The sequence below is a fragment of the Shimia ponticola genome, assembly GCF_007995215.1.
Taxonomy (GTDB): Bacteria; Pseudomonadota; Alphaproteobacteria; order Rhodobacterales; family Rhodobacteraceae; genus Shimia_B; species Shimia_B ponticola.
Genome location: NZ_VCDK01000003.1, coordinates 57532 through 115202, shown reverse-complemented (window position 1 = coordinate 115202; position 57671 = coordinate 57532). Strand labels below are relative to the sequence as shown.

Genomic DNA, 57671 nt, shown 5'->3' with positions numbered 1-57671 from the left:
GAGATCAAGCCAACCCGCGCATGGGTGCTGCATCCGGATATCAAGACTGACACTCAGCGCCGTACCCCCGAGCATGCGCTGGCTGAAGCTGTGTCTCTGGCCGTCGCCTTGCCGGGGATGGAAGTCTTGGGCGACGATGTCGTGCGGCTGCCCAAAGCGCATCCGGGCATGCTTTTTGGATCGGGCAAGATCGAAGAGCTCGGCGCAATGTTCAAGGCGCAAGAGATTGAGTTGGTCTTTATCGACGGCCCGGTGACCCCGGTTCAGCAACGTAACCTTGAAAAGGCGTGGAAGGTCAAACTTCTTGATCGAACCGGCCTGATCCTTGAGATTTTCTCGGACCGGGCGCGGACGCGCGAGGGTGTGCTGCAGGTTGAAATGGCGGCACTCAGCTATCAGCGGACGCGGCTCGTGCGGGCATGGACCCACCTTGAACGGCAGCGCGGTGGTCTGGGATTTGTGGGCGGTCCGGGCGAAACCCAGATCGAGGCTGACCGCCGCGCCATCGACGACGCAATCAATCGCATTCGGCGGCAGCTGTCCAAGGTCGTGAAAACCCGGAGCCTACACCGCGCGGCGCGGGCGAAGGTGCCATATCCTGTGGTCGCTCTGGTGGGGTACACGAACGCCGGAAAATCCACGCTCTTCAACCGTCTGACTGGGGCCAAGGTGATGGCAAAAGACATGCTCTTTGCCACGCTAGATCCAACCATGCGCGCAGTGCAGTTGCCGGACGGGACCGATGTTATCCTGTCAGACACTGTAGGCTTCATCTCGGACTTGCCAACAGAGCTTGTGGCCGCGTTCCGAGCGACCCTTGAAGAGGTCACAGGCGCTGACCTGATCCTGCATGTTCGCGACATCAGCCACCCGGAGACGGATGAACAGGCGCAGGATGTCCATGACATTCTGGGGGGGCTTGGCATCGCCGAGGATACCCCGATGCTTGAGGTCTGGAACAAGGTCGATCTCGTTCAAGGCGACGCGCGCGATGCGCTGCAGACCCGCGCCGACCGCGATGACATGATCTTCACGACATCGGCTTTGACCGGCGATGGCATGGCGGACCTGCTCGCAGCTGTCTCCTCGCGGATCACACCAGCCAAAACGCTCGAAACCATTCATCTGGATTATTCAGACGGAAAACGTCGGGCGTGGCTTTACGATCAGGGTGTTGTCACGGACGAAGCCCAGTCTGAGACCGGCGTCGACCTGACGGTTGAATGGTCTGCGATCCAAGCTGCGCGTTTTGCCCAGATGGGGTGATCGCGGCGGTTCTAGTGCAGCTTTCCCGAAGCGCCTATTCCGGAACCAGCGTTGTCACACCGATGGCCGCTGCTCTGGCAAGCTCTGGGTTCAGCGACATCGGCACATATTCCCCGCGCCGCCAAAGCTCCCCCATGTCATCGTAGTGGCGTGAGAGCGGATGTCCCGACTGACCGGTTGAAATGACAAACACCGAGCTGTCTGGGTCGGCAAAATCATAAACTCCGCGATAGCCAGCAGCATGAACGTTGACGAAAGGATTGCGTCCGGTCCCGCGGGTTTTCGCGCGCAGTAACGTGTTGTCACCACCACTGGTCGATTGCCTGATATTGACGAACCATCTTAACACAGGAAGTTCGCCGAGGACTTCGTGATCATGCATGGCCTGATGGGCATCGCCCCACCGCAGTGATCCTATTTCGGCGGCGCCAAACACGTCCTGAACCCAGATCAGCGCATCATCAAGCGCCAGACGGGCCATGTCGGCGCAGGTTTCGGCAACAGCCGATTGCACGACATCGCACCAGGCCGCAGCACCGTTGATGTCGCGGAACGCCCGTTCGATAAAGAGTGGCTCGACATGGGTGAATTCATCGGCCAGGGGGCCAAGGTCATCCCGGATCATCCGGTCCTGCAACGCGCGCATCCACGCGGCATAAAGCAGGGGTTCAGGCAAATGTTCGTTCATCTCGCCGTTCCATTCCGCCAAAAGCGACAAGGCCTCTTGTCTGCGGGCCAGTGGCGTGCCCGGAACCGCGGCTTCGCCAGTGAACCAAAGCTCTGCGCCGACCAAAGGCAACAGGTTACGTGCTGTCGGGCTGACGGTATCTAGCTGGGCTTCGATAAAGCTTTCACGCGTATGAATGGCCCGACTTTGCATCAGGCGCTGCCAGCGTTGGACGCGCTGCGTGTCGCCGTAGACAAAGCTGACGTGATCCGGAAAGGGCCGATCCACGATCTTGTTGTTGGTATTTCCCAGAATGCCACCTTCTGGGGCCCTGACCTCGGGGTTCGAGGAATAGGGTTGGCGACCTTGCCATCGGTTTGCACGCACCCACCCAAGGCTGGGAATGCGACCCTGCGATTGGTGGGCTGCGTCGCGCGCTGGAATGGCTCCGATGGTTTTGAGTGCGACCGAAGTAGTGTCCGCGACGGTCAGATTTTGGGCTGGTGAAATATAGCCTTCTCCAGCGGCGATAACCTCATCGATCGTGGTGGCGTGATTGATTGCAATGGCGGATGAGATGCTCGTGTCGCGGGGGCTGAGTACTGTCCAACTGACAGAAGCGACATGTCCCGGCGGCGTGACTGTGGCCAGATCAAACTGCCGTCCGCTCAGGACAGGGCCGTTTTCAGTCCAGCGCAGCGTTAGGGTAAGGGGATCTGAGTCCTTGATCTGAATAATGCTTTGCCGCGTCCGAAAGTCGGCCCATCCGTCGGGGGTTCGATATTGCTCCGGATTGTCCGGATTGACCTCTTCGATAAATACGTCCTGATCATCCACATAGGCGCTGGTGACGCCCCAACCCAGTTGCGCGGAGCGCCCAGACAAAACGACTGGCAGGCCCGGGATGGTGCCGCCGATAATACCGCCATGCGAAAGCTCAAGCCGCGCCAGATACCAGATCGACGGCGCTGTCAGACCCAAGTGCGGGTCGCTGGCCAAAAGGGTTCCGCCAGACGCAGAGCGTGCGGTGCTGGCCGCCCATGCATTCGAGGCACTGGCCAGTTCACGAGATCGGAACGGCGACAGCCATCCCAATTCGGCGCGTTGTCCTTGGATATGTGGCAGAACACCGGGGACAATCGACGCATAATCGGGCAGGGCTGCGACACCTGCGCCAGGCGCTGCCGGCATGAGATCCTGCAGCCGGTCATTTTCCAGAACCAGTGAGGTACGTGCGCGTAGGACTTCATTTTCCAAATGCGCGGCCAGTTGCAGGGCCATGATCTTTTGGATCGCAATAGAGTCGGCGGGCTGCCATGGCGCGATGGAGGGCTCAAACAGGAAGAATTCCGGCGCACCGCGCCCCAAAGCCCCGCGATTGATTTCAGCAAGACGCGCGTTGACGCCAGCCGAATAGGCGTTGAGGGCTGCCATGGCCTCCGGCGTTTGGGCAGAGACAGATTGCGTCGCCAGCGTATAGATATCGAGCCGGCGCAGAACTTCGTCGATTTCGACGGTTGCGGCACCAAACAGTTCCGACAGTTTGCCCTGCGCAGTGCGGCGCAACATGGTCATCTGCCACAAACGATCCTGCGCATGGGCATAGCCCAGGCCAAAATAGCTGTCCTCATCGGTTTCGCCGAAGATATGCGGAACATTGGCCGTGTCGCGCAGGATTTCGACCGGAGCGGTGAGCCCTTCAACCGCGACGGTGCGATCATAGTCGGGCAGGGACCGCGACACGACAAAGTAGACAAAACCTATCACGATCAAGGCAAGGACCAGCGCAGCGGTCGTCAAGCGCACAAGCCAAGGAAAAACACGGTTCATAGGCGCACGGTCATCCCCTTAGACGCGCCGGTTGACCATGGCCCCAACGCGGTTACCTTCCCGGCAGGTAAACCACACCGCAGCGGGCGTGAAAACCCGCAGGCCGCAACGGCAAAGACACTGAGAAAGACGAGGGATAACCATGGCAAAGGTCGCATTTCTGGGGTTGGGGGTCATGGGCTATCCCATGGCGGGGCATCTGGTGCAGGCCGGCCATGAGGTCACGGTCTATAACCGAACGACCGCCAAGGCGGAAAAATGGGCTGCAGAGCATGGTGGTCATGTCGGCAAGACGCCCGCCGAGGCCGCCGAAGGTCAGGATTTTGTGATGGCCTGCGTGGGCAATGACGACGATCTGCGAGAGGTTTGCACCGGTGATGCCGGGGCAATTGCCGCGATGTCCGCGGGAAGCGTCTTTGTCGATCACACAACGGTCAGTGCAGCCGTGACGCGCGAGATGTATGCAGCTGCCGATGCCGCTCAGGTCAGCTTTGTCGATGCGCCCGTGTCTGGCGGACAAGCGGGTGCTGAAAACGGGCAGCTTGGCATCATGTGCGGCGGTGATGAGGGTGCGTATGCCCGTGCCGAGCCGATCATGGAGGCCTATGCCAAGAAATGCGTAAGACTTGGGGAAAGCGGCGCAGGACAACTGACCAAGATGGTCAACCAGATCTGCATTGCGGGTTTGGTGCAGGGATTGTCAGAGGGGCTTCACTTTGCCGAGAAAGCCGGGCTCGACATACGTGAGGTGGTCAGCGTGATCAGCCAAGGCGCTGCCGGGTCGTGGCAGATGTCAAACCGCTATGAAACCATGGCCGATGGTGAGTTTGATCACGGGTTCGCCGTTGATTGGATGCGCAAGGATTTGGGCATCTGCCTTCAGACTGCGAACGAAAATGGCGCGTCCTTGCCGGTAACGGCCATCGTGGACCAGTTCTACAAGGACGTGCAGAAGATGGGCGGCGGACGTTGGGACACGTCGAGCCTTGTTGCGCGGCTGCGCAATTTGGGTTGACCCAAATCAAAGCGACGGTTGCCAAGACGTGCATCATGGCGGGGATAGCAAGGGAGACCCGCCATGATCGACATGACCGCCGCAAAGACGCGTATCCAGACCCGCATTGCGCAACTGGACACTCGGCTTCACGTGATCGAGCACGAGCTTGATACCCCGAAATCGAAGGATTGGGAGGATCAGGCCGTTGAGCGCGAAGGCGATGAGGTCATTGAACAGTTGGGTCTTCAGGGTGAAACCGAAATCCGCCTGCTTCAGCAAGCTTTGAAGCGGATCGATGACGGCTCTTACGGGGTATGCGAGAAATGCGGTGAGGAAATCCTTCCCGAACGTCTGGACGCAGTGCCCTATGCCGCCTTGTGCCGGACATGCGCCGGTGCCGGACCGCATTGACGTCTCCTCGTCCGGGCCCGCCCGCCTCGCTCTTCGCCAGCTTGGGCTGGCTGTGACCTAAAGGGGGGCGCCGCCCATGGCGGCGACGAGAGGCTCTGCCTCTCGTGCTCTCCGGAGTATTTCCGAAACATAGAAGGATTGGCTGCGGCACCGTATGGCTGCCGCCACGCCAGGGTTTTTGACGTCTATCTTTCAGGGATCAGGCCACGCGGCGCGAAGCGGAGCACCAAGAGGAGAACCAGACCCATCGTGATCAGCCGCATATGCGCCGCGCCGTCGAGCAGGTGATCCTTGAGAGCGGAACCGTCTGCCAAGGGAGCGGTGATCGCGGCGAGTAGATAGGCGGACGCTGGTTCGACCTGAATCCACAGGAACCAGATCAGAAAGCCACCGAGGACGGCGCCGAAGTTGTTGCCAGATCCGCCAACGATCACCATCACCCAGATCAGGAAGGTAAAGCGCAGCGGCTGATAGGCCGCGGGCGTCAGCTGACTGTCGAGCGTTGTCATCATCGCCCCGGCCATGCCGCAGATTGCGGAGCCCAGGATGAAGATTTGAAGGTGTCGTGCGGTAACGTCCTTACCCATTGCTTCTGCAGCGACCTCATTGTCGCGGATCGCACGCATCATGCGGCCCCACGGCGAAGCCAGCGCCAGTTGAGCGAGGATCAGGACGATGGCCAACACGATGGTGAAGAGGACCGAGTATTGGAGTTTGACGTAAATTGTTGAGCCCAGGACGGGATCGAGTCCAAAGCCTGCTGCGCGTTCCACGAAAGCTGGGTCGGCTTGAAGGTCAACTTCGTAGGACGTCGGGCGCGGGACGCCGACCACGTTTTTCACGCCGCGGGAGAGCCAGTCCTCGTTCTTGAGGACGGCGATGATGATCTCGGCGATGCCGAGTGTCGCGATGGCGAGGTAGTCAGACCGCAGACCGAGAGCGGTTTTGCCGATGACCCAGGCAGCACCTGCCGCGAGCATGCCGCCCACGGGCCAGGCGATGACCATCCAGATGCCATCGATGCCGAGGCCGCCCAGATAGCCCGTACCTGCCGGGTTCACCGCTTCAATTGCATCGCGGGCAGGATCAAAGAGCGCGCGATAGCAGAGGAAACCGATGATCAGCAGAGCGATCAGCGCCACCGTCCGCGTACGACCCGGGGCCATGCGGCAATAGACCATGACCGCGCCGATGATTGTGGCAACGCCGACGACCATGGCGATTAACATGCGGCCACCACCGGCCGCGATGGCTTCGGTCGTTGGTGGCATTCCGATGAGAACAGCGGCCAAACCGCCCAAGGCGACAAAGCCCATGACACCAATATTGAACAGGCCCGCAAAGCCCCATTGCAGGTTTACCCCCAACGCCATGATCGCGCTGATAAGGCCGAAATTCACGATGACCAGCGCCGCGTTTGCGCCTTGGACAAACCCTGTACCGACGATCAGACAGGCGACAAGGCCGAAGAGGCCAACGTTTTTGACAGTCTCATTCATAGCGCTTTCCCCTTCATCAGACCGGTGGGTTTGAAGAGCAGGATCACGATCAGGATTGCGAAACTAACGGCGAATTTGTAGTCCGTGGTCAAAAGCTGGACGAGACCGTCTGGCTCAAGACTTTCCGGCATGAGATAGCCCAGCACCTTTTTCAGCGGATAGGTGATGGTGATTTCGGCAAAGGCGATGACAAAGCCACCGACGATGGCCCCGATTGGGCTACCGAGACCGCCGACAATCGCGCTGGCGAAGATGGGCAGGAGCAATTGGAAGTACGTGAACGGCTTGAACGATTTGTCGAGCCCGTAGAGGACACCTGCGGTCGTGGCGAGCGCGGCCACGATGAGCCATGTATAGACGACCACGCGTTCGGGGTTGATCCCAGACAGAAGCGCGAGGTCCTCGTTATCTGAGTATGCGCGCATGGATTTGCCGGTGCGGGTTTTGTTCAGGAACCAGAACAACAAGGCCACAGCAATGATTGCGGTCACAACGGTGATCACTTGCGACGTGCGCAGCGCCAGACCTTCCGCCAAGCCAGTCATTTCCTTGAAATCGCGGGCGCGCATGATGAAGCGTTCGCCATCGGCAAAGCGTTGGTCATCAGGCCCGATGATCAGGCGCACGATGCCGTTCATGATGAACATCACGCCCATCGAGACGATCACGAGGATCACCGGCTCTGCCTTTTGCTTGCGGTAAAAGCGATAGACGGTCCGGTCGGTGAACAGCACCAGAAGCGCGCAACCCAAAATGCCAAAGGGCAGGGCGAGGAGCGCAGTCGGCAAGGGACCAAAGCTGACACCCATCCCTTGCAGGCCCCATGTCACGAGGATGGTGACCATCGCGCCGAATGCCATGGTGTCACCATGGGCAAAGTTCGAAAACCGCAAGATTCCGTAGATCAGTGTGACCCCAAGCGCGCCAAGCGCAAGCTGGCTGCCATAGGCAATGCCCGGGACGATGACAAAGTTCAAAAGAACGATGATTGCGTTCAGGAAATCCATCAGGGGACCTCACATGTGCCGGTATAGGTGATCGAAAACCCATCGCTGTTGAAATGGGCGGAATAGCGCGCCGCCCCGTCTGGCGCGACGCTGAGGAACACGGCCTGTCCGCGCGACTGCCCGGCCATAACATGACCGTCTTCAAATGTGATGGGACGGAAAACGCTGATGGTTTCAGCATCGGTAATAATCGAGAGTGGCTCACCCTGATCGGTTGCCGTGCCCGCGATGCGAAGTTCAAAGCCGAAATCGGTGTCGGCGCAGGCTTCCCCCTCAAAGCATTCCTGCGTGAAGGTGCAGTTGCCATAAGGCTGTGCGGCGACGCTGATCGGTGCAACAGCCAAGATCGCGACGATTGATCTAAACAGGCTCTTCATGGATCAGCCCCCAAGGAAGGATTTGCGAACTTCGGGATCAGCCAACAGCGCTTTGCCAGTGTCGGTGAAGGCGTTGCGGCCCTGAACGAGGACATAGCCGCGATCCGCGATCTCAAGGGCCTGACGGGCGTTTTGTTCGACCATGAGGATCGAGATGCCGGTCTTGGCGACCTCGATGATGCGGTCGAAGAGTTCGTCCATCACGATGGGCGACACGCCTGCGGTGGGTTCATCCAACATCAGAACCTCGGGCTTGGTCATCAACGCGCGGCCCACGGCGACCTGTTGGCGCTGTCCGCCCGACAATTCGCCCGCCGGTTGGCGGCGTTTGTCCCGCAGGATGGGAAACAGGTCATAGACCTGCTCCATGGTCGTCTTGATGTCGTCGGTCCGGATGAAAGCGCCCATCTCGAGGTTTTCTTCGACCGTCATGGACGTGAAGATATTTGAAGTTTGCGGCACAAATCCCATGCCTTTTGCCACGCGGGCCTGCGGGGTCAGATGGGTGATCTCTTCGCCTTTGAGCCGCACACTGCCGGTGTGGATATTGAGCATCCCAAAGACGGCCTTCATCGCCGTGGATTTGCCGGCGCCATTGGGGCCGACGATGACGGCGATTTCACCGGGGTCTACGGCAATCGTGCAGTCATGAAGGATATCGGCACCTTTGCCGTATCCGCCGGTCATGCCGTCGCCAATGAGGAAGGGTTCAGTCATGTCAGGAGTCTTTCTGCACGATCTGTAGGGAGTGGAGCGCAAAGGCCTCGAACGTGTCTCGATCGATGGCACCGTCTGCAACAGCCACGACGGTCATAAACTTAATCGGGGTGTCGACGAACATCTGTGCCACCCACTTGTAATCCGCAGCATATTTGGGACGTTCGAAATCCAACAGATCACTGCGCAGTGTTGTCTTTGCGACGGTCATGTCATCGAGCATGAAGGTCGTGGAGCCAATTGCCTCGAACGTATCAATTGTAGTGAAGGTCGCACGCTCGCGGGCGACGAATTCGTCGTAAGTCAGTTTAGATTTGAACTGTGGGCCGTGTACGAAGACGTTGACGAAGGCGCGAACGTCGGCTCCGCCGATCACGTCAGGAGCCACGTCAAAGGACGTGATTGATTGGTTTGTCGGTGTCAGGCCGGCAACAGCACACAGCGACACACCGACATTCGTCGGCTGGCAATCGGCAAGTGCAACCGTGCTCCACACGCACAAGAGGGCGGCAATGGTTCGGATCATGCGCTTTTCTTGTTCTTCAGGCCGGTGCCGAGATAGGCCTCGATCACCTGTTCGTTCGCTTTGATTTCGTCGAGCGTGCCTTCGGCCAAGACGCGGCCCTCGGCCATACAGATGACCGGGTCGCAGAGACGGCCGATGAAATCCATGTCGTGTTCGATGACGCAGAACGTGTAGCCGCGTTCTTTGTTCAGCCGGATGATCGCGTCACCGATGGTGTTCAGCAGGGTGCGGTTCACGCCCGCACCAACTTCGTCCAAAAAGACGATCTTGGCGTCGACCATCATGGTTCGACCAAGTTCCAGCAGCTTTTTCTGACCGCCAGACAGGTTACCTGCCTTTTCGTGCGTCAAATGACTGATGGTCAGGAAGTCCAGCACTTCGTCAGCTTTATCTGCCAAGGCCTTTTCCTGCTTGGCAATTTCTCCGCGACGGAACCAGGCGTTCCACAGGTTTTCACCTGCCTGATGGCCCGGGACCATCATCAGATTTTCGCGCACTGTCATCGAGGAAAACTCATGCGCGATCTGGAATGTACGCAGCAGTCCTTTGTGGAACAACTCATGCGGCGGCAGGCCGGTGATGTCTTCACCTGCCATGAATACATGTCCGGATGTAGGTTCAAGATTGCCCGCGATCACATTGAAAAGGGTGGTTTTTCCCGCGCCGTTTGGTCCGATCAAACCGGTGATCGATCCTTCGGCGATTTCCAATGTGGCTCCATCGACGGCGTGAAACCCGCCGAAGTGTTTGTGCAGATCCTCGACTCTGATCAAGGTCCGTCCCCCTCACTGCAAAAACAGCCCGAGATGAAATATCCCGGGCTGTTCAATGGCTTATGCCTTGGTTTTAACGGAAGTTAACGGTTTTGTTTTCACCGTCGGTCACTTCGATCTCGCGATAGGAGCCAGCAGCCTCACCTGGGCCGACCAGTTCCACTGCAGAGCCGCCGACATAGTCGATGTCGCCGCCTGCCCGCAGGATTTCGAGACCTTTGGCAAGCTCACCCGGAAGGATTTGCTCACCTGGTGCGTTGGCCACCTCAAGGATCTTTTCGGCGTAGACCGCTGGGTCTGCTGAACCGGCAGCTTCCATGGCGAACATGAACAGGGCTGCGGCGTCATAGGACTCAGGCGTGTAAGGCGAGGTTGCGTCGAACGCGTCGCCGGCCATCATGGTCAGCTTTTCAATGCCGTCGCCGCCGGAACCCGCGATCTGACCGAACGAACCGTTCAGGTCTGGACCAACGTTTGCGGGCAGCGAGTCACCGATCATGCCGCCTGGAAGGCCGAACTGATCCCATGCACCAGCGTCCAGCGATGCTTGGATAATGCCCAGACCACCTTGGTCAAGGTAGCCAGCCACAACCAGCAGGTCGCCGCCTGCCGCGTCGAGCTCCGCGATTTCAGCCGAGTAGTCGGCTTTGCCGTCTTCGTGCGCGGTCACGATGGTGACTTCACCACCCAGCGCTGTGAACGACGACTCAATCGCGTCTGCAAGGCCTTTGCCGTAGTCGTTGTTGGTGTAGGTCAGAGCAATCGAGCCAATGCCACGCTCTTGCAGAATTTCTGCCATCACCTGACCTTCGCGCGCGTCAGATGGCGCGGTGCGGAAGAACAGGCCGTTGTCTTCAACGGTCGACAGAGCAGGCGATGTTGCCGATGGCGAGATCATGACCATGCCGTTCGGGATGGCGACGTTCGCCAGAACAGCACCGGTCACACCCGAGCAGTCGCCGCCGATCAGGCCGGCGATGCCGTCTGCGATCAGGCGTTCTGCGTTCGACGTGGCCAGACCGTTGTCGATGCAGCCCGTGTCAGCGCGCATGGCTTCGACCATGGCACCATCAAGGATACCGCCGGCTTCGTTAACTTCGTTGATGGCCAGTTCGGCGCCGTCGGCCATTGGACCGGTCAGCGATTCAATTGGTCCGGTGTAGCCCAGCAGCACGCCCAGTTTGATTGGGCTGTGACCACCAGCAAATGCAGACCCTGCAACAAGCGCCGATGCAGCCGACGCCAAAAGCAGCTTTTTCATTCTTTTTCTCCCAAGTTGGATGATTATCCATTCGGGATGCTAGGACGGTGGTTTCCAAAAGGAAAGTGCCGGGACTGCAAGAAAACGCGAAATTGTGTACGGACGCAGCGGCTGACGTTCCTATATGCAACTGCAGGAGGAATTTTCATGCTTCGAGCGCTTCTTGCATCCCTTGTTTTATTGGCCCCTTTACCCGCTGCCGCGCTGGAGACGTCCGCAGGTGACGTTGCGGTAACGCCTATCGTGACGGGTTTGAATGCACCCTGGGCGGTTGGATTTCTGCCGGATGGCGGTGTCCTGATCACTGAGCGTGACGGGCGGCTATGGCACAGGACGGCCTCTGGAGAGATAGTGGATGTCACTGGACTTCCCACTGTGTCGGCTACCGGGCAGGGCGGGCTATTGGATGTGTTGGTGCCCAATGATTTTGCTGCCACCCGCGACCTGTTTTTCAGCGCGGCTGTCGCCCAACGACGCGGCGAAGGGACGGCTTTGATCCGGGCGCAGTTGGCCGATGATGGCGCGTCTCTGACCAATGTGGAAACCATCTTTGAAATGGAGCCTGGGTCCTCAGGTGGCCGCCATTTCGGATCGAGGATTGTCGAAGGTCAGGACGGTTACCTGTACATGACGATCGGCGACCGGGGTGACCGCCCGTCGGCTCAGGATTTGGGCAACGAAAACGGGTCCGTCGTGCGTGTCGCGCGTGACGGGACTGTACCATCCGACAACCCGTTCGTCGGACAGGCGGGTGCGCAACCCGAGATCTGGTCCTACGGGCACCGCAATCCGCAAGGCGCGGCGCTCGATGGCGATGGAAACCTGTGGGTGGTCGAGCACGGTGCGCGCGGTGGGGACGAGGTCAACGCCGTTCGCAAAGGGGGCAATTACGGTTGGCCGGTCATCGCGTATGGGCGTCACTACTCAGGGCGCGCCATAGGTGAAGGCACCGCCAAGGAAGGCATGGAACAGCCTGCGTTCTTTTGGGATCCCTCGATGGCTCCGTCTGGCATGATGATTTATTCCGGCGCACTCTGGCCAGAGTGGGAGGGTGACATGTTCATCGGTTCTCTGAAGTTCGACTACATCTCGCGCCTGGACGGAGACCGCGTGGAAGAGGTTGAACAACTGAGCTCATTCGAAACCAGCCGCGTCAGGGACGTCCGCGAAGCGCCTGACGGGTCCATTTGGTTTCTGAGTGTGGGTGAGGGGACGCTGTTTAGGATGACACCCGCGGAGGCCAGCTAGAACCTTGAAATGATCGTGGACGCGTTTGTGTTAAAGCTGAATTCGATGACAACGAACGCGTCCCCACGGTCGTGGAGAAGAAAGTAAAACCAGAGGTATCCGTCGACATCGTCGTTGTAATAGGCGCGACCTTCTTGGCGAATGCCTCCGCCCAGGTCCACTTCTGAAAAGATCAGGTGTTGGTCGAAATCCGTGGGAAAAAGCGAGTCCAACTGACGCTTCAGCTGGTTCATCTGTTCGATGGTGTATTCATCGCCGCCGCCTAGACGGTTCAAAAGCCGCGCGTAGTCGCGAGCCTCGGTCGTTTGCGTGACAAAGGTGTCGAGCGCCTCGTAACTTTCGAAAAACCCGGGTTTCTCCTGCGCGAATGACGCGGTGCTTGCCCATGCAGAAATGACCATGACAACAGTGAATAAAGCGGCACGCATATGCGCCTCCATTGGCCAAACGAAATAAGATTGGATTTAGGCTAGAGGCGCCGCGGCTTTGCGGCAAGCGGTCTGTCAGACGGACAGTCGCGCGGCCTGCGCGCCACGTTCGCGATACGGTGTGGTATTGTACTGCGCGCGGTAGCACTTGCTGAAATGCGACGGAGAGGCAAAACCACAGGCCAGCGCCACGTTGATCACGCTCATGTCCGTTTGCATCAGCAGGTTGCGCGCCTTTTGGAGCCTCAGTTCCATATAGTAGCGCTTGGGCGAGCGGTTCAGGTACCTGCGGAACAACCTTTCAAGCTGCCGCGTCGACATGCCTACATCCTTTGCCAACAAAGACGGGCTGATCGGCTCTTCGATATTCAACTCCATCTGCTGAATCACTGCCGACAGTTTCGGATGGCGGACGCCGATGCGCGTCGGGATCGACAGGCGTTGGGTGTCCTGATCGGTTCGGATGGAACTATAGATCAATTGGTCGGCAACCGCATTGGCCAAATCTTCGCCATGATCTTCGGCGATAAGCTTGAGCATCAAGTCGATGGACGCTGTGCCACCAGCCGTCGTGATGCGATTGCCGTCCAGAACAAAGACAGACTTGGTCAATTCAACTTCGTCGAACTCTTCGCTGAAACTGTCTTGGTTTTCCCAGTGGATAGTCGCTCTCTTCCCATCCAACAAACCGGCCTTGGCAAGGGAATATCCTGCAGTGCAAAGACCGCCCATCGTCGGGCCGCGGCGCGCTTCGCGACGCAGCCAGTTTACGATCCGCTTGGTCGTTGCCGCCTGCACGTCGATGCCGCCGCAGAGCAACACGGTGTCATCGCGAGACACATCGATAAGGTCGTCGTCGACATTGAATTCGGTCCCTGCAGAACAGGTGACGGTTTCGCCGCCTTCACCGATAAGCGTCCAATCATAAAGGGTCTGCCCCGACATGCGGTTCGCGATCCGCAAGCTTTCGACAGCGCTGGCAAAGCAAAGAAGCGTAAAGTTTTCCAGAAGAACGAACACAAAGCGCCGCGCCTTGCTGCTCGCACGGTCCACTTTGATATGGTCGAAGTCTGTTCGCATAACGCTTTGCCCAGCTTGGTGGTTGTCAAGCCATGCCTAGGTCGCGGATTTGCGTCAAGAGGCCTTTGGCAGAAAGTGAATTCCTATGTGGTCACTTGCTGGCAAGGTCGATATAAGGACGTGCTGATAACGCTAACCCGCCTTGCTGAACCGCAAGGCGCAACTTGATAGGACACGATAGCAATGACTGAGTGGCACAAATCTGACTGGCGCAATAAGCCCCGGGTTCAGATGCCAGAGTATCTGGATATGGACGCGTTGGCCGCTGCAGAAGCCCAACTGGCGCAGTATCCACCGCTCGTCTTTGCGGGCGAAGCACGAACCTTGCGTGACGAACTGGCTGCCGTTTCACGCGGTGAGGCATTCCTTCTGCAAGGGGGTGACTGCGCCGAGAGCTTTGGCGAATTCGGTGCCGATCTGATCCGCGATACGTTCAAAGTCATGTTGCAGATGGCTATGGTCCTGACCTACGGGGCCAAGGTGCCAGTGGTCAAAGTGGGCCGCATGGCAGGTCAGTTCGCCAAACCACGTTCGGCTCCGACCGAGGTGAAAGATGGCGTTGAGTTGCCCAGCTACCGTGGCGACATCATCAACGATTTGGACTTCACGCCAGAGGCCCGCATCCCGAACCCGGAAAAGATGCTCAAAGCCTACACGCAGGCCGCTGCGACGCTGAACCTGCTGCGCGCGTTCTCGAAGGGTGGGTTTGCCAACATCCATCAGGTTCACGCATGGACGCTCGGCTTTACCGAAAAGGACGAGGCGCAGAAATACCGTGCCATGGCCGAGCGTATTTCCGACGCGTTGGATTTCATGGAAACGGCTGGGCTGACCTCTGAAAAGAACCACGAGCTATCGTCGGTTGACTTCTACACAAGCCACGAAGCGCTGCTCTTGGAATACGAAGAGGCGCTGACGCGCGTTGACAGCACGTCGGGCAAATGGCTTGCCGGGTCGGGTCACATGATCTGGATCGGCGACCGCACGCGTCAGCCTGACGGTGCGCATGTTGAATTCTGCCGGGGCGTTCAAAACCCAATCGGATTGAAATGTGGTCCGACGACGACGGCGGATGATCTCAAGGTTCTGATGAACAAGCTGAACCCTGAAAACGAAGCCGGGCGTCTGACCCTGATCGCGCGCTTTGGCGCGGGGCAGGTTGCAGATCACCTGCCACGCCTGATCAAGACGGTGCAGCAAGAGGGAGCAAACGTTGTCTGGTCCTGTGATCCGATGCACGGGAACACGATCAAATCGGCCTCGGGCTATAAGACCCGTCCATTCGAAAGCGTGCTCCGCGAAGTTCAGGAATTCTTCGCAATCCACCGCGCCGAAGGCACGATCCCAGGCGGTGTACATTTTGAGATGACCGGCAAGGATGTGACGGAATGCACCGGCGGTGTCCGTGCAGTCACGGACGAAGATCTGGGAAGTCGTTACCACACAGCCTGCGACCCACGTTTGAATGCAAGCCAGGCGCTGGAACTCGCGTTCCTTGTTGCAGAAGAACTGGGCACAACAGCATCGTCGCGTCAGGCGGCAGCGGTTTAACCAAATCGCCTAAACATCTGAAAGGCCGTCCATTTTGGGCGGCCTTTTGTCGTTAAACGTCTTCCACTCAGGATGCGCAAGGCCAACGCCCGGTGTTACCTCTCATCGTCTTCGACCAAGCGTAGATAGGGCCGTTCAAAAGGCCGCATCCTTGGTGCGGGGGCGAACCGCGCATGTTGTTCTGCCATGCCGATCAAAGATGTTTCTTTGATTTGGGCCGGCGCGCGCCGGGTTGGCATGATGCCCCCCAACGGAATTCTCTTGGGTGCTGCGGCCAATTCAAAACGCCTGGGCGCGCGTCCCATTTTTCCGCGTGTCGGGAAACAGCCTAAAGCACGGCTGATGTCGCCAAGATCGCTTTTGAGAGGCAACAGCATCATCTGACCAAAAAGCATCTCGCGCTGCGCACCTGCGGGGCTAACCACCCCGATTTCAAGGATTTCCGGGCCTGAAAACACGGCTTCAAATGCGCGAGAAACTTCGCTCCGGCTTTCAGCGGTAAACAGACTGGTCAGTGGCATGCCCCGGACATCCATGCCCATCAGTTCCGACAGTTGCGACCCGGCAAGACGAAACCGAATGACGCCTGCGCATGTGCGTTCGACGATGAATGCAAAGTCCAAAGCGGTTTCAATGCCGCGCGGATCGACATCAGAGCGCAGTGGCACCGTTCGGTTTCCGCGCAGGGCCTGCCAATAGGCTTCGACAGCTGCGATCCCTTCGAACCGTCCGCTATTTCGATATTGGCCCATAGTTTTATCCGACTGATCGTCTTGGTTCATTCTGCACACCCGAAGTTACCTGAAAAACGCGCCAAATTGGCACCTTAACCTCCTGTTTAAGTGTCACGAAATCCTTAAAATTGGGACGAATTTTGAACAAAATAGTAAACAGGCCTTGGGTCGCCCTCGCACCGGACGGCAGGTTCCGACATGGGTTGAGCGTCGGTCATATGCGCGCTATCGCTGCGGAACTGGACGGGGAAGGTCACTCATATGCTCAAATCCATGACCGCTTATGCCACGCGCGCCGGATCACATGGGGCGTTTTCGTGGACATGGGAGGTGCGCGGCGTCAACGGTAAGGGATTGGACCTGCGGCTGCGCGCACCAGATTGGATCGAAGGGATTGAGCCTGCCTTCAAGGCCGCCTTGAAGGGACAGGTGGGACGTGGGACGCTTCAGGTGTCGCTGCGCGTGACACGCTCCGACGGGGCAGAGGCGCTGAAACTGGATGAAGCGGCCGTGGCTCAGGTCATGTCGGCTTTGGCCCGGATCGAAGATATGGCGCAAACTGCCGGTCATGCGCTGGCTCCGACGAAGGCGGCAGATGTTTTGACCATGCGCGGTGTACTCGAAGGCGGTACACCCGATGATGGTGGGCCGGAACTGGCCGCTGCCGTGAAGGCCGATATCCCGCATTTGATTGCTGATTTTGTCGCCATGCGTGCGCAGGAAGGCGCTGCACTCAGCGCAATCCTGACAGACCACCTTGCCGTGATATCCGGTCTTGTCGCCTCAGCACAGGCGCATTTGCCGGACCGCGAGGCCGCGCAAAAGGCGCAGTTCGAAGCAGGGCTAAAGCGGTTGATGGCGGATCAGCGCGAGATAGATCCCGACCGCCTTGCACAGGAATTGGCGCAGATCATGATCAAATCCGACGTCATGGAAGAAATCGACCGGTTGCGTGCGCATGTGACGGCGGCCTCAGATCTCTTGCAAAAACGAGAGCCCGTTGGCCGCAAGCTGGATTTCCTGGCTCAGGAGTTCAATCGCGAAGCCAACACGCTGTGTTCCAAATCGGGAACCAAAGAGCTGACGTCGATTGGCGTCGATCTGAAAGTTCGCATCGACCAGATGCGCGAGCAAATCCAGAATGTGGAGTAACCCATGGCGCGCCGCGGCCTGCTGATCATCCTGTCTTCGCCTTCGGGTGCCGGAAAATCCACCTTGGCCAAGCGTCTGCGGGCGTGGGACCCGACGATCCGGTTTTCGGTTTCGGCCACAACACGCAAACCGCGTGACGGTGAGGTGGACGGGCAGGATTATCACTTCACCGATGAAGCCGATTTCAAACGCATGGTGGCCGACAACGAGATGCTCGAACACGCGCATGTCTTTGGCAATTTTTACGGATCACCGCTGGGCCCTGTTCAAGCTGCGATCGATGATGGCTGTGACGTGCTGTTTGATATTGACTGGCAGGGCGCGCAACAGATCAAGAACTCGGTCCTTGGGCCTTATGTTACGAGCATCTTCATCCTGCCGCCGTCGATCAACGAGCTGCGTCGCAGGTTGGAAACGCGGGGCCAGGACGATGACACCGTCATTGCCAAACGCATGCGCAAAAGCTGGGATGAAATCAGCCGGTGGTCTGAATATGACTTTGTGCTGGTGAATGACGATCTGGACGAAACGGATCGCAAGTTGAAAACGATTGTCGAAGCCGTGCGCATGGCGCGGGTCCAACAACCGGATCTCCAAAACCATGCCCGCGCCTTGCAGGCCGAATTCGAGGAGCAGGAATGACACTCTATGCCTTGGGCGATGTGCGCCCGACACTGCCCGCAGGGGAAGACTACTGGATCGCTCCGGACGCCAACGTGATCGGCAACGTGATCGTGCAGGATGCGGTGTCGATTTGGTTCGGCTGCACGCTGCGCGGTGATAACGAACCCATCACCGTCGGGGCCGGCTCCAACATCCAGGAAAACTGCGTGTTGCACACCGATATTGGCTTTCCACTGACCATAGGCGCGGGATGCACCATTGGGCACAAGGCAATGCTGCACGGCTGCACCCTTGGCGAAAACACCCTTATCGGCATGGGAGCCACTGTTCTGAATGGTGCCAAAATCGGCAAGAATTGTTTGATCGGAGCAGGGGCGCTGGTGACCGAAGGCAAGGAAATTCCAGACGGATCAATGGTGCTTGGGGCTCCGGGCAAGGTTGCGAAAGAGTTGAGTGATCAGGTCATCCAAGGACTGCGCGCCTCGGCGTTGCACTATCAAGAAAACATGCGCCGCTTTCGGAGCGAGATGACACCGCTATGACCCAAAAACCTGTTCTTCGTCCGACCGTGCCGACCTCGGCGGCGCGCCCACTGGTGTCGCCGATTCAGCCGGCGGTGGTCTATACAACAGAAACCCCCGACGCGCTTGATGCCCTGTATGAAGGGCAGGCGACTGGTTTTACCTATTCCCGCGAGGGGCACCCGAACGCATCGTCATTGGCCAAGATGATCGACAACATGGAAGATGCGCGCAACGGCATCGTCGTGTCATCAGGCATGGCGGCCGTGGTCATCGCGGTTTTGACCGCGGCAAAGGCTGGTGATCATGTGCTGGGCGGCAATCAGCTTTACGGTCGCTCGTTACGCATGATGAACGAGGAATTGCCAAGGCTCGGGATGGAAACCAGCCTGTTTGATCCGACAGACCTCGCAGCGCTGGAGCAGGCCATCCGGCCCAATACCAGGGTCATCCTGGTCGAAGTCGTATCGAACCCGACACTTCGGGTTGCCGACATGGAAGGTATCATCGCGCTTGCGAAGTCGCGTGGCATCAAGGTGATTGTCGACAACACGTTTACCACCCCTCGCGCCTATCAGCCGCTCACCGCTGGTGCGGATTTTGTGGTGCATTCCGTGACCAAGCTGCTGGCCGGGCATTCAGACGCGCTCTTGGGGTATGTTGCGGCGGCGGACGCTGAGGATGCCGAGCGACTATACGTCATCGCAACAACCTGGGGTTTCACTGCCTGTCCATGGAGTTGCTGGACCGCAGAGCGTGGCATGCTGACGTTTGATTTACGCTTTGCGCAGGCCCAGAGATCGGCAGCGGCCATTGCTGAGGCTTTAAAAGACAGCGGCACTATTGAGCGGGTGATTTACCCGGGCGATCCATCCCATCCCGACCATAATCGCGCGCGCACGCTATTGGGCGAACACGCCGGCAACATGGTATCGTTTCAACTGAAAGGCAATTCGCGCGAGGTGTCGAACGCCTTTGCCCAGGCGGCAGCTCCATTGGCGTTTGCACCGACCTTGGGGGATGTTGCGACGACCATTTCGCATCCTGCTTCATCGTCTCACCGGGCGCTGACCGTCGAAGCAAGGCAAACCCTTGGTATGGGCGAAACGTTCTTTCGCGTGTCTGTCGGCGTCGAGCCGACGGACATGCTGATTGAAACACTCGTTTCAGCGGCAAAGACCGCTACGCAAGCCTGAGATGTCTTAATTCGGGCGCGTGATGCGCAGCTCGATCTCGACACCCGGCGCGGCACTCATGATGTCGCGTTGGATGATGTCGGGGCGGGGCAGTTGCGGCGCGATGACGACATAGCGACCTTCGAACCCGAGGATATCGAGTTGTTCTGCCAATTCTATCGCGTCAAAGGCAGGACCCATGAGCGGGCTGATCACCACATCGGGGTTGGAAATGTCTATCAATTCCGCGCCGAGGTCGTCGAATGATGCGTAAATCGCCTCTGGCCCGGTGGGTAAATCAGGATGCGCAGTCAGCAATTGGGTGACGTCTCCGACAAACAGCACCTTTTCTGCGCCATCGCGAGGCGCAAACAGGTGTCTGATCTGTCCTTTTTGCGCACCCATTGTGGTCGCTCCATCTGTCTGTCACATCCTATATAACTTTTACCCAAGCGGTAAAGCCTAACCCGTCCTCCGCGACAATCAACCTTACGTTGAGTTTTTGACACATGGATCGCAGTAGTATCCTAAAGGCAGTGATAAACGCGTTTCCGCAGCCCAGCCTTTTGGTTGGCCGCTCGGAGCGCATTTTGGTGGCCAATCGCAGTGCCAATAGGGTGTTCAATCGCGACATCACGGGCCTTCATTACACTGCGGTCCTTAGGCAGCCACAATTGGTGACCGCGCTGGAGCGGGCCATGAACAACGGCGATTGCGATGACGTGCGCTACCGCAATCCGACGATTGCCAATGACAACATCTATCGCGCGTCCTTTCGACCTTTGGAAAGCCCGGTAAGCGTGGGTGTCGTTGTCACGTTGGAAGACCTGAGCCACGAAGAGGGCTTGGGCGAAATGCGCAGGGATTTCGTTGCCAATGTCAGCCATGAACTGAGAAGCCCGCTCACAGCAATGACAGGGTTCATCGAAACTCTGCGCGGTCCTGCGGCCAATGATGCCGCAGCCAGAGACACGTTCCTCAAGATGATGGAAACGGAAGCCGCCCGTATGACGCGGCTGGTCGAAGACTTGTTGTCTCTGAGTCGGGTTGAGTCAGAGGCGCGCCTCAAGCCGGATGTCACAACGGATCTGATCGCCGTCTTGAACGAACTTCGCCCCGTGCTGTCTGGATTGGTCGACACCAAGTCCGTGACGCTGGAATTCGTGCTGCCTGAAGAGCCTGTTTTGGTCACCGGCGATCGCGATCAACTCGGGCAGGTGTTTCGCAATCTTCTTGAAAATGCGGTCAAGTACGGCAATCGTCATGTCCGCCTGAGTGTTTCCCTGCCAGAGCGAGAGGCTTTCGTCAGAGGGCCCGCCGTGGTGGTTGACGTCGAGGACGATGGGGATGGCATCGCACCGCATCATGTCCCACGTCTCACCGAGCGCTTTTACCGAGTCGATACACATCGGTCTCGTGCCGAAGGCGGCACAGGCCTTGGACTTGCGATTGTGAAACATATCATCGGCCGACATCGGGGACGGCTCCGGATTTCCAGTGTCCCGGGTGAGGGTAGCACCTTCTCGGTGATCCTGCCTCGGCTATAAAAATAAGGCTTGTCGCCGTTATCCACAGCAAAAGTCGGCGCTGTCATATAACTGTTACGTAACTGTCACAAAAGCATCGCGTGCGCTGCGTAGATGGCCCAACGAGGGGGATAGGAGAGCAATCTCCCACTGACAGGAAACAGGAGCTTCCACACATGTCTTTCATGAAACTGACCGCTTCGGCTGTTGCAATCGCTGCTGTCGCTGGTGCCGCTTCGGCCCGTGACAACGTCCAGATCGCAGGTTCGTCGACCGTTCTGCCATACGCGTCGATCGTTGCTGAAGCCTTCGGTGAAAATACTGATTTCCCAACACCGGTTGTGGAATCGGGCGGTTCGTCTGCTGGCCTCAAGCGGTTCTGCGAAGGTGTTGGTGCAAACACCATCGACATCGCAAACGCATCCCGTGCCATCCGTGAAAAAGAAATCGCAGCTTGTGCCGAAAACGGTGTGACCGACATCATCGAAGTTCGCATCGGCTATGACGGCATCGTATTTGCGTCGCAAACCAACGGCCCGGCCTTCACTGCGTTCACTCCATCGGACATCTTCAACGCGCTTGGCCCAAAGGTCATGGTTGACGGTGAACTGGTCGACAACCCGCACCAGCAATGGTCCGACTTCAACGCCGACCTGCCAGCCGCTGACATCCTGGCCTTCATCCCAGGCACCAAGCACGGCACACGCGAAGTGTTCGAAGAAAAGGTGATCGCAGCGGGCTGTGAAGCCACTGGCGCTTTTGAAGCCATGATGGCCGCGGGCATGTCAGAAGATGATGCAGAGGACGCGTGCCTCGCAGTTCGTACAGACGGCAAGTCGGTCGACATCGACGGTGACTACACCGAGACGCTGGCGCGTATCGACGCCAACACCAACGGTATCGGCGTGTTTGGTTTGTCGTTCTACGAGAACAACACCGACAAGCTGAAAGTCGCGACCATGTCGGGTGTTGCACCTTCGACCGAAACCATCGCGTCGGGTGAGTACCCAGTGTCGCGTCCGTTGTTCTTCTACATCAAGAAGGCCCACATCGGGGTTATCCCAGGCCTGAAAGAATACGCTCAGTTCTTCACGGCTGACGAAATCGCTGGCCCTGACGGCCCATTGGCCGCTTATGGTCTGGTGTCTGATCCAGAGCTGGCCGGCACCCAAGGTATGATTGCTGAAGAGCAAGTCATGGGCGCATCGATGTAATCGACGCAAGTCGAAGACGGCGCGTCATGCGCCGTCTTCACATTTGCTTTTTCAGTCGTAAGTCTGTTTAGAGACGCCAAACTCACACTTGGGGACGCTGCCACATGTCCGCTTTTTGGCTATTATTGCTGGTACTTGGGATTGCCTTGGTCAGCTATGTTCTCGGGCGAGGTCGAGCGCTAAGCTCTGCTGGCGGTGACATCCGCAATCTTCATTCCCTTCCGGTTTACTACGGCGCCAACGCGGCGCTTTTTGTGCTAATACCATCCCTGATCTTGCTCATGCTTTGGATGGTGGCCCAGCCTTTGGTTGTTGGCGCACGGGTTCAGGCGTCGATCCCTGCCGAAGCGGTCAGCGAAGGGTCAACCATCGGCCTCGTGATGTCTGATGTGCGACGTGTAGCTGACGGCCTTGACCTTGCTGTAGCACAAGGCGTCATCGAGCCAAGTTATGCGACCACCTCAGATACGAACCTGACAGAGGTGCGCGAACGGCTAGGCGATGTGGGCGTTGCGTTGGGATCAGACATCAGCGTGACAGTACTGACGGCAGCGCAGCTTTTGCGCGAAACCAACGCAAGTTGGTATTTCTGGCGCACCGTTTTGGTTGTTGCCCTAGCTCTTGCAGGGTTGGGCTATGCCTATTCAATGACGCAAAAGGATTTCCGCGCGCGCAACACGGTCGAGCGGGTCATCCTTTACCTTCTGATCGGGGCAGCCTCGATTGCCATTCTCACAACCGTTGGGATCCTGTTCTCGCTGATCTTCAACACGGTCGAGTTTTTCCGAATATATCCAGCCAGCGAATTCTTCTTTTCGTTGACCTGGTCGCCCAGCTTTGGCGGCGGCTCCGAGCTTGGTATTCTTCCGCTGCTGTGGGGGACGTTCTACATTTCGTTGATCGCACTCTTGGTGGCTGTACCAATCGGGCTGTTGTCGGCAATCTATCTGTCCGAGTACGCCAGCCCTGCCGTCCGGTCGATTGCGAAACCCCTGCTTGAGGTCCTCGCCGGTATTCCCACGATCGTCTACGGTCTGTTTGCGCTTCTGACTGTGGGGCCGTTCCTTGTGTCCTTCTTTGGACAGAACGGGCATTTCGGTGTGAACTGGATGGCGGGCGGTACAGCCGTCATGACCGCGGGTCTGGTCATGGGGATCATGCTGATCCCGTTTGTATCGTCGCTATCGGACGACATTATCAACGCGGTTCCGCAGGCCATGCGCGATGGCTCGCTGGGGCTGGGTGCCACGAAATCCGAGACGATCAAACAGGTTGTTCTGCCTGCCGCATTGCCGGGCATCGTTGGTGCGATCCTGTTGGCTGCGTCCCGCGCCATTGGTGAAACCATGATCGTCGTACTCGGGGCAGGGGCCGCGGCCCGACTGTCGATGAACCCGTTTGATGCGATGACGACCGTCACCGCAAAGATCGTGTCACAGCTCACGGGTGACAGCGACTTTGCCAGCCCTGAGGCGCTGGTGGCCTTTGCTTTGGGCATGACGCTCTTTGTCATCACTCTGGGGCTGAATGTCTTTGCCCTCTACATCGTCCGCAAATACCGGGAGCAGTACGAATGACCGACGCATCCGCACAGCCGCAGACGTCAAAGCATTCTGGGTCTTTGCTGGAACAGGATGCGCGCACGCGCCGCCGAAACGCAAAAGAAGCCCGGTTCAAGGCCTATGGTATTGCCGCGATCCTCGTCGGTGTTCTGGCGCTGATCGTTTTGCTTTGGGCGATCCTTTCAAACGGGCTTCCTGCGTTTCAGCGGGCCATCGTGCAGGTCGATATGACTGTGACACAGGAAGAGTTCGATGCCGCCGAAGGCACGCTCTTTAAGACCAAGGAATACGAGAAGCTGTTTGTCACCGCGCTTTCATCGCAAATGATGGCAGCAGGTATCGATGCCAACTTTGAAGGCAAGGCGCTGGAGCGTCTTCTGGGCAAGGTAGGCGGCACAATCCGCGCCTATTATCGTGAAAACCCCGATCAAATTGGTGAGGTGGTCACTTTTGACCTCGCTGCGGCCTCGCGCATTGACCGGTACCTGAAAGGATCGCTGAAGCGCGAGGATATTGGTCCAGACAACCGCTTTATCCAGCCCGAAGACTTTGATGTAGCCGATGCAATGCGTGAGGCTGGATTGCTGAAGCAGGTGTTCGACTGGAATTTCATCACTGGGGTGGACACAGGCGTGGATAACCCGGGTGGGGCAGGGATCGGGGCCTCGGTCCTTGGCTCTTTCTTCATGATGATCGTGGTTTTGTTCCTCGCGTTGCCGATAGGTGTAGCGGCATCAATCTATCTCGAAGAATTCGCGCCCAAGAACCGCTTCACCGACTTCATCGAGGTCAACATCTCGAACCTCGCGGCGGTGCCGTCCATCGTGTTTGGTATCCTCGGTCTGGCTGTGTTCATCCAGTTCATGCATCTGCCGCAGTCAGCTCCGTTGGTGGGTGGTCTGGTGCTGACGCTGATGACATTGCCGACGATCATCATTTCGACACGGGCATCCCTCAAGGCCGTGCCACCGTCGATCCGTGATGCCGCGCTTGGGGTCGGGGCGTCCAAAATGCAGTCGGTTTTCCACCACGTGTTGCCACTTGCGGCCCCCGGTATCCTGACCGGCACCATCATCGGTCTGGCTCAGGCCCTTGGCGAAACGGCGCCCTTGTTGCTGATCGGCATGGTTGGCTTCGTGGCGCGCTACCCGGATACGTTCCTTGGCGGGCTCGAAGGTCCGAACTCGGCCATGCCAGCACAAATCTACAACTGGGCCGCGCGTTCGGATCCAGTATTCACCGAAAAGGCCTGGGGCGGTATCATCATCTTGCTTGTGTTCCTTCTCGCCATGAACATCATCGCAATCATCCTGCGCCGTCGCTTTGAGCGCCGCTGGTAAGCAGGGGACCAAGACTATGCTAGACGACCAACAACTCGTGGACCGTAAAGTGCAATCAAAAGAAGCCAAAATCGCCGCTCGTGGTGTAAACGTCCACTATGGTGTCACCCATGCCATCAAGGATGTGGATGTCGACATTGACCATAAAACGGTCACGGCGTTTATCGGACCATCCGGCTGCGGGAAGTCCACTTTTCTTCGCTGCATCAACCGGATGAACGACACGATTGATGTCGCCCGGGTGACCGGCGATATCCTGATCGACAACGAAAATATCTATGACAAAAAGGTCGACCCTGTCCAACTCAGGGCCAAGGTTGGCATGGTGTTTCAAAAGCCGAACCCATTCCCAAAGTCGATCTATGACAATATCGCCTACGGTCCGCGTATTCACGGGCTGGCCAAGTCCAAGGCTGATTTGGACGAGATCGTAGAGAAATCGCTGCGTCGGGGTGCCATCTGGGATGAAGTAAAAGACCGGCTGAATGCGCCGGGCACCGGGTTGTCAGGCGGTCAGCAACAGCGTTTGTGCATCGCGCGGGCGGTCGCAACAGAACCTGAAGTCCTGTTGATGGATGAACCCTGTTCGGCGTTGGATCCCATTGCGACAGCGCAGGTTGAAGAGCTCATCGACGAGTTGCGGCAAAACTATTCGGTCGTGATCGTCACACACTCAATGCAACAGGCCGCACGCGTGAGCCAAAAGACAGCCTTCTTCCACCTTGGGACATTGGTTGAGTTTGGTGAAACGGGGCAGATCTTCACAAACCCGCAAGACGAACGCACCGAAAGCTATATCACAGGCCGGATTGGTTAAGTCATGAACGATCAACACATTGCATCCGCCTTTGACCGCGATCTGGAGTCGTTGCATGCCACGATCATGAAAATGGGTGGCCTGGTCGAAGAGGCCATCCTTGATAGCGCTAAGGCGCTAGCCACCCGCGACGTGGAACTGGCCGACACCGTGCGCAAGCGGGACAAGGCGATTGACGCGTTGGAAGAGCAGATCAACGAAGAGGCTGCGCGCATTATCGCGTTGCGCCAACCGATGAGCACCGATCTGCGCACCATTCTGACAGTCATGCGCATTAGCTCCAACCTCGAACGCATTGGCGACTATAGCAAAAACCTTGCCAAACGGACCAGCGTTCTGGCCGAGATGAGCCCCATCAATGGGTCGGATCAGGCGCTGCGTCGGATGGCGAAAGAGGTGGAAATGATGCTGGTCGATGTGCTGGATTCCTACATCTCGCGCGATGCAGACTTGGCGTATGATGTGCGTGACCGGGACCAAAGCGTTGACCAGATGTACAACGCTCTTTTCCGCGAATTCCTGACCTACATGATGGAAGATCCGCGCAACATTACGGCCTGTATGCATCTGCATTTCATCGCGAAGAACATCGAGCGTATGGGTGACCATGTGACGAACGTCGCAGAGCAGGTCATTTATATGGCGACCGGCGAAAACCCGGATGAGTCGCGGCCCAAAATGGACAACACGTCACGCCATAATCCCCAAGCGTGAGGTTTAGGTAAATGACACAACCCTCTGTTCTTGTTGTAGAAGATGAGCCTGCTCAACGTGCGATACTGGCCTACAACCTTGAGGCTGAGGGGTTTCGCGTCGTGCAGGCCGGTGACGGCGAAGAGGCCTTGGTCCTGATCGATGAAGAAGCGCCAGACGTTATCCTGCTTGATTGGATGCTGCCATCGGTCAGCGGCATCGAAATCTGCCGCCAGATCAAGATGCGCAAGGATACGCGGCTTGTCCCCGTCATCATGCTGTCTGCCCGCTCGGAAGAGGTAGACAAGGTACGTGGACTTGAAACCGGTGCGGATGACTATGTGACCAAGCCGTATTCCGTGCTCGAACTTATGGCGCGTGTTCGCACACAGTTGCGCCGCGCGCGGCCCGGAACCGTTGGATCGCGTCTGGAATTCCAAGACATCATTCTCGACACAGAAAATCACCGCGTCTCGCGCGCGGAAAATGAGGTCAAGCTGGGTCCAACGGAGTTCCGTTTGCTGACAACCTTTATGGAAAAGCCGGGCCGCGTCTGGAGCCGTGAACAACTTCTCGACCGTGTTTGGGGCCGCGACATCTATGTCGATACACGGACCGTGGACGTTCATATCGGACGGCTTCGCAAAGCACTGTGTCGGCACGGCGGCGACGATCCTGTGCGCACGGTGCGCGGGGCAGGGTACGCTTTGGGCTAGTACCTGTGCGCGCGGGCATATTACCGCCTGAATGATCGCTGTAGCCTACATTGCAGTTTATCGCGGCGGAGGTGGTTATGCGCGTTCTTGGATATTCAATTGCAGCGATGTTGGTTTTGGCACCAGTGGCAAGCGATGCGTTCGCGCCGTCAGAGCAGCTTTGCCAGTCGACAGCGCAGGTCCTCAACACGCAATTCATGACAAAGAGCCCATTGAATGCAGATGGAACCATGCCTGAGGACGCTGGTGTTATTGTCCATACGATCCACGGGCCTAAGCCAAATCCATCCGCCAAAGGCATCTTTCTTGACCTGAAATTCCTGAACACGCTTGATCCTGCGCCGGATGCAACTTGCGGCGATCTCATGACCGGTAAGGTGAAGAAATTCGGTGGAACCGAGATCTATCTGCCGTGGTGCGGGTCCAATCGAAAACCGGGCGAACCACTGACCCTGTCAGATGCGTCGTCCTGGACGTACCTCCGCACGGATACGCTGTTGAACAGCACGGCGACCAACACCGACGAGGTGGTCTGCCGCGAAGGCGACAACAAGCACTACGGCCTGATCTTCAGCAACGCTTACATGAATATCAGTAACAACCTTGGGTGTATGTTTCCGTTGGACGGTGACACCGGATCACGGCCGGAGCAGGGATGTGGCGCGTCTTTGAACCCGGTCGTCGCAGGCCTTAGCCACTTTGGGCCGTGCACGTTTGACGAAGGTGCAACGACGGATGAGAAATCCACGGCATACATGAAAGACTTTGGTGATCTGCTTCAGGTTCGTCCAGACCTTGCCGGATCGCGCGTCTGTTCCTTGTCGAAGGCCGATTTTGATACCTGGGTCAGCGTCCGGCAAAAGGTAAATCTCAGCTTCACCGGATGGCCTGAGAACGAATTCGTGCTGCGGAACTGGGACAAGTACTCATCGCAAGACATTGCCGACAATGATTTTTTGGTCGGTATCTATTTTTTGACGGGCTGTGCCGATGGCACATTCGGCAACGCCGAGGACGCACAGAAGATTGCTGATCTTTACAGTTCATGGACCGGCGGGGCGACCGTGCCAGTTTTCGAGATCAGCAACCAAGCGATCGCCTCAGGCAGTCCAACACCGTTCCAATGCCCGGCGCAGCCAAAGATCGAAGTAGAGGGTGATTGACGCTCTGGATGCTACGGTAAGTCTAATAACTAGAATTATGTAAAGTAAGTAGTATCCGAAATAGGCATTGCAGGCGCACTCGCCGCCCATCTCGTTGATCCCATGTCCAAAGCGATGTGCGTGCCACACTGACGATGGCGCTTGAAAAAGCATCACGACAAATCTTCGCCGCCTGTGCTACACCACCAGCACCACTCTGATCACGGACAGTTTTATGGCGTCGTTTCTGGTACTCAATGGACCGAATCTGAATCTGTTAGGCACGCGGCAACCCGAAGTATACGGGTCCACCACACTGGACGATATCGAGCAAGTGTGCCGGACTTTCGCGCATGATCGTGGCCATAGCATCGTGTTTCAACAGTCAAACCACGAAGGTGCGCTTGTCGATGCTATCCATGACGCGCGCGGAGTGCATGCCGGGATCGCTCTGAACGCCGGCGCGTATACGCATACATCGGTTGCCTTGATGGATGCTGTTTTGTCGTCCATGGTACCGACGGTGGAACTACATCTCTCAAATGTACACGCGCGCGAAGAATTTCGTCATCGCTCCTACCTGGCTAAGGCGGCCATCGGTGTCATTTGTGGATTTGGTAGCGCGTCATACACGCTCGCCCTTCAGGCGTTGATGGATCATACGAAAGCCGGCCATGATTGATTATCTGGAAGCGATAACCGAAGCCCCGGATGCAGAGTCTCTCTGGAAGCTCCATACCCAGAAAATGGCGAGCTACGGGTTCGATCGGCTGATCTATGGCTTCACCCGTTACATGACCCAGACATCCATGGGTGATCCGCAAGACCTCGTGGTCCTGACCAATCACGAAGCGGACTACGTCGATACCTTCATAAACGAAGGCCTCTATTTCCACGCGCCGATGGTGCAATGGTCGCGCTCGCATGATGGCGCAACATCGTGGCGTGTCATGCAGGATATGGTCGCCAGCGGGACGCTGACGCAGGCCGAACGCAAGGTTCTTGATTTCAACATTAAGTATGGCGTTACAGCGGGTTACACCATAAGTTTTAAAGCGGTTTCTGCACGCTCTAAAGGTGCAATCGCATTGACCGCGCGCAAGGGCATGACCCAGGACGATATTGATGCGGTTTGGGCCGAACATGGGCGCGAGATCATCATCATGAACAACGTGGCGCATCTCAAGATCATCTCCCTGCCCCAGCATGGCAGCCGGTCGTTGACCAAACGACAGATCGAGGTGCTGGAATGGGTCGGCGATGGCAAGACGACGCAAGACATTGCTATGTTGATGGGTCTGACGACCGCGACGGTGGAAAAGCATCTGCGGCTGGCCCGCGAAGCGTTGGACGTGGATACGACGGCCCAAGCGGTGCTCAAAGCGGCATTTCAAAACCAGATGTTCGTTCTGGATGGCGCTGCCGTAGCGTAAAGAAGCTTGCAAGTCCGAATTTCGGACAAGCCCGCCGTCATGGGTAGGGTATCCCGTACTTCCTTAACGTTACGTAAAAGAGCACAGTCAGGGTGTTCCGTGAGTGGAGGCTTTAGCCAGGAACTCGGGAGTAGCGCCCTGCGATTTCAGGGTGTGCTGCTCCCATCCGGATAACCCGGACCTTGGGGGAATTCCCGTCCCCCGAACCGTATCGCCCCTTCTCTTCCCCGTTTGTGGGGCGTAGGGCACGGCGCCGTCATTCCCGGACGGCGCCGTTTGCCGTTTCTGAGGTGGGATTTGAGCATTCGTGACAAAGAAAGAGGCCCGCAGCTTGGGCTGCGGACCTCTCTATACGCTTTGCAAATCGCTTAGCCTTGTACGGCTTTGGCGACTTCTTCTGCGAAGTTTTCTTCTTTTTTCTCGATGCCTTCACCGACTTCCAGACGCACGAACCCGGTGATCTCAACACCGGCCTCTTTCGCTGCAGCGCCAACAGTCAGGTCAGGGTTCACCACGAACGATTGGTTCAGCAGAGTGACTTCGGCCATGTATTTCTTCATGCGGCCGACGATCATTTTTTCGATGACCTGCTCTGGCTTGCCGGATTCGCGGGCAATGTCCATCTGGACCTGCTTTTCCTTTTCGACGACCGCTGGGTCCAGATCGTCTTCGCTCAGCGAGGCAGGGTTCACTGCGGCGATGTGCATCGCAACCTGCTTACCAAAAGCTTCGTTTTCGCCTGACAGAGCAACCAGAACGCCGATCTTGCCCATGCCGGCAGTTGCCGCGTTGTGGACGTAAGAGACGACTTGGCCACCTTCGAGCGTTGCCATACGGCGCAGCGTCAGGTTTTCGCCGATCGTTGCAACGGCGTCGGTGATCATTGTGCTGATCGCCTTGCCACCGACTTCTGCGTTGGCCAGCGCGTCCACGTCGGCCACGGTCATTGCAGTATCTGCAATCGACGACACCATCGATTGGAAGTCAGCGTTCTTCGCAACAAAGTCGGTCTCGGAGTTTACTTCGACCGCAACACCTTTGCCACCGTCGACCTTGACTGCAACCAGACCTTCGGCAGCCGTACGGCCCGATTTCTTGGCCGCTTTCGCCAGACCCTTGGTCCGCAGCCAGTCCATTGCCGCTTCCATGTCGCCGTCGTTTTCCGTCAGCGCTTTTTTCGCGTCCATCATGCCTGCGCCGGATTTCTCGCGCAGTTCTTTCACCAGTGCAGCCGTAATTGCCATGGGAAGTATCCTTTTGCTCGGAGGAGGGTTCGCCGCGAGCTAACCGCGGCGAATGTCAGATTTGTGAAGGCGGGACCAACACATGGTCCCTGCCCCGCTTAGCCTTCGGCAGCTGCTTCTTCTGCTGGTGCCTCGGCTGCGATCTCTTCTTCCAGACCTTCGGTCATTTCACCCAGATCGATGCCAGCAGCACCCATCTGTGCGGTCATGCCGTCCAGAGCAGCACGTGCCGCCAGATCACAGTACAGCGCGATTGCGCGTGCCGCGTCGTCATTGCCAGGAATGATGTAATCGACGCCTTCCGGGTTACAGTTGGTGTCGACGACAGCCACAACCGGAATGCCCAGTTTCTTGGCTTCGGCGATGGCCAGCGACTCTTTGTTGACGTCGATGACGAACAAAAGATCAGGAACACCACCCATTTCGCGGATACCGCCCAGAGACGCTTGCAGCTTCGCTTGGTCACGCTCCATGCCCAGACGCTCTTTCTTGGTCAGGCCTTCAGCGCCGGTTTCCATCGTCTCGTCGATGGCGCGCAGGCGATTGATCGACTGCGAAACGGTTTTCCAGTTCGTCAGCGTGCCACCCAGCCAGCGGTGGTTCATGTAGTATTGTGCGCAACGCTCTGCGGCATCTGCGATCGGCTGTTGTGCCTGACGCTTGGTGCCGACGAACAGAACGCGGCCGCCTTTTGCAACGGTCTCACGGATGACATTCAGCGCCGCGTCCAGCATTGGGACGGTCTGCGTCAGGTCCATGATGTGGATGCCGTTGCGCGCACCGTAGATGAACTCGCCCATGCGGGGGTTCCAGCGCTGCGTCTGGTGGCCAAAGTGAACGCCAGCTTCCAACAGCTGACGCATGGTGAACTCAGGAAGAGCCATGCCTTATATCCTTTCCGGTTTCATCCTCGGCAGGGTTTCGGGCGTTTGCCCAACCGGCGGACCAAACAGGGATGTCTCCCCCGCTGGCCCAAGCCCCGCCTGTGAAGTGCGGCTGCGTTACACCGCCATCAGGCCCACCGCAACCCCTAACGCCGTCCCGGTCCTTCTATGTTTCAAAAATACTCCCGCCGGAGGCGTCCGACCCTTGCCAAGTACACGGCATCAGGCATTAAGGCGCCATGACACAACACGACATTCTCTGCATCGGAGCGGTCCTTTGGGATGTGATCGGACGGTCTGACCGCGTCATGCGCGTGGGATCGGATGTACCGGGTCGCATTACCAGAATACCAGGCGGTGTGGCGATGAACATTGCCATGACACTTCAGCAGTTTGGCCTGCGCCCTGCCCTTTTGACGATGATCGGACGCGATGAAGAGGGCGAAGAACTGATGCGTGCTGCGGGCCGTTTGGGCTGTGTGACGGATTATGTCTATCGCTCTGACGACCTGCCGACCGATATCTACATGGCCGTCGAAGGCGCAAATGGTCTGATTGCGGCCATTGCCGATGCGCATTCACTCGAACAAGCGGGCGACAAGATCCTGCGCGCCCTGTCTGACGGAACACTCGGATCCGTCGCGGCGCCTTACGACGGGATTATCGCGCTCGACGGCAACCTGACGCTCGACCTGCTGAGCGAGATCGCGTCGTCAGATATATTTGCCAAGGCCGACCTGCGCGTCGCCCCGGCAAGCCCCGGCAAGGCGGAACGCCTGCTTCCGTTCCTGATGCACAGCCGCGCCACGCTTTACGTCAATCTCGAAGAGGCTGGGCTGCTGACGAAAGCCGACCATGCTGATGCACCAACCGCCGCACAGGCGCTGATTGATCGCGGCGCGGCGCGCGTGCTTGTGACGGATGGCGGCAATACAGCCGCAATGGGCACCGCGGAGGGGATTTTGACCGCAACACCGCCAGAGGTGCTTGTGACCCGCGTCACGGGTGCCGGTGACACCTTCATGGCGGCGCATATTGCTGCTGAACGCGCGGGCGAAAATGCACAGGATGCGCTGGCGGCAGCACTGGTAGCGGCTGCGACTTATGTTTCCGGAGGATCCCCCGCATGATAACCCCGACTTTCAGCGCCGAAGTATCAGAAGCGCGCGCGAACGGGTCACCTATCGTTGCTCTTGAAAGCACGATCATCACCCACGGCATGCCCTATCCCCAAAACCTCGAAGTCGCGCGAAAGGTCGAGGCGACCGTGCGCGCCGAAGGGGCGACGCCGGCCACCATCGCTGTGATCAATGGCACATTGCACGTGGGACTGGACGATGACGCGCTTGAGTCTCTTGCCCAAGCGACCGACGTGTCAAAGCTGTCGCGCGCGGACATGGCCTTTGCCATTGCAAACGGCAAAACTGGCGCAACAACTGTAGCCGCAACGATGATCGGTGCGCATGTGGCTGGGATCGATGTCTTCGCAACCGGTGGCATCGGTGGCGTGCATCGGGGCGCAGAAGACAGCTTTGACATTTCAGCCGACCTGCATGAATTGGCGCAAACGCCCGTGACAGTCGTTGCCGCCGGGGCCAAGGCCATCCTCGACCTTCCCAAAACGCTTGAGGTTCTTGAGACGCTTGGCGTTCCGGTCATTGCCGTCGGGCAGCAGAGCTTTCCGGCGTTTTGGTCCGCCACCTCCGATCTTGACGCTCCTTTGTCAGCGGACACCCCAACAGAAATTGCGGCCGCCCACATCGCGAGAGGTCAACTCGGCCTGCCGGGCGGCCAATTGGTGGCAAACCCCATTCCTGCGGCGTCAGAGATCCCTCAATCCAGAATTGATCCCGTGATTACGCAGGCCCTGAGCGAAGCCGACGCAAAGGGCATCTCAGGCAAAGCCGTGACACCGTTTTTGCTGGGCCGGATTTTTGAGCTCACCAACGGTGCCTCACTCGATGCAAACATCGCATTGGTTCTCAACAACGCAAGGTTGGCGGCGCAAATTGCCCACGAAATCACCGCTGCGCGATAGGACCAGGGTCCTGCGGCTGTTATCGGGAGGTTGACGTTGTGGGTCATGGGTAAACGCATTAGATACCCATCACACGAACCTGAAGACTGACATACCATGGCCACACCCTTTGACAAAGGCCCCGAGCCTCCTCGGACAAGCCGCTTTGCCTCGTTGCGCTCCAGCTTTCTGACAGGGCTGGTTGTCATCGCGCCGATCGGCCTGACGGCGTGGCTGATCTGGAGCGTTGTGGGCTGGATCGACGGGTTTGTGCTGCCGCTGATCCCGGACGGCTATCAGCCCGATATCCTTCTGCGGCAATTGCTTGGCCCATGGGTGCGTGACCTGTTGGGGCTGGAGCAAGTGGTCCTTGACGACAACTTCAACCCACAAAGCATTCGCGGCATCGGCGTCATCGTCTTCCTGGCGTTCACCTTGCTCGTTGGTTGGATTGCAAAGGGATATATCGGACGATCGCTTCTTCGTTGGGCCGAAGGGATTGTCCTGACTGTGCCTGTTGTCCGCTCGGTCTATGGCGGTGTCAAACAGATCGCAGAAACCGTATTCAATCAGGAAGATACCTCGTTTGAAGAGGCGGTTCTGATTGAATACCCGCGCAAGGGTATTTGGGCCATCGGGTTCATCTCGACGAACGCGAAGGGCGAGATCGCCGAACGAAACACCGCTGACAGTGACCTTATGTCGGTTTTTGTCCCTACCACGCCAAACCCCACATCTGGCTTTTTGTTGTTTTTTCCCGAAGACGATGTCGTCCGCCTGGACATGACCGTCGAAGATGCGGCCAAGCTCGTGATTTCTGCCGGTCTGGTTTATCCCAACGGGCAACCGGATGCAGACGTGCGGCGCGGTGCAAAGGCACTGCCGGTGAAACGCAAGACGCCACCTGCCGAAGCGGCGGAATAGAATTTCATTATGCTGACCGCCGCGACGACGGGTTTTCTGTCGGGGTTCGCCCTGATCCTCGCCATCGGTGCGCAAAACGCATTTGTGTTGCGACAGGGGCTCTTGCGCGAGCATGTATTTCCGCTTTGCCTGTTTTGCGCGATGTCTGATGCGATCCTGATTACGGCTGGCGTGGCCGGATTTGGGGCCTTGGTGACCGCGTTTCCGACTTTCCCGACCGTGATGATGTTGGCCGGTGCGGTGTTTCTATTGGTCTATGGAGCAACGCGATTTCGGGCAGCGTGGCGCGGCGATTATGAGATGACGCTGGACGGACAAGGCCTTGCTCTCTGGCCAACACTCGGCATTGCAGCCGCATTCACTTGGCTCAATCCGCATGTGTATCTAGACACGTTGGGCCTCATGGGAGCGCTCTCAACACAATATGACGCCTTGCAAGGTCGGGTCGCATTCGGTGTCGGCGGCGCGCTGGCGTCCTTTGTGTTCTTCTTTTCGCTGGGCTACGGCGCGCGTTTGCTGGCACCCATTATGCAATCGGCCCGAGCGTGGCGCAGACTGGATGTTTTGATCGGTGTTGTGATGTGGCTTCTGGCGATCAAGCTGCTTTGGCCGCTGATCAGCTGAACATCTCAACCAGATCAACGCTGCCTTCCTGGCCGATCTTATCCTTGTGTTGTGCCAGAAACTGATCGCATGCCATCTGTCCCGCCTCTTTCAGTTTGGCGATAACATAGGGCTGCGGAATAAGCTTCGTTGCGACCGATAGTTCATTCATCAGCGCATCATCCGCGATCATGTGAACCTTGACGTCCTTGAACGTCCCCTTTTGCACCGCCCCTTCCGACAGCAATCTTTTCACAAAACTAATGGCGCGCAGCTCGCGCAGAAGGGACGAATTGAAACTGATCTCGTTGATCCGGTTCTGGATTTCCTGCGGGGTGAGTGGAGTCTTTTCCCGCTCAAGCGGATTGATATTCACGATCACAACGTCGTCGGGGTATTTCTTTTCGTACAAAGGGAAGAGAGCGGGGTTGCCCGTATATCCGCCATCCCAGAAACTGTCGGTCTCGCCCGTTTCGGGATCGGTGATCTCAATGGCCTGAAACAGCGTTGGCAAACACGCAGAGGCCATGATCGCCTCGGTGCTGATCTCTTGGTTATGGAAAACCCTGACCTTGCCAGTGCGCACGTTGGTCGCACAGACAAAGAGGCACGGTCCCGTATCACTGTGAACACGGTCCATAGTGATCTCTTCGACGATGGGCCTGAGCGGGTTCTGGTAAAACGGCCCATAGGCATAAGGGGACATCATCCGGCTCACGCCATCGACGACGGAATACGGTAAGGAATACTCAATCGCGCGGCTGATTGAGCCTGCACTGATCCCCGGCCATTCCAGCCATGTGGCGACGCGCATATCTTCTAATGAGCCAACCTTGTTCCACAGCCAGTTCAGGTTTTCCCGCGCCCCGCTGCGCCCGCCTGCGATCAAGCCTGCCTTCAAAGCGGCCCCATTTAATGCGCCCGCCGATGTGCCAGAAATCGCAGCAACCTCGACATCGGCCTCGTCCAACAGACGATCAAGCACACCCCAGGTGAAGGCTCCATGCGCTCCGCCGCCCTGCAGCGCCAGGTTCACTCGTTTTTTCATTGTCTTCCCACCGCCAATGCTGCTTGTGCAGCATTTAAGCACGTCGGAGACCAAGGTCTAGGAAACCCGACCTTTTTACACTGGGGCTTGGATCATCTTGCCCAAAGAAGCGTCTAAAGGCTGAGTTGCTTAGCTGGATGCCCAGTCAAAATAGTTGCCTGCGTCCGGTCCGACGAAGTGGTCCACCGAAAGATCCACCAAATCGAGATTGCGGATCAGGATTAGATAACCATTCTCGACAAAGCGCACGTGATCACCCCATTGGGAGGCTCCATCCAAAAACCGGGCGAGCGCCTCGCCCACGTCGTAGGTCCCGTTGTTTGTGGGGCCAATACGCAAAACATCTTCGGTCAAATCGAAATCCCGAATGATGGTGCGTCCGCCGTCACGTTCATTGGCACCGATGCTGAAGACGAAACAGTCCGCTCCGTGCCCTCCGGCGAGACGGTCGATCCCGTTGCCTGCGTCTGCGGCGATAAGGACATCCCTGCCCCGGCCACCAACGACCGAGTTTACACCTGCGTCGGAATATAAGACATCGTCACCCGCGCCACCGCGTAGAATATCGTTACCATCTCCCGCCCAAAGCACGTCGTTGCCAGCATTCCCGCGCAATTGGTCATTGCCGTCATGACCCATCATAAAGTCATCACCGGACGCCCCGTGAATGACGTCCGAAAACGCGGACCCGTCGAAACGGTCATCGCCAGTTCCCAGAGTTGCAACGCCGCCTGCATTTCCGTCTCGGGCATCCAGTCGGTCGTCTCCAGCGCGCAGGTTCAAATCATAACCTGACCCCGACAGGATGACGTAGTCGTCGTATCGCGTGAATGCCTCAGAAACAGCATCGCCGCCGATGAAAAACGATGTCGCGATGCCTGAGTCAGAGTCTTCTTTCAGTTGCAGTGCATGTTGAACGGCAAAGGACAAAACGAACAGGTCCACCGAAGAATCAGCGGGGGCTGCTTCGAATGTGTGCTCAACGTTTGTACCCTGCGAAAAGACGCGATCTTCTGCGTCAACATCCGGTCCATACAGATCAGCAAGAAGCACCTGATCGAAATCATATCCCAGGGTGAAATCGGTGATCGTACCGCCTATCGGCACTCCGAACTGATTCAAAACCAGATTATCGCCTGCAAACGTTAGCACCAATTGCGTATTGACGGTTTCGTCGACGACCATCCGAAGGGTGTGGGTTTCGACGATAATAACAGGTTCTACAATTGGATTGATGAGGGACATAACTCACTCCGGCTTACACACGACCTCTGCGTAGCATGAAACCAAAGTTTGGCATTAGGGGAAGTCAATTCGCGCCTTCCCCTTGGCCAACTACATAGCATCCAGTGTCAAAGAGCGGTCCAGCCGCCGTCGACGCTGATCGTTGTCCCGGTGATCTGCTTGGCGTCATCGCTGCACAGGAATGCCGCGACGCCGCCCAGTTGTTCGGTCGTTGCAAATTCCTTTGAAGGCTGACGTTGCAGCATGACCTCGCGAATAACTGTTTCGCGATCCATGTCGTATTTCTTCATCGTGTCGGGGATTTGTGACTCAACAAGCGGCGTCATCACATAGCCAGGACAAATCGCGTTTGCGGTGATCGGTTCTTCGGCGGTTTCCAGCGCCACCACCTTGGTCATGCCGACGACGCCGTGTTTCGCGGCCACATAGGCAGATTTGTAAGGCGATGCCGTGAGACCGTGTGCCGAGGAGACATTGATGACACGACCCCAGCCAGCCTTGCGCATCAGCGGCAGAGCAGCTGCCGTCGTATGAAACGCGGAGTTCAGCATGATCGCGATGATCGCGTTCCATTTTTCGGTTGGGAATTCGTCAATCGGCGCAACGTGCTGGATACCTGCGTTATTGATCAGAATGTCGACCTGACCGGCCTGTTCGATCAACGCGCGGCTTTCGTCCGCCTTCGACAGATCCGCCTTGATATACCGCGCCTCTGTGCCGGTCTCTTTGCTGATCTCTTTGGCCAACGCGTGATCGTCGTCAGTGTCGGTGTATGAGTTCAGGACGACATTCGCCCCCTCTTTCGCCAGACGCCGGGCCATGCCCAGTCCGATGCCAGAGTTCGATCCTGTGATGACGGCGGTTTTCCCAGCGAGGCTCATGAAGCGGTCCTTTTGCAGTCTGTGTCACGTTGATGCTGCAACCGCGAAAAGAACGCAATGGTTCCGACATGAACCACATCGGCGAGCCCCTTCTTCAGCCTCTGATTAACACACAGGGCTTTTTGTGCGCATTGCTTGCGTTCAGACCAAAAAAAACCCCGGCACGAAGCCGGGGTTAAGTCATTGAGGCAGGTTTCATACAGGCAAGAAACCTATCGAGCAGTGATCTCTGTATAAGCAATCTCGCGCCCGACGTGAAGCTAAAAGTTTGAAAAGGCTGAATCTGCCAGTTACCGTAAGTCCAAGAAAACAAGGTACAGCAGGGATTGTCCTCAAAATGGCTCCACAGTTTTTCGTTTCAGGCCGCCGACTGGCGGCGGCTTTGGTCCTTACGTCACTTGCGGGATTCGCAGGCGCGGAACCTCAGCATGGCATAGCTATGTATGGCGATCCTGCCCTTCCCCCTGATTTTGTGTCCCTACCCTACGCAAACCCCGATGCGCCAACGGGTGGACGCATCGTGCAAGGCGAAGCCGGAAGCTTTGACAGCCTCAATCCGCACGTGCGCAAAGGCTCGGTTCCATGGCAGCTTCGGTTCCTTGCATATGAGAGCCTGATGGGTAGGTCCTACGACGAACCGTTCTCACTCTACGGGCTTTTGGCCGAATCGATTGAGACTCCCGAAGACCGCTCTTGGGTGGAATTCACCCTGCGCGAAGAGGCTCGATTCTCTGATGGCAGCCCGGTCACCGTCGAGGATGTGATCTGGAGCTATGAGACCCTCGGGACGATCGGTCACCCCCGCTATGCCGGTTTCTGGAAAAAAGTGGACAGCATCGAAAAGACCGGTGACCGCAAAGTCAAAATCTCGTTCAACGTCGAAGACCGCGAATTGGCCTTGATCGCTGGCATGCGCCCGATCCTGAAAAAGGCCCAGTGGGACGGCATCGACATGCGCGAAGCGCCGATCGACATGATCCCGATTTCCACGGCCCCTTATGTGATCGAGGACTACGAAGCCGGGCGATACGTGTCACTGAAGCGAGACGAGGATTACTGGGGCAAAGACGTTCCATTCCGACGCGGCACCAACAACCTCGACGAAATCCGGATGGAGTTCTACGGCGACGGCTCGGTTATGTTCGAGGCTTTCAAGGCCGGTGAGATGTCGACGCATCGCGAATTCAACGCCGAGAAATGGGCCACGCAATTTGACTTTCCTGCTGTGGCCAATGGCGACATCGTCAAATCCGTCATCCCGCATCAGCGGCCAACGGGCATAACAGGCTTTGTCATGAACACCCGCCGCGATCAGTTCAAGGACTGGCGCGTGCGCGATGCCATGATCCACGCTTTCAATTTCGAATTCATCAACGAAACCATGACCGGCGGACGCCAGCCGCGCATCACATCGTATTTCTCGAACTCGGTTCTTGGAATGGAGGACGGACCGGCCACAGGTTTGGTCGCAGACTACCTGAAGCCTTACGCCGACGAACTTCTGCCCGGCGCGCTTGAAGGCTACACGCTCCCGGTCTCCGACGGCACCGAACGCAACCGTGGCAATATCCGCGAAGCGATCAATCTGATGGAACAAGCAGGCTACACCATTCAGGACGGCGTCATGGCCGATGCGGATGGGACCCCGTTCGAGTTCACTGTCTTGCTCAAGGTCGGCGCGACCGAGAACGAGACCATGATGGACATCTATCAACAGGCTCTGTCCCGCATCGGTGTCACCATGAATATCGACAAAGTGGATGCAGCCCAGCACAAGGAACGCACGCAGGTCTATGACTTCGACATGGCCTATTACCGTCGTGGACTGTCGCTCTCACCCGGTAACGAACAGATGCTGTACTGGGGCTCTGACGGGATCGAGGCCCCGGGCACACGCAACTGGATGGGCATGAACTCTCCGGCTGCCGAGGACATGATCAATAAGCTGGTCAACTCCGGAAGCCGCGAGGAATTCCTCGCCTCGGCGCGCGCGCTTGACCGCATTCTGACCTCGGGTCGCTACGTGATCCCGATCTATCAGTTCAACATCAGCCGCGTCGCACATGCCAAGGAACTGAAATACCCTGAATACATCCCGATGTACGGCGACTGGATCGGATGGCAGCCCGACGTTTGGTGGTACGAAGAGTAGTCTTCAGCGCCTCCAATAGCCCCATTTGCGCCGCCCCTTTTGGGGCGGCGTTTCTTTTTGCAGCACAGAATGGGTGGCTGCGTTGCAAAATGTTGACTGGATTGGGGCAGGATTTTCAGCAATGATCTGGCCATTGATCAAAGCTTTTGCGCTTTGTGTGTTTGCGTATGTTCATTTTTTTGACGTTCATTGTCCGCCGGAAAATCCTATGACCAAATCCCAGCCCTTCTTCACCACACCCATTCCATCCACCGAGCGTCGCCTGAGTGTCGTGATCAACGATAACGACTTTGGAAACACACTCACCGGCTCGTTCAACGACGACGAAATCTTTGGGAATGGGGGCGATGACACCATCTATGGCCAAGCCGGAAACGATGACATCGACGGCGGGATGGGCAATGACGACATCTATGGCGGCACCGGTGACGACGACACGTCCGGCGGTGAAGGGGATGATGTCTATTACCTGACGCGCGGCGACGGCTCCACCTCCCAGGCGGGCGAGACGATCCTTGAGAATTTTAACGAAGGCATCGACACAATCCGCTTTACCGATCTCCTCCCAGAAGAGGTCCATGTCGTGGTATCCGGTGGTCGGTATTACCTCGGCCTGTTGGATAACGGCACCTTCGAATGGTTCTTTCCGTTCCTGCTCAGCTTTGATGAGTTTTTCAGCCGCTACGAACGCGTGGAATTTGATGACGGGACGGTGTGGACGGCCCTGACCGGCCTGACGCATTACGGGACAGACCAAGGCGAAAGCCAGATTTCCACCAACATTGGCGAAGACATGTTCGGCGCAGGCGGCGACGATTTCATGTTGGGTCGTGGTGGGGACGATGTGCTTGATGGCGGTACCGGCGCTGATGACATGCAAGGCGGCACCGGCGACGACACATACATCATCCGCGTCGGTGACGGCAGCACGAATAAATCTGCCGAAGACATCGTGGAACGGATCGGTGAAGGCACAGACACCCTTAGGTTTGTCGGCATCCAGAAAGAACAACTGATTATCACGTCAAACGGCGTTCAATTCTTCTTTGGCATTGATAGCGGCACCTTGGATGGGATGCTTTGGTCGAACCCGAACACGCAGACACTGGATGAATTCTGGAACCTGTTTGAGCGGATCGAATTTGATGACGGTACAGTCTGGGATGCCACGACCGGTTTGACGATTTACGGAACCGATGAAGACGAAAGCTTTTTTGGCACGTCAAGCGGTGACACGTTCTTTGGCAGCCTTGGCGATGACGAGATGCACGGTGGTCAGGGCGACGACCTTTACATCATCCGGGCGGCTGATGGATCGCTCAACCTTGTCGCCGATGAAATCAACGAGCGTGATGGTAATGGCGGCGGCATCGACACGATCCGCATGATCGACCGGGATTCCACAGACGTTCACATGACGTTTTCAGGTGGGACCTTTTTTATCGGCATGTTTGATGCGGGCGTGCTGCGCTATACAACGCTGGTCGGATCCGGCATCACCTCGTTCAGCCGATATGAAAGGTTTGAATTTGCCGATGGTGTGGTTTGGGACGCGACCACGGGCTTCACCCATTACGGTACGCAGTTCGATGACTTTCAGGGGACCACGGTCCTCGGCGAAGAAATGTATGGATATGCCGGTGATGACGTTCAGATTGGCAGTTCCGGCAATGACCTGCTTGATGGCGGAACCGGCAGCGACCGCATGGAAGGCGGCGGCGGAGATGACATCTATATCCTGCGCAAGGGCGACGGCTCGGCAGCGGGAACATCTAACCCAGACACGATTATTGAAGATACGCTCAACGGGAATGACACCTTACGTCTGATTGGTATCACCGAAGGTGATCTTCGGGTCACAAAGTCCGGAAATTACTTCTTTTTTCACATCATGGATGACTTCGGCCAAGAATTCACATCAAGGGTCGAGGTGACTGGCGGGTCCGATTTCTTTGGTCGGATTGAAACCATTGAATTTGGGGACGGCACGATCTGGGATGCATCTACTGGCCTCACATTTACCGGAACCGATGCCAATGACATCATGACCGGCACCCTCTTTGATGACACGATCTTCGGCGCCGATGGCACCGATACGCTTGATGGCAGCAACGGCGACGACGTACTGATTGACGGCAAAGGCTATGACCGGATGAGCGGCGGAGCTGGTGAAGATACGTTCCGGTTCATCGACGCAAACAGCGGCGGCCAAATCCGCGACTTCGACTTTGATGATGATCAGATCGATCTGACGCCTTTGATCGGCTTGGAAAGCGCGGTCCTATTGTCGTGGGAGACAGCCAAGGGCACAGACACACTGATGTTGCGCAACGATCGGCGCACCTTTGATGAGCCATTGGTGACGATCCACATGACCGAGGATGGCAGCAATCTTGACCTGACGATCACGACGCGCGGTGCCGGGGATAACACGATCTTCGACAGCTTTGACATCACCCTGTTCAACTACGGGTCAAATCCGATGCTGACGGCCGATCAATTTGTTCTGTAGCGTCGCAAAACTGTTATCCGTCTGCTTCATTTGATAGCGACTGCTAAAGGACCCGGTTAGCAACGAGGCCGGGCCGCGCCATGCGCGCTAAGATGGAACATGGATTGCGATGACACGAACCCTGATTGCTGAGCTTCTTGGCACTGCGCTGCTTTTGATTGGGGTCGTCGGATCCGGTATCATGGCCGAGACACTGACGGATGATATTGGTGTCGCGTTGCTCGCCAATGCGCTGGCTACCGGGGCCATGCTTTACGTGATCATCACGGTTCTCGGGCCGCTCTCTGGCGCGCATTTCAACCCGGCTGTCACTTTGGCGTTCTGGCTACGGAAGGAAATCACAAACCGTCCGGCGGCAGCCTATGTGGGGATGCAAATTCTTGGCGGGATCCTCGGGGTGTGGGCCTGTCATCTGATGTTTGATCAGCCAATATTCCAACTATCCACAACGAACCGATCGGGCCTGAACCTTTGGAGTTCCGAGGTCATCGCGACCTTCGGTCTTCTCTTCGTGATCTTCGGAGGGCTTCGCTCGCGCGCCGAAGCGGTGCCGGCACTTGTCGCATTTTACATCACTGGCGCGTATTGGTTCACGTCGTCGACCAGCTTTGCCAATCCCGCCGTGACAATTGCGCGGGCGTTTTCGGACACGTTTGCCGGGATCAATCCAGCGCATGTCATGGGCTTCATTGCCGCACAGATCATCGCAACAGTTATTGCAACACCGCTGCTTACTCGGCTCTTTGCGCCTCTTAGCTCACAGCAGTGACCCAAAGGATCGTCGCGTCCTCTGGGCTAACTGAAATGACATTGTGGCCCATGCTGGCGTCGTAATAAGCGCTATCACCCCGGCGCATTTCAACCGGTTCGTAGAACTCGGTATAAAGCTTGATGACGCCGGTCAGCACCAACAGGAACTCTTCGCCGTCGTGGCGCACCCACCCGCCGAACTCATCCATATTCCGTGCCCGGACGCGGGTTTTATAAGGCAGCATCTGCTTTTTCGTCAGCGTTGCCCCTAGGATTTCATGTTCATAGGTTGCCGTGGCGTGGTGTTGGCCTTCGCCGTTGACTGTGACGGCCATACGCCCATTCACCTGCCCTTTTGACGGCTGAGTGAACAATTGCGGCACCGATATCTCCAACCCGACAGCCAGCTTTTTCAGCGCGTCATAGGTTGGCGACATCTGACCGTTCTCGATCTTGGACAGCGTCGAACGGGCCAGACCGGCCTGCTGAGCCGCCTGTTCCAAGGTCCAGTTCCTTGCCTTGCGCAGATCGCGCACGCGCTGGCCCAGATCCAGCGGTTGCGCTGGCTCAGTCTCGCCGTTTTCGCGCGAGATTTGAATGAGATCGGTGAGATTGCTGTCATTTGGCATGGCCGCGACTATACCCTGCGGTTTCACAGGCTTGCAACGTCCGCTTGGCCCGCATACCCCACGATTTATGGAAGCCGTCCCAAGCCCCTTTAACCTGTCCGCCTATGTATTGGCACAAGCCGACGCTAACCCCGACAAAGTGGCCTTGGCCATACTAGGTCCATCGCGCGCGGAACGGTGGAGCTATGCCCGGCTGGCCTCTACCGTCCGCGGTGTCGGCGCAGGGTTGCTGCAGGCAGGCTTTGCGCCCGGTGATCGCTTGCTCATCCGGTTGGAAAACTCTGTTTCCTTTCCCCTCGCATATCTCGGCGCAATCGCGGTCGGCATTGTCCCGATCCCAACATCGGCACAGCTGACACAGTTCGAACTGAACAAGATGGTCCCACCTTTGGGCATCGCTGGCACCGTGGCCGCGCCCGGTGTCGCCCTACCCGAAAATGCGGGTAAAACCATCAGCGAGGCTGACCTTCTGGCGATGCAGGACACGCCTCCTGTCCCCTTCGACATGGGTGACCCGAACCGGCTTGCTTACATCATTTTCACCTCAGGCACAGGCGGCACGCCGCGTGCGGTGGCCCATGCCCACCGCGCGATCTGGGCGCGGCGCATGATGTGGGATGGATGGTACGGACTGACCCCGAACGACCGCCTGTTGCACGCAGGCGCGTTCAACTGGACATTCACTCTTGGCACGGGCCTGATGGACCCTTGGGCCATCGGAGCCACTGCACTGATCCCCGATCGTGACACCAACATTGACATGCTGCCGCTTCTCCTCGCCCGCCACGACGCAACGCTGTTTGCTGGCGCGCCGGGCGTTTTTCGCCGCCTGCTGAAAACGCCTGAACGGCTGAACCTGCCCAAACTCCGGCACGCGCTCTGCGCTGGCGAACACCTGCAGGACAGCCTTCGGTCCGCATGGACCGACGCCACAGGCACCGGAATGTACGACGCCTACGGCATGACCGAATGCTCAACCTTCCTGTCCGCCAGCCCCGCAGGCGCGCCTAGCCTGACCCCGCAACCGGGCCGCAAAGTCGCAGTCCTTGACGCAGACGGCCACCCAACCCGGAACGCTGAGGGCAATATCGCCGTCTCCCACGACGATCCCGGCCTGATGCTGGGCTATGTTTCCGACGACGGCTACGACCTCCCGCTCACCGGTGACTGGTTCAAAACCGCGGACCTGGCCACGCAGGACGATGATGGCCGGATCCGCTACCTTGGCCGCGACAGCGACCTTATGAACGCTGGCGGCTTCCGCGTCTCACCGCTTGAGGTCGAGGCAGCTCTGTCGGACATCCCCGGCCTTGACACAATCGCCGTCTGCGAGGTGGAAGTGAAAGCAGGAACAACAGTCATTGCCGCGGCCTACACAGCCGCAACGACAATCGACGACGCCGCACTTCAGGCCGTCGCAACCGAACGCCTCGCCCGTTACAAACAGCCCCGCCTCTACGTGCACATGGATGCCTTCCCGACCGGCCCGAACGGCAAACTGTCCCGCCGCGCACTGGCCGCGTCCATCGCAGACCGCCTGCCCAAAGACTAAATCCGTTCGACCTCACCCCCAATCCGGTCTAAGGCGCACACATGATCAAGCTCGACATCCTCTCCGACCCGATCTGCCCGTGGTGCTACATCGGCAAAACCCAGCTCGACCGCGCGCTTCAGCAGGTGCCGGATCACCCGTTTGAAATCGAATGGCACCCGTTTCAACTGAATCCTGACATGCCACCTGAGGGCATGGACCGCCGCGAATATTTGGAACGCAAATTCGGCGGAAAAGAAGGGGCAATCAAAGTCTATGGCGGCATTCAGCGCCACTTTGAAGAGATCAATCTGGCGGCCGACCTGGGCGCAATCAAACGCACGCCCAATACGATCAATGCCCACCGCCTGATCCACTGGGCCGGGATCGATGCGCGGCAAGGTCCCGTGGTCGATGCATTGTTCAAAGCGTACTTCGTCGAAGGTCGCGACATCGGCGACACCGACACGCTGGCTGACCTTGCCGACAGCGCAGGTCTGGACGCCGCCATTGTGCGCAAGCTTCTGGCCACGGACGAAGATGTACAAATGGTCCGCGACCGTGACGCGCATAGCCGTGAGATGGGCGTGAACTCCGTCCCGACCTTTATAGTAATGAACCAACACGCCGTCCCCGGCGCGCAGCCGCCTGAAACATGGCTGGCGGTCATCGAAGAGATCATGGAAAAGCTGGGTGACGACGACTAGCGCAGTCTCACCACCTCTGAGGGCATCAGCGCGGTTCATCGCGCTTATGGCGTTCATGACGTCCGCCGTTGCCTTTGGCATCGACATGATGCTGGCGTCTTTGCCCGAAATCGGGTCGGAAATATCGCCAGACCAACCCGAGAACGTTCAGCTGATCGTCGGCTTGTTCTTTGTTGGCCTCGGGATTGGCACCGTTTTCGTCGGGCCATTGTCAGACGCCTTCGGCCGCAGACCAGTCCTGTTCGCGGGTCTTGCCATCTACGCTTTGGGTGCTGGCGTTTGCTGGCTTTCGACAAGCCTTGAGATGATGTGTGCGGGCCGCATTCTTCAGGGCCTCGGCGCTGCCGCGCCGCGTGTCACGGTTCTGGCCGTGATCCGCGACCGTTTCGTTGGACGTCAGATGGCCGCGACGCAATCCTTGGTGATGATGATCTTCACGCTCGTGCCCGGCATCGCACCGCTCCTTGGTGAGTTTGTTGCGCAGGCCTTTGGCTGGCGGGCGATCTTTTTCACCTTTGTGATCTTCGCAGCCATTGCAGCCGTTTGGTTTGGACTTCAGCAACCTGAAACGCTGCCGCCTGACCGCCGCAAACCCCTGCGCATCGCGACCTTTGCAGCCAGCGTGGCCACCATACTGCGGCACCCGCAGGTGCGCATGTCCATTGGCGTGCAGACCTTCACATTCGCGGGGCTGATCTCGCTTCTGACTGCGACGCCGCTGATCTTTGCCAAGATCTTTGACCTAGATGCTTGGTTTCCCTACGCGATGGGTTTGGCCTCGCTTCTTGGGGGCATCACATCGTTTATTAACGCCCGCATCGTCGAACGTCTCGGCATGGTCCGCCTGATGCGGATTGCCATGGCAGCGACCTTGGCCGTGACGGCGGCCGTTCTCCTGTTCTTTGCCGTCTTTGCGCCGACAGGTCTCCTCGCCGTCTGGGTCTACATGATCTTTAAGACCTCAGGTTTCGCCCTGCTCGGATTTGTCATAGGCAACTCAACCGCGCTCGCCATGCAGCCGATGGGGGCCATCGCAGGTACCACCGCGTCTGTCGTCACGGCCACAGCAACGCTCGTTGCCGCTGTGATGGGCATCGCCATCGCCGCCGCGTTCAACGGAACGGTGTTTCCAACGATGATGGGTCTCTCCGTCTGTTACGCTCTGGGGCTGCTCTGCGCGCTCCGGTTGGAGCATGACGAGGCCTAGCTGGCTTTCGCCTTCTTCTTCGCCGCTTTCACCTTCTCTGCCAAATCACGCGCAATCGCAAAGGCGCCCTTGATCTTGTCTGCGTCGGATTTCCAGTCGCGCCGCACGACGATCTTGTTATCCTTGACCTTGGCCAGCCCGCGCTGGTCCTGAATGAACTCGACCAAACCCTCTGGGGAGGCAAACTTGTCGTTGTGGAACTGGATCGTTGCCCCCTTGGGCCCGCCATCCAGTTTGGCAATCCCGGCGCGCTTGCACATCGCCTTGATGCGCACGACGAGCAGTAGGGTGTTCACCTCGCGCGGCACAGGGCCGAACCGGTCGATCAACTCGGCCGCAAAGCCTTCAAGCTCCACCTTTGTCGTCAGCCCCGAAAGGCGACGATACAGGCCCAGACGCACGTCCAGATCAGGCACGTATTCTTCCGGGATAAGGACCGGCACACCCAGATTGATCTGCGGTGCCCATTGCCCGTCATTGTCATCCTGTATGCCTTCGGCCTCGCCGGACCGGATCTTGGCAATCGCGTCCTCCAGCATCTGCTGGTACAACTCGTAACCCACATCTCGCATCTGGCCGGATTGTTCTTCGCCCAGCAGGTTCCCTGCCCCGCGAATATCAAGGTCTTGGCTGGCGAGTGTGAACCCTGCCCCAAGACTGTCCAGCGACCCAAGCACGCGCAGCCTCTTTTCAGCTGCAGGCGTTAGTTTCATGCGGGGCTTGGTAGTCAAATACGCATATGCGCGGGTCTTAGACCGACCCACACGGCCCCTGATCTGATACAATTGCGATAATCCGAACATGTCCGCCCGGTGCACAACCATCGTGTTCGCCGTCGGAATATCCAGCCCCGACTCCACAATGGTCGTTGCCAGCAACACGTCGAACTTGCCGTCATAAAAGGCGTTCATGCGGTCATCCAGATCACCTGCCGCCAACTGACCGTGGGCCACGACAAAGCTGACCTCCGGCACCTGTTCGCGCAGCCAGTCTTCGATTTCCGGCAGATCGGAAATGCGCGGCACGACAAAGAACGATTGCCCGCCGCGATAATGTTCGCGCAACAAAGCCTCACGAATGGTGACGGTATCAAACTCGCTCACATAGGTCCGGATCGCCAACCGGTCGACCGGCGGGGTCCCGATGATCGACAGATCGCGCACGCCCGACAGGCTCAGCTGCAGGGTCCGTGGGATCGGCGTCGCCGTCAGCGTCAGGACGTGAATGTCACTGCGCATTTGCTTTAGTCGTTCCTTATGCTGCACGCCAAACCGCTGTTCCTCGTCGATCACAAGCAAGCCAAGGTTTTGGAACCGCACTTGTTTCGCCAACACGGCATGGGTGCCCACGACGATATCAACCGTCCCGCGCGCCAACCCTTCGCGTGTCTTCGCGGCCTCTTTGGTGCCCACGAACCGCGACAGTGCGCGTACCTCAATCGGAAAGCCCCGGAACCTCTCAATGAAGCTCTGCGCGTGCTGTCGGGCCAACAAGGTCGTCGGAGCAATCACAGCGACCTGCACGCCTGACATGGCGGCGACAAAGGCCGCGCGCATCGCGACCTCGGTTTTGCCAAAGCCCACATCGCCGCAAATCAGCCGGTCCATTGGCTGACCGCTGGTCATGTCCTCCATCGTCGCCTCGATGGCGGACAACTGGTCGTCTGTCTCCTGATACGGGAACCGCGCGGAAAACGCGTCCCACATGCCCGGCGGCGGTTCCAGAATGGGCGCTCGTCGCAGGGCGCGTTCTGCGGCAATACGGATCAGCCGCTCAGCCATCTCGCGAATGCGCTCTTTAAGCTTGGCTTTCTTGGCCTGCCAAGCGCCACCTCCCAGCTTGTCCAGCAGGCCTTCGTCATGGCCAAACTTGCTTAGCAGTTCGATGTTCTCGACCGGCATGTAAAGCTTGGCGTTTTCGGCGTATTCCAAGAGCAGGCATTCATGTGCCGCACCGGCTGCAGTCACGATCTCCATGCCCTTGTAGCGGCCAACGCCGTGATCGACATGCACGACCAGATCACCGGGCGACAGACTTTGCGTCTCGGTGAGGAAGTTCTCGGCACGCCGTTTCTTCTTCGGCGCGCGGATCAGGCGGTCTCCAAGGACATCTTGTTCAGAAATCACCGTCAGTTCGGGGGTTTCAAATCCGCTCTCCAACGGCCAGACGGTCAGGTATACACCCTTGCCTCGAAGGCCTTTGGCGTCGGAAATCGGGATCGCCTCAACAATCCCTTCGTCTTCGATCAACCCGGACAGACGCTCCCGTGCGCCATCGGAATAGCTTGCGATCACGACAGGTCGCGCTTCAAGCTGCGCCTTAACATGGGAAGACAACGCCCCAAAAAGGCTGAGGTTTTCGGATTGCCTTTCGGGCGCAAAGTTGCGGCCGACCTTGCCACCCATATCCAGTACACCCAAACCTGTGGGTTGGGCTAAAGGCGCGAATTGAACGACGCGGCGGTCTTGGGTTGCAGCCTCCCATGCGGCGTCATCCAGATAAAGCAAACCGGGTGGAGCCGGTTTGTACACCGTATCGATGCGCGCCTTATTGGTCATGGCCTCTTTGCGAGCATCATATTGATCCGCAATCGACTCCCACCGAGCGACGCGCGCGGGCGTCACCTGATCGTCGAGACTGATCGTGGCGTCTGGCATGTAGTCAAACAGTGTTTCCAAGTGGTCATGGAAAAACGGCAACCAGTGCTCGACACCCTGATGCTTGCGCCCTGCACTCACCGCCTCATAAAGCGGGTCATCCGTGCCTGCGGCGCCGAATTCTAACCGATAATTCTGACGGAACCTCGTGATCGCGGCCTCATCCAGAATGACCTCAGACACCGGGGCCAGTTCAACCAAATCCAGTTTCTCGGTCGTGCGCTGCGTGCCGGGATCAAAACGCCGGGCCCCGTCCAGCACATCGCCAAACAGGTCGAGCCGCACCGGCCCACCTTCACCGGGCGGATAAATGTCGATGATCCCCCCCCGGATGGCATAGTCGCCCGGCTCCATTACTGTGGGGGCCTGTGTAAATCCCATGCGGACCAGAAACGCGCGAAGGGCCTTTTCATCGACGCGGCCACCGACCTTGGCAGAGAACGCCGCCTCTTTCAGCAGAGCGCGCGCTGGGATGTGTTGCGTCGCCGCGTTCAGGGTCGTCAGCAAAATGAACTGTGACGGCATTCCGTGGACCAAGCCGGCCAAGGTCGCCATCCGAGTGGCCGAGATATCTGCGTTCGGCGAAACCCGGTCATAGGGCAGGCAATCCCATCCGGGAAATGTCACGACAGGCATATCCGGCGCAAAGAACGCCAAAGCAGATCGCATCTGATCGAGCCGCTTATCGTCGCGCGCCACATGCATCACCGGACCGCGCTCGGCGACTTCGCGCAGGATCAGTTGCGCGTCAAAACCTTCGGGCGCGCCTGAATAGGTAAAATGCTGATGCTGTGGGTTCGTCTGGGCCATGGGACCGGTCAGGTACGCTGCGCGCTGGTCTTGTCAACACTCTCGGCGCGATTGTTCATCAATTACAGCACGCCCAACCTGAGATTTTGATACATTCCCCACAGCGCGGTGAAAAAGATCGCAAACACCCCGATCACCTGAATCCAGAACCGATGGCGTAGTAATACGCGGATCAGCTCATGTCCCTGAATGTTGCGCTCATTTATCTTTTGCGCCGCCGAGACCGACAAGGCCCCAACAAGGCTCATGGGCAGAACCATCAGGAAAAGCGCCTGAGCGAATTCGACGCTGTAATAGAAGGCGAGCAGTCCCAACGTCGTCAAAAGAAACATCGCAAAGCCAAGGATCAAGAGCCCAGCAACCGAGCTGATCATCAGCAAACGCTTCACATTGATGCGTGTGATGTCTTCGAGGTCGTGCTGAGCCTCGGCCCCTTTGCGCCGCGCGCGCTGGATCATGTCGTAGGGCACGCCCAGCGTCCAATGCGCAGCAGAAGACCATAGCACCGCCAGCGCGATCCAATACCACAAGTTCGAGAAGGACCGCATGTCGATCACTTCAAAGATGGTCGTGTAAAAATCCACGCGAATGGTGCCTGTTATCGTTTGTTGTGCCGCGCGACCCTAGCGGCACACCTCAGCAGAGGAAAGCCCGCGACCACCCAAGACTTGAGAAACCGCGCCTCACATGTCAGGCAAGGGCAACACTAGAAAGAAGCCGATCCATGACCTACGCCCCTTTCCCCTTTGCCCGCCCCCGTCGCTTGCGCTCGTCAAAGGCTTTGCGGGCCATGGTGTCTGAGAATGTGCTCACGCCAGCGGACTTTATCTGGCCCATCTTTGTCATGGACGGCACCGATGACGAAACGCCTGTGCCCTCCATGCCCGGCGTCGTGCGTAGGACGGTTGATCGCGTCGCCGACGCGGCGCGCGAAGCGCGCAGTCTCGGCATCCCTGCGATCTGTATTTTTCCTTACACGGACCCTGCCCTGAAAACAGAAGACTGCGCCGAGGCATGGAACCCGGACAACCTATCGAACCGTGCCATTCGTGAGATCAAGAATGCAGTCCCCGACATCGCGGTGATGACCGACATCGCGCTTGATCCCTACAACATCAACGGACATGACGGGTACGTCGAAAACGGCGAGATCGTGAATGACCGAACCGTCGAAGCGCTTGTAAAAATGGCCTTGGCACAGGCAGAGGCCGGGGCAGATATCCTTGGTCCATCTGACATGATGGATAACCGGATTGGCGCCATGCGCGACGCGCTGGAAGAGGAAGGGCATCAAAACGTCACCATTCTGAGCTATTCTGCGAAATACGCCAGCGCCTATTATGGCCCGTTTCGGGATGCCGTCGGTGCCTCTGGCGCGCTGACCGGCGACAAGAAAACCTATCAGATGGACCCGGCCAATAGCGATGAAGCTTTGCTCATGATCGCGCGCGATCTGTCAGAAGGGGCTGATATGGTCATGGTGAAACCAGGCCAGCCCTATCTGGATATCTGTCGCCGCGTGAAAGACGAGTTTGGCGTACCGACCTTCGCCTATCAGGTCAGCGGTGAGTACGCGATGGTTCAGGCGGCAGCTCAGAACGGATGGCTCGACCACGACAAGGTCATGTTGGAAAGCTTGATGAGCTTTAAACGCGCTGGCTGCGACGGAGTGTTGACGTATTTCGCACCTGCCGCTGCGCGACTGTTGGCCGATCACTAGACCGTGCGCCCATGATGGGTGACAAATGGTCATAATCAGCGTATCTCTGCCGAAGAGACCGGGCCAAACACCGGCGGATTAAACGGGCAGTAGACATGACACTTACTCGACGCACTTTCGCGCTCGGCCTGATGGCGGGCACAACAGTTGTTGCCGGTTGCGGCAATGGGATCGGGACGACGAACGACCAGAAGATCGATGCGCGCGTGGATCAAACGCTGCGTTTCATGTTCCTTAACTATCCCAACACGCGCGGCCTTGCCGAAAAATCAACCGGAATGCTGGTCATGCCCTTGGTGACCGAAGCCGGGCTTGGTCTGGGCGGATCTTTCGGACGCGGTGCGCTGCGTGTGAACAACATCACCGTTGACTATTATTCACAGACGTCAGCCTCGGCAGGGCTTCAGATTGGCGCACAACAATACGCGCATGTCCTGTTCTTCATGACGGACGAGGCGTTGTTGGAATTCCGCCGGTCGCAAGGCTGGGCCGCAGGAGCCGACGTCGAATATGCATTGCGCGATCAAGGCGACAGCGTGCGGGCCGCGACGACCACGTCGCTGGCACCAGTGATCGCCGCGGTCTTTGGCCAGGCTGGATTCCGCGCGGGTGCAACCATCGAAGGTACCAAGTACACGCGCATTATTCCCTGACATGCCTGCGGCGCTTTTGCGCCGCTCAATTCATCCCTAGCCATGCCCGCGTGAACGCTGTATCGCGCGGGCAAATCTTATTCCGGAGGCCGCCCAAATGGAGCTGCGCAACATCGCCATCATCGCCCACGTGGACCATGGCAAAACAACACTTGTGGACCAGCTGCTGGCACAGTCCGGTGCGTTCCGGGAAAATCAAGCGGTGGCTGAGCGCGCCATGGACAGCAACGATCTTGAGCGTGAACGCGGGATCACGATCCTTGCCAAGGCCACCTCCGTTGAATGGAACAACACCCGTATCAATATTGTCGACACCCCTGGCCACGCCGATTTCGGCGGCGAGGTTGAGCGAATCCTGTCGATGGTCGACGGCGTGGTCCTGCTTGTTGACGCTGCCGAAGGCCCGATGCCCCAGACCAAATTCGTGACGTCAAAGGCGCTTGCGCTGGGTCTGCGCCCCATCGTGGTGCTGAACAAGGTCGACAAACCCGATGCCGAACCTGACCGAGCGCTGGATGAATGCTTTGACCTCTTTGCCAATCTGGGTGCGAATGACGACCAACTGGACTTTCCCGCGATGTATGCCTCGGGCCGCGACGGTTGGTGTGACGCAGAACTGGACGGCCCACGCAAAGACCTGAGCGCGCTTTTTGATCTGATCGTGGAACACGTCCCTGCACCGTCGCAAATCGAACGCAAGGACGAGCCGTTCCGCATGCTGGCCGTTACACTGGGATCTGACCCTTTCATCGGTCGCATCCTGACGGGCCGTGTGGAAAGCGGCAGCTTGAAAACCGGGGAAACCATCAAGGCCCTTAGCCGCGAAGGCGAGCGCGTTGAGCAGTTTCGTGTGACGAAAATCCTTGCGTTCCGCGGCCTTGCTCAGCAACCAATCGACGTGGCCGAGCCCGGCGATATCGTCTCATTGGCTGGTATGGCGAAAGCGACCGTTGCCGACACGCTCTGTGCGACGGACGTGGACGAGCCCCTGCCCGCACAGCCGATTGACCCGCCTACCATCACCGTGACCTTCGGCATCAATGACAGCCCTTTGGCAGGTCGTGATGGCAAAAAGGTCCAATCCCGGGTCATCCGCGAACGCCTTCTGAAAGAAGCCGAGTCCAACGTCGCAATCCGCGTCACCGACACCCCCGGAGGCGAAGCGTTCGAAGTCGCCGGTCGCGGCGAATTGCAAATGGGCGTCCTGATCGAGAACATGCGCCGCGAAGGGTTCGAACTTTCGATCTCGCGTCCACAAGTTCTGTTTCAGGAAGTCGACGGGCAACGGATGGAACCCATCGAAGAGGTGACCATCGACGTCGACGATGAATATTCAGGTTCCGTCATCGAGAAGATTACTGGAGCCCGCAAAGGCGAATTGGTTGAGATGAAACCCGCTGGCGCAGGCAAAACGCGCATCATCGCGCACGTCCCATCGCGCGGCCTGATCGGCTATCACGGCGAATTCCTTACAGACACCCGTGGCACAGGCGTGCTGAACCGCGTGTTCCACGACTGGGCACCTCACAAAGGAGCAATCCCGGGCCGCCGTGCCGGGGTTTTGATCTCGATGGAAAACGGACAGTCCGTGGCCTACGCGATCTGGAACCTTGAGGATCGCGGTCGTTTCTTCATCGGTGCGCAGGAAGATGTGTATCAGGGTATGATCCTCGGCGAGCATTCCCGCGACAACGATCTGGAAGTGAACCCTCTCAAAGGGAAAAAGCTGACCAACGTCCGAGCCTCCGGGAACGACGAGGCCGTGCGCCTGACCACACCGATCAAGATGTCGCTGGAAGAAGCCATCGCCTATATCGACGACGACGAATTGGTAGAGGTCACGCCAAACGCCATTCGCCTTCGCAAGCGCTACCTCGACCCACATGAACGCAAGCGTCAGGCACGCGCTGCAGGGTAATCCTACGGTGCCGCTGACGCGGCAGTGTTTTTGCTGGAGAGCAGAACAAAGGCCGCCCCGAGGCGGCCTTTCTTGTTCACAACTCGAAGGTGGCACCGCGTGCCTTCGGCGAAAGTATTTTCAAGCAAGAAGATGTGAAGGAATTTGCGCCTGAGTTTCCCTATCAATGCAAGACGGGGAGCTTTTGGATGCAACTCCCACGCCCGCCGTGCATCCCGGCGTCTCCTTGCACGGTCATCGACGCTTCCGCCTGTACCGTGAAAAGAGCCTAGTTTCGCGCGGTTAGTAAAACCCTAATTCTTCTTGCTGAAAAAACTTCGGGGAGCGCGAGGGGCTGGCCCCTCGCTCCTTCCGTTAGACATCAGTCCAGTTCTTCGACAATCATCAGATCGCGTTCAGACGCCCCGCGCGCATGGCTCAGAGCCTCTTGATACGTGTCTGAGTTGTAGCAGGTTTCTGCGGCCTCAAGCGATGGAAAGCGCGCAACCACATTTCGAGGGCGCGCTGTGCCTTCCATCCAGACGTTTCTTCCGCCGCGCGCAAGAAACACGCCGCCATGGTTGGCAATCGCTTCGGTCGCCAATGCGGCATACTTTCCGTAAGCCACATCATCGGTGACCGTTACATGTGCGATCCAAAGTGCTGTGGCCATTTTTACCCCTCCAAAACGGCTTTGGCCGCTGCGATGGCTTCATCTGCCTTGGATGCATCCGCGCCACCGCCTTGCGCCATATCCGGACGACCGCCGCCCCCCTTGCCGCCCAAGACAGGCACAGCCGCTTTGACCAGATCAACGGCCGTGATCTTGTCCGTCAAATCCTTGGTCACCCCAGCCGCCACAGCCGCTTTGCCGCCCGTGTCAGCGATCAACAGGATGGCCAGCGATCCGTGCTGCTCCTTTTGGGCATCGATCAGTGGAGGCAGATCTTTGCCTGTCACGCCGTCGAGCACCATGGCGAGGAACGGCACGCCGCCAATCTCGACCGGCGCGTCGGATTTTGCTCCGCCGCCCATAGCCACCTGCCGTCGCAAGTCCGCCACTTCATTTGCGAGGGCTTTGCGTTCATCCATCAACGCGGTGATGCGGTCCTGCAGATCTTCTGGCTTGGTTTTCAACGTTTGAGAAAGCTCTGCAACGCGATGGTCCTGATCCCGAAGATAGGCAAAAGCGGCCTCGCCTGTCAGCGCCTCGATCCGGCGCACACCCGCGGAGGAAGCGCTGTCGCCTAATGTGACAAAGACGCCGATGTCGCCGGTGCGTTCCACATGCGTGCCACCGCAGAGTTCCAAGG

Annotated in this window: 54 protein-coding genes (2 of these 54 only partly in view); 32 read left to right on the top strand and 22 right to left on the bottom strand. The window is 57.9% G+C overall.

Features of this window, described 5'->3' with window-relative positions:
• Positions 1–1266, top strand: the 3' portion of a protein-coding gene (gene hflX / locus FE702_RS04010) for a GTPase HflX (RefSeq protein ID WP_147124986.1). The gene continues 21 nt to the left of window position 1, outside the view; 1266 of the gene's 1287 nt are visible here — the last part of the coding sequence; its start codon lies off the left edge, out of view; it ends in the stop codon at positions 1264–1266.
• A gap of 34 nt (positions 1267–1300) precedes the next feature.
• Here the strand turns inward: hflX and FE702_RS04005 are convergent, their stop codons facing one another.
• On the bottom strand, positions 1301–3763 hold the full coding sequence (locus FE702_RS04005) for a penicillin acylase family protein (protein WP_147124985.1): 2463 nt from the start codon (positions 3761–3763) through the stop codon (positions 1301–1303).
• A 142-nt stretch (positions 3764–3905) separates the two neighbouring features.
• Here FE702_RS04005 and FE702_RS04000 point away from each other — a divergent pair, with 142 nt between their 5' ends.
• Positions 3906–4778, top strand: a complete 873-nt coding sequence (locus FE702_RS04000) for an NAD(P)-dependent oxidoreductase (RefSeq protein ID WP_147124984.1) — start codon at positions 3906–3908, stop codon at positions 4776–4778.
• 63 nt (positions 4779–4841) lie between these two features.
• Positions 4842–5171 carry a TraR/DksA family transcriptional regulator gene (locus FE702_RS03995; protein ID WP_147124983.1) on the top strand — a complete coding sequence of 110 codons (330 nt, stop codon included), beginning with the start codon at positions 4842–4844 and terminating at the stop codon, positions 5169–5171.
• A gap of 185 nt (positions 5172–5356) precedes the next feature.
• Here FE702_RS03995 and FE702_RS03990 read toward each other — a convergent pair whose 3' ends face one another.
• From FE702_RS03990 to FE702_RS03960, 7 genes are all read right to left on the bottom strand, one after another.
• Positions 5357–6670 (bottom strand): branched-chain amino acid ABC transporter permease, encoded by a 1314-nt coding sequence (locus FE702_RS03990; protein WP_147124982.1) that lies wholly within the window; start codon positions 6668–6670, stop codon positions 5357–5359.
• Positions 6667–7677, bottom strand: coding sequence for a branched-chain amino acid ABC transporter permease (locus FE702_RS03985; protein WP_147124981.1), 1011 nt, complete (start codon positions 7675–7677; stop codon positions 6667–6669). The genes FE702_RS03990 and FE702_RS03985 overlap by 4 nt, the downstream gene beginning before the upstream one ends.
• Positions 7677–8054: a hypothetical protein gene (locus FE702_RS03980; protein ID WP_147124980.1), complete on the bottom strand. Its 378-nt coding sequence runs from the start codon at positions 8052–8054 to the stop codon at positions 7677–7679. The genes FE702_RS03985 and FE702_RS03980 overlap by 1 nt, the downstream gene beginning before the upstream one ends.
• A gap of 3 nt (positions 8055–8057) precedes the next feature.
• On the bottom strand, positions 8058–8771 hold the full coding sequence (locus FE702_RS03975; protein ID WP_147124979.1) for an ABC transporter ATP-binding protein: 714 nt from the start codon (positions 8769–8771) through the stop codon (positions 8058–8060).
• A gap of 1 nt (position 8772) precedes the next feature.
• On the bottom strand, positions 8773–9297 hold the full coding sequence (locus FE702_RS03970) for a hypothetical protein (RefSeq protein ID WP_147124978.1): 525 nt from the start codon (positions 9295–9297) through the stop codon (positions 8773–8775).
• A complete protein-coding gene (locus FE702_RS03965; protein ID WP_147124977.1) occupies positions 9294–10070 on the bottom strand; it encodes an ABC transporter ATP-binding protein in 777 nt (258 codons plus the stop codon). Before FE702_RS03965 ends, FE702_RS03970 begins: the two co-directional genes overlap by 4 nt.
• Before the next feature lie 73 nt (positions 10071–10143).
• Positions 10144–11331, bottom strand: a complete 1188-nt coding sequence (locus FE702_RS03960; RefSeq protein WP_147124976.1) for an ABC transporter substrate-binding protein — start codon at positions 11329–11331, stop codon at positions 10144–10146.
• A 147-nt stretch (positions 11332–11478) separates the two neighbouring features.
• Here FE702_RS03960 and FE702_RS03955 point away from each other — a divergent pair, with 147 nt between their 5' ends.
• Positions 11479–12579 carry a PQQ-dependent sugar dehydrogenase gene (locus FE702_RS03955; protein WP_147124975.1) on the top strand — a complete coding sequence of 367 codons (1101 nt, stop codon included), beginning with the start codon at positions 11479–11481 and terminating at the stop codon, positions 12577–12579.
• Here FE702_RS03955 and FE702_RS03950 read toward each other — a convergent pair.
• The gene (locus FE702_RS03950) at positions 12576–13007 is read right to left on the bottom strand and encodes a hypothetical protein (RefSeq protein ID WP_147124974.1); all 432 of its coding nucleotides are present in this window, start codon (positions 13005–13007) and stop codon (positions 12576–12578) included. The two genes, FE702_RS03955 and FE702_RS03950, sit on opposite strands and share 4 nt — an antisense overlap.
• Before the next feature lie 75 nt (positions 13008–13082).
• Positions 13083–14087 (bottom strand): GlxA family transcriptional regulator, encoded by a 1005-nt coding sequence (locus tag FE702_RS03945; protein ID WP_147124973.1) that lies wholly within the window; start codon positions 14085–14087, stop codon positions 13083–13085.
• 183 nt (positions 14088–14270) lie between these two features.
• Here FE702_RS03945 and FE702_RS03940 point away from each other — a divergent pair, with 183 nt between their 5' ends.
• Positions 14271–15638, top strand: a complete 1368-nt coding sequence (locus tag FE702_RS03940) for a class II 3-deoxy-7-phosphoheptulonate synthase (protein WP_147124972.1) — start codon at positions 14271–14273, stop codon at positions 15636–15638.
• A gap of 95 nt (positions 15639–15733) precedes the next feature.
• Here the strand turns inward: FE702_RS03940 and FE702_RS03935 are convergent, their stop codons facing one another.
• Positions 15734–16420: a PAS domain-containing protein gene (locus FE702_RS03935; protein ID WP_147124971.1), complete on the bottom strand. Its 687-nt coding sequence runs from the start codon at positions 16418–16420 to the stop codon at positions 15734–15736.
• Positions 16421–16645: 225 nt separating this feature from the next.
• On the opposite strand from FE702_RS03935, the gene FE702_RS03930 reads away from it, so the two are divergent.
• From FE702_RS03930 to FE702_RS03915, 4 genes are read left to right on the top strand one after another with little or no spacing between them, the layout of a single operon-like run.
• Complete coding sequence (locus tag FE702_RS03930; protein WP_255449579.1) at positions 16646–17524, top strand: YicC/YloC family endoribonuclease; 879 nt, start codon at positions 16646–16648, stop codon at positions 17522–17524.
• 3 nt (positions 17525–17527) lie between these two features.
• A complete protein-coding gene (gene gmk / locus FE702_RS03925; RefSeq protein ID WP_147124969.1) occupies positions 17528–18166 on the top strand; it encodes a guanylate kinase in 639 nt (212 codons plus the stop codon).
• The gene (locus FE702_RS03920) at positions 18163–18690 is read left to right on the top strand and encodes a gamma carbonic anhydrase family protein (RefSeq protein ID WP_147124968.1); all 528 of its coding nucleotides are present in this window, start codon (positions 18163–18165) and stop codon (positions 18688–18690) included. Before gmk ends, FE702_RS03920 begins: the two co-directional genes overlap by 4 nt.
• Positions 18687–19865: a trans-sulfuration enzyme family protein gene (locus FE702_RS03915; RefSeq protein ID WP_147124967.1), complete on the top strand. Its 1179-nt coding sequence runs from the start codon at positions 18687–18689 to the stop codon at positions 19863–19865. The genes FE702_RS03920 and FE702_RS03915 overlap by 4 nt, the downstream gene beginning before the upstream one ends.
• A 6-nt stretch (positions 19866–19871) precedes the next feature.
• On the opposite strand, the gene FE702_RS03910 is transcribed toward FE702_RS03915, so the two are convergent.
• Positions 19872–20249, bottom strand: coding sequence for a hypothetical protein (locus FE702_RS03910; protein ID WP_147124966.1), 378 nt, complete (start codon positions 20247–20249; stop codon positions 19872–19874).
• Positions 20250–20380: 131 nt separating this feature from the next.
• On the opposite strand from FE702_RS03910, the gene FE702_RS03905 reads away from it, so the two are divergent.
• The 10 genes from FE702_RS03905 to FE702_RS03860 all read left to right on the top strand — a co-directional run bounded on the left by FE702_RS03905 (position 20381) and on the right by FE702_RS03860 (position 30287).
• A complete protein-coding gene (locus FE702_RS03905; protein ID WP_255449578.1) occupies positions 20381–21391 on the top strand; it encodes a sensor histidine kinase in 1011 nt (336 codons plus the stop codon).
• A gap of 155 nt (positions 21392–21546) precedes the next feature.
• Complete coding sequence (locus FE702_RS03900) at positions 21547–22584, top strand: substrate-binding domain-containing protein (protein ID WP_147124964.1); 1038 nt, start codon at positions 21547–21549, stop codon at positions 22582–22584.
• Positions 22585–22688: 104 nt separating this feature from the next.
• Positions 22689–24161, top strand: coding sequence for a phosphate ABC transporter permease subunit PstC (pstC, locus tag FE702_RS03895; RefSeq protein WP_147124963.1), 1473 nt, complete (start codon positions 22689–22691; stop codon positions 24159–24161).
• Positions 24158–25486, top strand: coding sequence for a phosphate ABC transporter permease PstA (pstA, locus tag FE702_RS03890; protein WP_147124962.1), 1329 nt, complete (start codon positions 24158–24160; stop codon positions 25484–25486). Before pstC ends, pstA begins: the two co-directional genes overlap by 4 nt.
• Positions 25487–25502: 16 nt before the next feature.
• Positions 25503–26303 carry a phosphate ABC transporter ATP-binding protein PstB gene (pstB, locus tag FE702_RS03885; protein ID WP_147124961.1) on the top strand — a complete coding sequence of 267 codons (801 nt, stop codon included), beginning with the start codon at positions 25503–25505 and terminating at the stop codon, positions 26301–26303.
• A 3-nt stretch (positions 26304–26306) separates the two neighbouring features.
• Positions 26307–27017, top strand: a complete 711-nt coding sequence (gene phoU / locus FE702_RS03880) for a phosphate signaling complex protein PhoU (RefSeq protein WP_147124960.1) — start codon at positions 26307–26309, stop codon at positions 27015–27017.
• Between the two features lie 11 nt (positions 27018–27028).
• Positions 27029–27712: a phosphate regulon transcriptional regulator PhoB gene (gene phoB / locus FE702_RS03875; RefSeq protein WP_147124959.1), complete on the top strand. Its 684-nt coding sequence runs from the start codon at positions 27029–27031 to the stop codon at positions 27710–27712.
• Positions 27713–27789: 77 nt separating this feature from the next.
• Positions 27790–28875: a hypothetical protein gene (locus tag FE702_RS03870; protein WP_147124958.1), complete on the top strand. Its 1086-nt coding sequence runs from the start codon at positions 27790–27792 to the stop codon at positions 28873–28875.
• Positions 28876–29089: 214 nt separating this feature from the next.
• Positions 29090–29536, top strand: a complete 447-nt coding sequence (aroQ, locus tag FE702_RS03865; protein ID WP_147124957.1) for a type II 3-dehydroquinate dehydratase — start codon at positions 29090–29092, stop codon at positions 29534–29536.
• Positions 29529–30287 carry a LuxR family transcriptional regulator gene (locus tag FE702_RS03860; protein ID WP_147124956.1) on the top strand — a complete coding sequence of 253 codons (759 nt, stop codon included), beginning with the start codon at positions 29529–29531 and terminating at the stop codon, positions 30285–30287. The genes aroQ and FE702_RS03860 overlap by 8 nt, the downstream gene beginning before the upstream one ends.
• 368 nt (positions 30288–30655) lie before the next feature.
• Here FE702_RS03860 and tsf read toward each other — a convergent pair whose 3' ends face one another.
• Positions 30656–31531, bottom strand: a complete 876-nt coding sequence (tsf, locus tag FE702_RS03855) for a translation elongation factor Ts (protein WP_147124955.1) — start codon at positions 31529–31531, stop codon at positions 30656–30658.
• A 98-nt stretch (positions 31532–31629) separates the two neighbouring features.
• Complete coding sequence (rpsB, locus tag FE702_RS03850) at positions 31630–32415, bottom strand: 30S ribosomal protein S2 (RefSeq protein ID WP_147124954.1); 786 nt, start codon at positions 32413–32415, stop codon at positions 31630–31632.
• A gap of 239 nt (positions 32416–32654) precedes the next feature.
• On the opposite strand from rpsB, the gene FE702_RS03845 reads away from it, so the two are divergent.
• From FE702_RS03845 to FE702_RS03830, 4 genes are all read left to right on the top strand, one after another.
• On the top strand, positions 32655–33545 hold the full coding sequence (locus FE702_RS03845; RefSeq protein ID WP_147124953.1) for a PfkB family carbohydrate kinase: 891 nt from the start codon (positions 32655–32657) through the stop codon (positions 33543–33545).
• Positions 33542–34453 carry a pseudouridine-5'-phosphate glycosidase gene (locus FE702_RS03840; protein ID WP_147124952.1) on the top strand — a complete coding sequence of 304 codons (912 nt, stop codon included), beginning with the start codon at positions 33542–33544 and terminating at the stop codon, positions 34451–34453. Before FE702_RS03845 ends, FE702_RS03840 begins: the two co-directional genes overlap by 4 nt.
• A 96-nt stretch (positions 34454–34549) precedes the next feature.
• Positions 34550–35356, top strand: a complete 807-nt coding sequence (locus FE702_RS03835; protein ID WP_147124951.1) for a DUF502 domain-containing protein — start codon at positions 34550–34552, stop codon at positions 35354–35356.
• A 9-nt stretch (positions 35357–35365) separates the two neighbouring features.
• A complete protein-coding gene (locus FE702_RS03830; RefSeq protein ID WP_147124950.1) occupies positions 35366–35980 on the top strand; it encodes a LysE/ArgO family amino acid transporter in 615 nt (204 codons plus the stop codon).
• Here the strand turns inward: FE702_RS03830 and FE702_RS03825 are convergent.
• The 3 genes from FE702_RS03825 to FE702_RS03815 form a co-directional block, all read right to left on the bottom strand.
• Positions 35973–37007 carry a patatin-like phospholipase family protein gene (locus FE702_RS03825; RefSeq protein ID WP_147124949.1) on the bottom strand — a complete coding sequence of 345 codons (1035 nt, stop codon included), beginning with the start codon at positions 37005–37007 and terminating at the stop codon, positions 35973–35975. The two genes, FE702_RS03830 and FE702_RS03825, sit on opposite strands and share 8 nt — an antisense overlap.
• A 129-nt stretch (positions 37008–37136) precedes the next feature.
• Positions 37137–38252, bottom strand: a complete 1116-nt coding sequence (locus FE702_RS03820) for a calcium-binding protein (RefSeq protein WP_147124948.1) — start codon at positions 38250–38252, stop codon at positions 37137–37139.
• Positions 38253–38359: 107 nt separating this feature from the next.
• Positions 38360–39133 (bottom strand): 3-hydroxybutyrate dehydrogenase, encoded by a 774-nt coding sequence (locus tag FE702_RS03815; protein WP_147124947.1) that lies wholly within the window; start codon positions 39131–39133, stop codon positions 38360–38362.
• Positions 39134–39470: 337 nt separating this feature from the next.
• Here FE702_RS03815 and FE702_RS03810 point away from each other — a divergent pair, with 337 nt between their 5' ends.
• From FE702_RS03810 to FE702_RS03800, 3 genes are all read left to right on the top strand, one after another.
• A complete protein-coding gene (locus FE702_RS03810; protein WP_147124946.1) occupies positions 39471–41285 on the top strand; it encodes an extracellular solute-binding protein in 1815 nt (604 codons plus the stop codon).
• Between the two features lie 208 nt (positions 41286–41493).
• Positions 41494–43797: a calcium-binding protein gene (locus FE702_RS03805; RefSeq protein ID WP_147124945.1), complete on the top strand. Its 2304-nt coding sequence runs from the start codon at positions 41494–41496 to the stop codon at positions 43795–43797.
• Between the two features lie 109 nt (positions 43798–43906).
• A complete protein-coding gene (locus FE702_RS03800; protein WP_147124944.1) occupies positions 43907–44566 on the top strand; it encodes an aquaporin in 660 nt (219 codons plus the stop codon).
• Here the strand turns inward: FE702_RS03800 and FE702_RS03795 are convergent.
• Positions 44550–45176, bottom strand: coding sequence for a helix-turn-helix domain-containing protein (locus tag FE702_RS03795; protein WP_147124943.1), 627 nt, complete (start codon positions 45174–45176; stop codon positions 44550–44552). The two genes, FE702_RS03800 and FE702_RS03795, sit on opposite strands and share 17 nt — an antisense overlap.
• Positions 45177–45243: 67 nt before the next feature.
• On the opposite strand from FE702_RS03795, the gene FE702_RS03790 reads away from it, so the two are divergent.
• Genes FE702_RS03790 through FE702_RS03780 form a run of 3 tightly spaced genes read left to right on the top strand, consistent with a single transcriptional unit; the run spans position 45244 to position 48621 of the window.
• Positions 45244–46728: a class I adenylate-forming enzyme family protein gene (locus FE702_RS03790; protein WP_147124942.1), complete on the top strand. Its 1485-nt coding sequence runs from the start codon at positions 45244–45246 to the stop codon at positions 46726–46728.
• Between the two features lie 41 nt (positions 46729–46769).
• Positions 46770–47414 carry a DsbA family oxidoreductase gene (locus FE702_RS03785; RefSeq protein WP_147124941.1) on the top strand — a complete coding sequence of 215 codons (645 nt, stop codon included), beginning with the start codon at positions 46770–46772 and terminating at the stop codon, positions 47412–47414.
• Complete coding sequence (locus tag FE702_RS03780) at positions 47401–48621, top strand: multidrug effflux MFS transporter (protein WP_147124940.1); 1221 nt, start codon at positions 47401–47403, stop codon at positions 48619–48621. Before FE702_RS03785 ends, FE702_RS03780 begins: the two co-directional genes overlap by 14 nt.
• On the opposite strand, the gene mfd is transcribed toward FE702_RS03780, so the two are convergent.
• Together mfd and FE702_RS03770 are read right to left on the bottom strand one after the other, a co-directional pair.
• Positions 48618–52088 (bottom strand): transcription-repair coupling factor, encoded by a 3471-nt coding sequence (mfd, locus tag FE702_RS03775; protein ID WP_147124939.1) that lies wholly within the window; start codon positions 52086–52088, stop codon positions 48618–48620. The two genes, FE702_RS03780 and mfd, sit on opposite strands and share 4 nt — an antisense overlap.
• Positions 52089–52150: 62 nt before the next feature.
• Positions 52151–52672: a component of SufBCD complex gene (locus tag FE702_RS03770; protein ID WP_147124938.1), complete on the bottom strand. Its 522-nt coding sequence runs from the start codon at positions 52670–52672 to the stop codon at positions 52151–52153.
• Positions 52673–52812: 140 nt separating this feature from the next.
• Here FE702_RS03770 and hemB point away from each other — a divergent pair, with 140 nt between their 5' ends.
• From hemB to typA, 3 genes are all read left to right on the top strand, one after another.
• Positions 52813–53808 carry a porphobilinogen synthase gene (hemB, locus tag FE702_RS03765; protein WP_147124937.1) on the top strand — a complete coding sequence of 332 codons (996 nt, stop codon included), beginning with the start codon at positions 52813–52815 and terminating at the stop codon, positions 53806–53808.
• Positions 53809–53903: 95 nt separating this feature from the next.
• Complete coding sequence (locus FE702_RS03760; RefSeq protein ID WP_147124936.1) at positions 53904–54461, top strand: lipid-binding SYLF domain-containing protein; 558 nt, start codon at positions 53904–53906, stop codon at positions 54459–54461.
• 97 nt (positions 54462–54558) lie between these two features.
• Entirely contained in the window at positions 54559–56379 is a 1821-nt protein-coding gene (typA, locus tag FE702_RS03755) for a translational GTPase TypA (RefSeq protein ID WP_147124935.1), read from the top strand.
• Positions 56380–56740: 361 nt separating this feature from the next.
• On the opposite strand, the gene FE702_RS03750 is transcribed toward typA, so the two are convergent.
• Positions 56741–57031, bottom strand: coding sequence for a DUF1330 domain-containing protein (locus FE702_RS03750; protein WP_147124934.1), 291 nt, complete (start codon positions 57029–57031; stop codon positions 56741–56743).
• A gap of 2 nt (positions 57032–57033) precedes the next feature.
• A protein-coding gene (gene alaS, locus FE702_RS03745) for an alanine--tRNA ligase (protein WP_147124933.1) crosses the window boundary here: on the bottom strand, positions 57034–57671 show its 3' end. 2011 nt of this gene lie beyond the right edge of the window; the window shows 638 of its 2649 coding nt (coding positions 2012–2649); the start codon falls outside the window, past its right edge — the gene reads right to left on this strand; its stop codon occupies positions 57034–57036.

Excerpts from the sequence above, each read along its gene's own strand:
- FE702_RS04005 (WP_147124985.1), bottom strand. The coding sequence starts at position 3,763 with ATGAACCGTGTTTTTCCTTGGCTTGTGCGCTTGACGACCGCTGCGCTG.
- FE702_RS04000 (WP_147124984.1), top strand. The coding sequence starts at position 3,906 with ATGGCAAAGGTCGCATTTCTGGGGTTGGGGGTCATGGGCTATCCCATG.
- FE702_RS03995 (WP_147124983.1), top strand. The coding sequence starts at position 4,842 with ATGATCGACATGACCGCCGCAAAGACGCGTATCCAGACCCGCATTGCG.
- FE702_RS03990 (WP_147124982.1), bottom strand. The coding sequence starts at position 6,670 with ATGAATGAGACTGTCAAAAACGTTGGCCTCTTCGGCCTTGTCGCCTGT.
- FE702_RS03985 (WP_147124981.1), bottom strand. The coding sequence starts at position 7,677 with ATGGATTTCCTGAACGCAATCATCGTTCTTTTGAACTTTGTCATCGTC.
- FE702_RS03980 (WP_147124980.1), bottom strand. The coding sequence starts at position 8,054 with ATGAAGAGCCTGTTTAGATCAATCGTCGCGATCTTGGCTGTTGCACCG.
- FE702_RS03975 (WP_147124979.1), bottom strand. The coding sequence starts at position 8,771 with ATGACTGAACCCTTCCTCATTGGCGACGGCATGACCGGCGGATACGGC.
- FE702_RS03970 (WP_147124978.1), bottom strand. The coding sequence starts at position 9,297 with ATGATCCGAACCATTGCCGCCCTCTTGTGCGTGTGGAGCACGGTTGCA.
- FE702_RS03960 (WP_147124976.1), bottom strand. The coding sequence starts at position 11,331 with ATGAAAAAGCTGCTTTTGGCGTCGGCTGCATCGGCGCTTGTTGCAGGG.
- FE702_RS03955 (WP_147124975.1), top strand. The coding sequence starts at position 11,479 with ATGCTTCGAGCGCTTCTTGCATCCCTTGTTTTATTGGCCCCTTTACCC.
- FE702_RS03950 (WP_147124974.1), bottom strand. The coding sequence starts at position 13,007 with ATGCGTGCCGCTTTATTCACTGTTGTCATGGTCATTTCTGCATGGGCA.
- FE702_RS03945 (WP_147124973.1), bottom strand. The coding sequence starts at position 14,087 with ATGCGAACAGACTTCGACCATATCAAAGTGGACCGTGCGAGCAGCAAG.
- FE702_RS03940 (WP_147124972.1), top strand. The coding sequence starts at position 14,271 with ATGACTGAGTGGCACAAATCTGACTGGCGCAATAAGCCCCGGGTTCAG.
- FE702_RS03935 (WP_147124971.1), bottom strand. The coding sequence starts at position 16,420 with ATGAACCAAGACGATCAGTCGGATAAAACTATGGGCCAATATCGAAAT.
- FE702_RS03930 (WP_255449579.1), top strand. The coding sequence starts at position 16,646 with ATGACCGCTTATGCCACGCGCGCCGGATCACATGGGGCGTTTTCGTGG.
- gmk (WP_147124969.1), top strand. The coding sequence starts at position 17,528 with ATGGCGCGCCGCGGCCTGCTGATCATCCTGTCTTCGCCTTCGGGTGCC.
- FE702_RS03920 (WP_147124968.1), top strand. The coding sequence starts at position 18,163 with ATGACACTCTATGCCTTGGGCGATGTGCGCCCGACACTGCCCGCAGGG.
- FE702_RS03915 (WP_147124967.1), top strand. The coding sequence starts at position 18,687 with ATGACCCAAAAACCTGTTCTTCGTCCGACCGTGCCGACCTCGGCGGCG.
- FE702_RS03910 (WP_147124966.1), bottom strand. The coding sequence starts at position 20,249 with ATGGGTGCGCAAAAAGGACAGATCAGACACCTGTTTGCGCCTCGCGAT.
- FE702_RS03900 (WP_147124964.1), top strand. The coding sequence starts at position 21,547 with ATGTCTTTCATGAAACTGACCGCTTCGGCTGTTGCAATCGCTGCTGTC.
- pstC (WP_147124963.1), top strand. The coding sequence starts at position 22,689 with ATGTCCGCTTTTTGGCTATTATTGCTGGTACTTGGGATTGCCTTGGTC.
- pstA (WP_147124962.1), top strand. The coding sequence starts at position 24,158 with ATGACCGACGCATCCGCACAGCCGCAGACGTCAAAGCATTCTGGGTCT.
- pstB (WP_147124961.1), top strand. The coding sequence starts at position 25,503 with ATGCTAGACGACCAACAACTCGTGGACCGTAAAGTGCAATCAAAAGAA.
- phoU (WP_147124960.1), top strand. The coding sequence starts at position 26,307 with ATGAACGATCAACACATTGCATCCGCCTTTGACCGCGATCTGGAGTCG.
- phoB (WP_147124959.1), top strand. The coding sequence starts at position 27,029 with ATGACACAACCCTCTGTTCTTGTTGTAGAAGATGAGCCTGCTCAACGT.
- FE702_RS03870 (WP_147124958.1), top strand. The coding sequence starts at position 27,790 with ATGCGCGTTCTTGGATATTCAATTGCAGCGATGTTGGTTTTGGCACCA.
- aroQ (WP_147124957.1), top strand. The coding sequence starts at position 29,090 with ATGGCGTCGTTTCTGGTACTCAATGGACCGAATCTGAATCTGTTAGGC.
- FE702_RS03860 (WP_147124956.1), top strand. The coding sequence starts at position 29,529 with ATGATTGATTATCTGGAAGCGATAACCGAAGCCCCGGATGCAGAGTCT.
- tsf (WP_147124955.1), bottom strand. The coding sequence starts at position 31,531 with ATGGCAATTACGGCTGCACTGGTGAAAGAACTGCGCGAGAAATCCGGC.
- rpsB (WP_147124954.1), bottom strand. The coding sequence starts at position 32,415 with ATGGCTCTTCCTGAGTTCACCATGCGTCAGCTGTTGGAAGCTGGCGTT.
- FE702_RS03845 (WP_147124953.1), top strand. The coding sequence starts at position 32,655 with ATGACACAACACGACATTCTCTGCATCGGAGCGGTCCTTTGGGATGTG.
- FE702_RS03840 (WP_147124952.1), top strand. The coding sequence starts at position 33,542 with ATGATAACCCCGACTTTCAGCGCCGAAGTATCAGAAGCGCGCGCGAAC.
- FE702_RS03835 (WP_147124951.1), top strand. The coding sequence starts at position 34,550 with ATGGCCACACCCTTTGACAAAGGCCCCGAGCCTCCTCGGACAAGCCGC.
- FE702_RS03830 (WP_147124950.1), top strand. The coding sequence starts at position 35,366 with ATGCTGACCGCCGCGACGACGGGTTTTCTGTCGGGGTTCGCCCTGATC.
- FE702_RS03825 (WP_147124949.1), bottom strand. The coding sequence starts at position 37,007 with ATGAAAAAACGAGTGAACCTGGCGCTGCAGGGCGGCGGAGCGCATGGA.
- FE702_RS03820 (WP_147124948.1), bottom strand. The coding sequence starts at position 38,252 with ATGTCCCTCATCAATCCAATTGTAGAACCTGTTATTATCGTCGAAACC.
- FE702_RS03815 (WP_147124947.1), bottom strand. The coding sequence starts at position 39,133 with ATGAGCCTCGCTGGGAAAACCGCCGTCATCACAGGATCGAACTCTGGC.
- FE702_RS03810 (WP_147124946.1), top strand. The coding sequence starts at position 39,471 with ATGGCTCCACAGTTTTTCGTTTCAGGCCGCCGACTGGCGGCGGCTTTG.
- FE702_RS03805 (WP_147124945.1), top strand. The coding sequence starts at position 41,494 with ATGACCAAATCCCAGCCCTTCTTCACCACACCCATTCCATCCACCGAG.
- FE702_RS03800 (WP_147124944.1), top strand. The coding sequence starts at position 43,907 with ATGACACGAACCCTGATTGCTGAGCTTCTTGGCACTGCGCTGCTTTTG.
- FE702_RS03795 (WP_147124943.1), bottom strand. The coding sequence starts at position 45,176 with ATGCCAAATGACAGCAATCTCACCGATCTCATTCAAATCTCGCGCGAA.
- FE702_RS03790 (WP_147124942.1), top strand. The coding sequence starts at position 45,244 with ATGGAAGCCGTCCCAAGCCCCTTTAACCTGTCCGCCTATGTATTGGCA.
- FE702_RS03785 (WP_147124941.1), top strand. The coding sequence starts at position 46,770 with ATGATCAAGCTCGACATCCTCTCCGACCCGATCTGCCCGTGGTGCTAC.
- mfd (WP_147124939.1), bottom strand. The coding sequence starts at position 52,088 with ATGGCCCAGACGAACCCACAGCATCAGCATTTTACCTATTCAGGCGCG.
- hemB (WP_147124937.1), top strand. The coding sequence starts at position 52,813 with ATGACCTACGCCCCTTTCCCCTTTGCCCGCCCCCGTCGCTTGCGCTCG.
- FE702_RS03760 (WP_147124936.1), top strand. The coding sequence starts at position 53,904 with ATGACACTTACTCGACGCACTTTCGCGCTCGGCCTGATGGCGGGCACA.
- typA (WP_147124935.1), top strand. The coding sequence starts at position 54,559 with ATGGAGCTGCGCAACATCGCCATCATCGCCCACGTGGACCATGGCAAA.
- FE702_RS03750 (WP_147124934.1), bottom strand. The coding sequence starts at position 57,031 with ATGGCCACAGCACTTTGGATCGCACATGTAACGGTCACCGATGATGTG.